Below are 55,913 nucleotides of genomic sequence, written 5' to 3' on the forward strand. Positions count from 1 at the left end.
CGGCGAAGAAGAAGCCGGTCGCGTCGCTGGACCTGGACGACCTGGGGATCGAGGCCGGCGAGGTCGGTCTGGCGGGGTCGTGGACGGCGGTCGAGTCGGTGGCGGCGCGTCCGGCGCGGACCGCGGGCACGGTCGTCAAGGACGAGGGCGAGGGCGGCAAGCAGCTCGCCGCCTTCCTCGCCGACCAGAAGTTCATCTAATCCCACGCGTTCGCGTTTCCAACGATCGATCAGGAGCAACGAATCATGGCTGAGATCCTGGTTCTCGTGGACCACGCCGACGGTGTGGTCCGCAAGCCGGCCCTGGAACTGCTGACCCTGGCCCGCCGGATCGGCGAGCCGTCGGCCGTCGTCCTGGGTGCCGGTGCCGCCGCCGCCGACATCGCCGCCAAGGTCGGCGAGTTCGGTGCGGCCAAGGTGTACGTCGCCGACGGCGCCGAGTTCGCCGACCAGCTGGTCGTCCCCAAGGTCGACGCGCTGGCCCAGATCGCCAAGGCCACCGAGGCCGCCGCGGTGCTGGTCACCTCCTCCGGTGAGGGCAAGGAGGTCGCCGCCCGCGTCGCGCTGCGCCTCGACTCCGGCATCATCACCGACGCCGTCGACCTGGAGGCCGGCGCGGACGGCCCGGTCGCCACCCAGTCGGTGTTCGCCGCGTCCTTCCAGGTGAAGTCCAGGGTGTCGCACGGCGCCCCGGTCATCACCGTCAAGCCGAACGCCGTCGCCCCCGAGGCCGCTCCGGCCGCCGGCGCCGTCGAGAACGTCACCGTCGCCTTCACCGGCAACGCCGCCAAGGTCACCTCGCGCACCCCGCGGGTCTCCACCGGCCGCCCCGAGCTGACCGAGGCCGCCATCGTGGTCTCCGGCGGCCGCGGCGTCGGTGCCGCCGAGGGCTTCGGCGTGGTCGAGGAGCTCGCGGACGCGCTCGGCGCGGCCGTCGGCGCCTCGCGCGCCGCCGTCGACGCCGGCTGGTACCCGCACAGCAACCAGGTCGGCCAGACCGGCAAGCAGGTCTCCCCGCAGCTCTACATCGCGGCCGGCATCTCCGGCGCGATCCAGCACCGGGCCGGCATGCAGACCTCGAAGACCATCGTGGCCGTCAACAAGGACGCCGAGGCCCCGATCTTCGAGCTGGTCGACTACGGCGTGGTGGGCGACCTCTTCGAGGTGCTGCCGCAGCTCACCGGCGAGGTGAAGGCCCGCAAGGGCTGATCCGCCGCGTGCGTCACAACCGCAGGGCGCGTCCGGGACCTCCCGGGCGCGCCCTGCGGTCTTGCCGGGGTCTGCCGCCCGGCCCGTAGAGTCGGCCCCACGACCGGCCACGACACGACCGGCCATGACACGGCCGGCGGGGACGGGGCCGGCCACGACAGGGCCGGCAAGGACAGGGCCGCACACCGTGAGCAAGGGCGAGGGCAGAGGCATGACACTCCTGACGGCACTTCAGGGCGACTTCGGCGATTCCGGTGACGCGCTGCGGATCGACGGCCGCGAGCTCTCCCGCGAGGAGCTGCTCGGCGCGGCGACCGCGGTGGCCGACCGGGTGACGGGCGCCCCCGCCCTGGCGGTGCTGGCCCGGCCCACCGCCGAGACCGTCGCGGCCGTGGTCGGCGGGCTGCTGGCCGGCGTGCCCGTGGTACCGCTGCCGCCCGACTCCGGCCCCAAGGAGCGCGCGCACATCCTGCGCGACTCGGGTGCGGCCCTGCTCGCGCACGCGGCCGCGGACACGGTGCCGCAGGACGCCGGGGTGGCGGCGCTGCCGGTCGACCTGACGGAGCGTTCCGCCACCACCTACGCCGAGCCCGCGGCGGACGCCACCGCGTTCGTGCTCTACACCTCGGGCACCACCGGCGCGCCCAAGGGGGCGATGATCCACCGCTCGGCCGTCGCCGCCGACCTGGACGCGCTCGCCGAGGCCTGGGCGTGGACCGCCGACGACACCCTCGCGCACGGACTGCCGCTCTTCCACGTGCACGGTCTGGTGCTCGGCGTGCTCGGCGCCCTGCGCACCGGCAGCCGGCTGGTGCACACCGGGCGGCCCACCCCGGCGGGGTACGCGGCCGCCGGCGGCAGCCTGTACTTCGGCGTGCCGACCGTCTGGTCCCGGCTGGCCGCCGACCCGGAGGCCGCCGGGCAGCTGGCCTCGGCCCGGCTGCTGGTCTCCGGCAGCGCCCCGCTGCCCGTGCCGGTCTTCGGGAAGCTGACCGCGCTGACCGGCCACGCCCCGATCGAGCGGTACGGCATGACCGAGTCCCTGATCACCGTCTCCACCCGGGCGGACGGCGAGCGCCGCCCCGGCAGCGTCGGCCTGCCCGTGGCCGGCGTGCGGACCAGGCTGGTCGGCGAGGACGGCGAGCCCGTCGCGTCCGACGGCGAGAGCGTCGGCGAGCTGCAGATCGCCGGGCCGACCCTGTTCGCCGGCTACCTCAACCGGCCGGACGCCAACGCCGAGTCGTGGACGGCGGACGGCTGGTTCCGCACCGGCGACGTCGCGGTGATCGGCGAGGACGGGTTCCACCGGATCGTCGGGCGGGCCTCGGTCGACCTGATCAAGAGCGGCGGGTACCGGATCGGCGCCGGCGAGGTGGAGGCCGCGCTGCGCGACCATCCGGCGGTCGCGGACGCCGCCGTGGTGGGAGCTCCCGACGACGACCTCGGCCAGGCGGTGGTCGCCTACGTCATCCCGGACGGCGCGGTGACGGGGGAACAGCTGACGGCGTTCGTGGCGGAGCGGCTCTCGGTGCACAAGCGGCCCCGGAAGGTCGTGCTGGTGCCCGAACTGCCCAGGAACGCCATGGGAAAGGTGCTGAAGAAGCAGCTGCTGGCGGAGTCGGCACACGGGTGACGGGAGGTCACCCCGTGGTCGTCCGGACGGTCGTCCGGTGACGGACGCTCACCTGATCGACCGTCTCCCTGCTCACCATCCGTGAACCCTTCCTTTGGCGCACTCCACTGCGCGCCGTGAGCGGACGCGTGCCTACCGTGACACGCAGGCAGAACCGAATCCCTGGACGACATGCGGCGGCTTCCGGTCGCAGGACCGGAAGCCGTGGCATGTCGGCCGGGGGGTCTCTGCAGTTCCCGCTCAGCAAAGGAAGACAGCAGGATGACGACCGTCAACACCGGCGCACCGGGCGCCGCCGACGACCCGACCGGGCAGCACGCCACCACCGACGCGCGGCCCCGTGCCGCCCGTCCCTCCCGGGCGGGGCGGGTCCGCCGGGGGATAGGCATGGTGGCCGTGATCGCGGCCGGAGCCGGCGTGATCGGCCTCGGCACCAGCGTGGGCAGCGCAGCCGCCGAGCCCGCGCCGGCCCACGCCGGCTGGGACGGCTCGCGGTACTGGTTCAAGAACGGCCAGGGCCAGTGGCGCTGGACCACGCACTACGACGTCTACCAGGCCCGCACCGGGGGCTCGTCGTCCTCGGCGGCCTCGACCTCCTCGGGCTCCTCGTCCGGTGGGATCAGGCAGGGCTGGGACGGCTCGCGGTACTGGTTCAAGAACAGCAAGGGCGAGTGGCGCTGGACCACGCACTACGACGTCTACCTCGACCGGACCGGGGGCTCGTCGTCCTCGGCGGCCTCGACCTCCTCGGCGTCCTCGTCCGGTGGGATCAAGCAGGGCTGGGACGGCTCGCGGTACTGGTTCAAGAACAGCAAGGGCGAGTGGCGCTGGACCACGCACTACGACGTCTACCTCGACCGGACCGGCGGCGGGTCGTCGTCGGGCTCGGGCTCCTCGACCTCGGCGTCCGCGGACTCCGCGGCGCCCGCGGCGGACGGGGACGTCGAGACGGCCGTGCTGTTCGCGCTCGCCCAGCTCGGCAAGCCGTTCATCACGGCCGGCAACGGGCCGGACGGCTACGACTGCTCGGGCCTGGTCCAGCAGGCCTTCCGGCGCGGCGGGATCGACCTGCCGCGGGTGGCCAACGACCAGTACGCGGCGACCACGCCGGTCCGCGCCAGCGAGCTCCGGCGCGGCGACCTGCTCTTCTGGTCGACCGACGGTACCGCCCGGGGCATCCAGCACGTGGCGATCTACCTGGGGAACAACCAGTACGTGGAGGCCGCCCGGCCGGGCACCAACATCCGCATCTCCGGCATCAGCAGCGGCTACTACCCCACCCACATGGGCCGGCCCTGAGGCCTGCGCCCGCCGGTGCCACGCCCGGGCCGGTCGGGAGGCACATCGCCTCCCGACCGGCCCGGGCGTTCGGTGTGAGGGTTCGGGGTGGGCGGTGCGCAGGAAGTCGGACGGGCCGACCTCCTGCGCGGAGGGGTCGGGTACGGAGGGGGCGCGCAGGGCGCAGAGGGAGCGCGTACGGAGCGGGTGAACGCCGGTGATCGGGGGCGTGCGGACCGGCGGTCGCGAGGGTGTGCGGCGGGTAGGGTAGGCCGCCTGGCCTGGGCACATGCCGCTGTCACGGGGCGGGGCACAGTTCGGCGGGAGGGCCCGCTTCCGAGGCATGGGGACCGGCGCGGCGGGGGTACCACCTCGGGTGGCGCCGGCACGGCTGACGGGGGCGCCGCCCGGTGCGAACGGTACCGGGGGAAGTCGAGGGGCAGGGGACGTTGTGATCGTCTGGGTCAATGGCACGTTCGGCGCGGGCAAGACGAGTGCCTGTCGTGAATTGGTGGAGCTGCTGCCCGGCAGCATGCTGTTCGACCCGGAGCTGATCGGGTTCGGGCTGCGCGGGATGCTGCCGGCCGACCGGCTGGCGACGGTGTCGGACTTCCAGGACCTGCCGGCCTGGCGCCGGCTCGTCCCCGAGACGGCGGCCGCGCTGCTCGGCGAGGTGCCGGGCCCGCTGGTCGTCCCGATGACGCTGCTGCGGGAGGAGTACCGGGACGAGATCTTCGGTGCGCTCGCCTCGAACGGCATCACGGTGCACCATCTCGTGCTGGACCCTGAAGAAACGATCCTGCGAGAGCGGATATCCCGGCGCGAGGAGGTCCCCGGCGATCCGGAGCACAGCGCGCGCATCCGGCAGTGGTGCCTGGAGCAGGTGCCCCGCTACCTGACCGCCCGCCGCTGGCTCGGCCGAGACGCCCGGCTGGTCGACAACGGCACCCTGACCCCGCGCGAGACCGCCGCCCGGCTCGCCCAGCTGGTCCGGGACGGCTCCGCCCGCTGTCCGATCGTGCAGACCCCCGACCCGACCGGCGACACCGTGGCCTCCGCCGTCCTCTTCTTCGACGAGCAGGACCGGGTCCTGCTCGTCGACCCGGTCTACAAGCCGGACTGGGAGTTCCCCGGCGGCGTGGTCGAGCGCGGCGAGGCGCCGACCGACGCCGCCCTGCGGGAGACCGCCGAGGAGCTGGGGCTGCGCCTCGACCCGGCCGCGCTGCGCCTGCTCGCGGTCGACTGGGAACCGCGCACCGGCCCGCGCCGCGGCGGCCTGCGGCTGGTGTACGACGGCGGGCTGCTGGACGCCGACGCCCGCCAGAGCCTGCTGCTCCCGCAGGAGGAGCTGCGCGGCTGGCGCTTCGTCAGCCTGGAGGAGGCCGCCGGCCTGCTGCCGCCGGGCCGCTACCGCCGGCTCGCCGCCGCGCTGGACGCCCGGCGCAGCGGTGAGCTGCGGTACCTGGAGGCCGGGCGGCGGGCCGCCCTGGGCCTGGCGAGAGCGGCCGACGCGGCGTAGCGGCGGGGGCGGGGCGGGCGGTGCGGGGGCCGGACCGGTCCGGGGTGGCGGCCCCGGGCTGGTTGTGGCGCGGCGGCCGGGGGATGCCCGGGCAGGCCGCACCGGTGGACCGGTGACGGCAGGATAGGGGCATGCCGTTCACCTTGAGCCATCCGGCGGCCGTCCTGCCCCTGCTGCGCGCGGCGGGGGCGCGCGGGCCGCTGGTCGCCTCGGCGTTGGTCGCCGGGTCGATGGCGCCCGATGTGCCGTTCTTCGCGGATTCGCTGCTGCCCGGCCTCTACGGGCAGGGCTGGCTGACCCATCAGTGGTGGGCGGTGCCGACGGTGGACGTGGCGATCGCGGGCGTGCTGGTGGCGGGGTGGCACGGGCTGGTGCGCGGGCCGCTGGTGGGGTTGCTGCCCGACCGGTGGGCGGGTGCGGCCGAGGCGCTGACGGCCCGTCGGGGCGGTGCCACGAGGGCGGGCGGCGTCGTGGACGCGGCCTGGTTCGCCGGTTCGGCGGCACTGGGCGCGGCCACCCACGTCGGCTGGGACGCCTTCACCCACGAGGGCCGGCTGGGTGTCACGCTGCTGCCGGTGCTGGACCGGACGGTCGCCGGGCTGCCGCTGTACACCGTGCTGCAGTACGGCAGTTCCGCGCTGGCGCTGGCCGCCCTGGCCGGGCACCTGGGGCGGGCGGCCCGGGCGGTGGAGCCGGTCCGGCCGCAGGTGGTGCTCCCCGCGGGGGTGCGGCGGACGGCCGTCGTGGCGCTAAGTGCGGCGATGGCGGCCGGGGTGGTGCACCGGCTCGCGCCGCTTCGACGGAACCTGATCCCCGAGTTCTGCTTCGGGGCCGGAGCGGGCCTCGCGGTAGGCGCCGTCGGCTACGCGCTGGTGCACGCCGCCGCACGGCGGCTGGGGAGGTGGGGCGGCACCCGCTCGGGCGATCGCGATCGCGAGCGCGAGCACGAGCGGGTGCCGGTGTGACCGCCGGGCGGCCTCAGGCCTTGCGCAGCTCCGCGTAGCGGCGCAGGAAGAGCGCCTCGGTGAGCGCCATCCGCTCCAGCTCCAGCGGGTCGACGCTCTCGTTGACGGCGTGGATCTGCGTGGTCGGCTCCTCGACGCCGATCAGCACGATCTCGGCCTGCGGGTAGAGCGAGCGCAGCGTGTTGCAGAGCGGGATCGAGCCGCCCTCGCCGGACGCGACCATCGCGGTGCCGAAGGCCTCGGCCATCGCCTCGCCCATCGCCTCGTACGCCGGGCCGGAGGTGTCCGCGCTGAAGGGCGCGCCGTTGCCCTGCCGCTCGATCCGGATCTGCGCGCCGAACGGCACCTGGGCCTCCAGGTGGGCGACCAGCGCGTCCTGCGCGGCGGCGGTGTCGGTGCCCGGCGGCACCCGCAGGCTGACCAGTGCCTTGGCGGCGGCCTGGACGGAGGAGGTCGCGCCGATCACCGGCGGGGCGTCGATGCCGAGGACGGTGACCGACGGACGGGCCCAGAGCCGGTCGGCGACGGTGCCGGTGCCGGTCAGCGCGACGCCGTCGAGCACCTTGGCGTCGGCCCGGAACTGCTCGTCCGCGTACTGCACGCCGGACCACGTCTGGTCGCTGACCAGCCCGGCCACCGCGACGTCGCCGTGCTCGTCGTGCAGCGAGGCCAGGACCTTCACCAGGGCCTGCAGGGCGTCCGGGGCGGCGCCGCCGAAGGCACCGGAGTGCAGGTTGCCGGCGAGCGTGGTGACCGCCACCTCGACCACCGTCATGCCGCGCAGCGAGGCGGTGACGGTGGGCAGGCCGGCCGCGAAGTTGCCGGTGTCGCCGATCACGATGGCGTCGGCGGCGAGCAGCTCGGGGTGCGCCTCGGCGTACCGCTCCAGGCCGCCGGTGCCCTGCTCCTCCGAGCCCTCGACGATGATCTTCAGTCCTACCGGGTAGGCGTCCCCGTACACCTCGCGCAACGCCCGAAGGGCCGTCAGGTGCATCAGGATGTTGCCCTTGCAGTCGGCGGCGCCGCGCCCGTACCAGCGGCCGTCGCGCTCGGTCAGCTCGAAGGCGGGGCTCAGCCAGGCGGACTCGTCGAGTGGGGGCTGCACGTCGTAGTGGGAGTAGAGCAGCACGGTCGGTGCGCCGGCCGGGCCGGGCAGCTCGGCGTAGACGGACTGGGTGCCGTCCGGGGTGTCCAGCAGCTGCACGTTCGTCAGGCCCTCGGCGGCGAAGGCGTCGGCGACCCAGCGGGCGGCCTTCTCGCACTCCTCGACCGGGAACTGGCGCGGGTCGGCGACCGAGGGGAAGGCGACCAGCTCGGCGAGGTCGGTGCGGGCACGGTCCATCAGGGACCGGACGGCGTCGGCCAGGGGCTGCTGCGGCATGCGGATGCTCCGGGAGGGCTGGTCCGTCCGGGGGGGATGGTCCGGGCGGACGGTGCTGACGGGGATACCGCCGATCATAGGCCGAGTCGAACGGGCGGCCCCGGGGGTCCCGCGGACGCTCGGGGCGGCGCGGCGGGCTCCGGCTCACCCGGCCGCATAGGATTGCTCGACGTGACTGACTCCGGAAGCTCCGATTCCCGTAGCCCGCTCGACGCCGCGGCGTCCGGACAGCCGTTCGAGCGGCAGTCCCACGAGCCGCAGCCCGACCGGGCGGCGCCCGGGACCGACCGCCTCGACGGCGTCTGGGACGTCGTCGTGGTCGGTGCCGGACCGGCCGGGTCCTCGGCCGCGCACGCCGCCGCCTCGCAGGGCCGCCGGGTGCTGCTGCTCGACAAGGCCGAACACCCCCGCTACAAGACCTGCGGCGGCGGCATCATCGGCCCCTCCCGGGACAGCCTGCCGCCGGACTTCCGGCTGCCGCTACAGGACCGGGTGCACGCCGTCACCTTCGCGTACGGCGGGCGGTTCACCCGGACGCGGCGCTCGAAGCGGATGCTGTTCGGGCTGGTCAACCGGGACGAGTTCGATCTGCGCCTGGTGCAGGCGGCCAAGCAGGCCGGCGCCGTGCTGGTCACCGGAGTGACCGTCACGGGCGTGGAGCAGCGCGGCGGCGAGCACCGGACGGCGGTCGTCACCGCCGCCGACGGCCGCACCTTCGAGGCGCGCGCGGTGGTCGGCGCGGACGGCAGCGCCGGCCGGATCGGCCGGCACGTCGGGGTCTCCTTCGACCAGATCGACCTCGGGCTGGAGGCGGAGATCCCCGTCCCGCCCTCGGTGGCGGCCGACTGGGCCGGCCGCATCCACCTCGACTGGGGGCCGCTGCCCGGCAGTTACGGCTGGGTCTTCCCCAAGACCGAGGCCGGCAGCCTCACCGTCGGGGTGATCTCGGCCCGCGGCGACGGTGAGCGGACCAAGCAGTACCTGGCCGACTACATCCGCCGGCTCGGCCTGGCCGGCTTCCCGCCGAGCGTGGAGTCCGGGCACCTGACCCGCTGCCGGGCCGAGGACTCGCCACTCTCCCGCGGCCGGGTGCTGGTCGCCGGCGACGCGGCCGGCCTGCTGGAACCGTGGACGCGCGAGGGCATCTCGTACGCGCTGCGCTCGGGCCGGCTGGCCGGCGAGTGGGCGGTCAAGGTGGCCGAGGCGGGCAACGCGGCGCAGGTGCGGCGCGAGGCGCTGAACTACGCGTTCGCCATCAAGGCCGGGCTGGGCGTGGAGATGCGGGCCGGCAAGCAGATGCTGGCCGCGTTCGAGCGCCGGCCGTACCTGTTCCACGCCGCGGTCTGCCTGGTCGCCCCGGCCTGGCGGGCGTTCGCCCGGACGACCCAGGGGCACACCACCTTCGCGCAGGTGCTGCGGCAGTACCGGGCGGCGCGGAAGCTGACGTCGCTGGCCTCGCGGTAGCGGTCTGCGCGGGGGCTCCCGAGGGCGTGCGGCCACGCTCTCGGGAGCCCGGTGTCGAGGTTCTTCACGAAGTACTGGCGGCCGTAGATGCCCCACTGGGTGAAGTAGCCGACCCGGGCGTACTTCCCGGCCCCGACCAGGTCCGCGGTGGTGACGGCGAGCGGCGCCGAGGCGGGCGAGGCGTTGTCGGCGCGGTCGCGGGCCTTCACGGTGAAGGTGTAACCGGTCGAGGGGGAGAGGCCGTTGACGGTCGCGGTCAGGGTCGTTCCGGTGACGGACCGGACCAGGGCGGCGCCCTGGTAGACGTCGTACGCGGCCACCCGGGTGTTGTCGGTGGCGGCGTTCCAGGCCAGCGTCACGTCGGAGGAGGTCACCGCCGTGGCACGGAGGTTGGTGGGAGCGGTGGGCGGCACCGGGTCGGTGGCCGGGTCGAAGGTCGAGGCGGTGACGGGTGCGCTCGGCGGGCCGGTGTTGCCCCGGGTGTCCTTGGCCCGGACGGTCAGGGTGTACGAGGTGGCCGGGGTGAGCCCGGTGACCACGGTGTCGGTGCCGGCGCCGGTGCCCACCACGGTGGCGCCGTTCAGCACCTCGTAGGAGGCGACGGGGAAGTCCCCGGCAGTGGCGGCCGACCACGTCAGCGCGAGGGTGTGCGCGGTCGCCCCGGTGACCACCGGCGTCCCGGGCGCCGACGGCAGGACGTCCGAACTCCCGTCGCACTTGGCGCCGTTGACCCGGCAGCCGGTCGGCGCGCCGATCGGGCCGCCGGCCACGAACCAGAAGCTGTACGGCTCCGTGGTGCTGTGCGCGGGGACGTTGGCGTTGTAGAACGCGTTGGCGGCGGTGACGTGCCGGCCGTTGACGGTGGCGGTGCCGTTGTAGCTGCTCTGGATCGTCACGCCGGCCGGCAGGTCGAACTCCAGCGTCCAGCCGGAGACGGCGGCGGCGTCGTCGTTGTGGACGATGTACGTGCCCTTCCACCAGGAGCCGTCGTCGGCGGTGGTGAAGGTGGCGGTGAGCCTGCCGGCCGCGTTCGCCGGGGTGGCCAGCGCGGTGAGCGCGGCCAGCGGGAGGAGCAGGGCGGAGAGCAGCGTCAGCAGTCTGCTGCGCGCTCGCGGGCGGCGGGCCCGGAGGCGGGCGGCCCGGGGGCGGGCGGCCCTGGATCGAGCGGACATGGTTCTCCCTGTGACTGTGGGGGTTGGACAGGGTGACGCAGAACCGTACGAGTGGTGCCCGGCCGTGCTGCGTGGCCGGTGGTGACGGCGCCCGGCCGGTGGTGCGTGGCCGACCGGTGCCCGCGCCGTGGGGATGCGGGGGCATGGGCACTGTAGGAGGACTGGGCCAATGCGTCAACAGGTCTGTACCACTGGGGAGTTGGGTCATCAGGGCCGGGGCGGCCCTACGCCCGCCGCGGGACGCCGCTCAGTTCGTCACCGAGCGGGCTGCGACTGTAGAGCACCGAGCGGCCGTGCCGGGCCCGGGTCACCAGGCCGGTGCGGTACAGCACCGCCAGGTGCTGGCTGATCGCACCCGGGGTGACCCCCAGCCGGTAGGCCAGGTCGGTGGTCGAGGCCGGTTCGGCCAGCACCGCGAGCAGCCGGGCCTTCGGGGCGCCGAGCAGCTGCTCCAGCGCGCGCGGGGTGACCGGGGCCGGCCGGCCGGCCATCCCGCCCTGGCCGCGCGCCGGGTAACCGATCTGCGGTGCACGGTCGTTGCTGATCATCGTGACCGCCCCGCGGGCGAAGAAGGTCGGGGTCAGCACCAGCCCGCGCCCGTCCACGGTGATGTCGTGGTCCTGCGCCGACCAGCGGCGGTTGATCGAGAGCACGCCGTCCTCCCAGTACAGCCGGTGGTCCAGGTCGGCGAAGAGCGCCGCCGCGCCGTGCTGGGAGAGCACCCGCGCCCGGTACACGAGGTCCGCCTCCAGTACCGCGCGGGCCTGCGGCCACCAGGTGGGGGAGAGGCAGACCTCCCAGTACTCCTCCAGCGCGTCGGCGATCCGGGCCAGCAGCCGGGCCGGATCGGCCAGTCCGGCCGCCAGCGGAGCGGGCAGCGGTGCGCCCTGCGGCAGGAAGGTCTGCTCCAGCTCGGGGCGCAGCTGCTCCGGCGGCAGTGCGCGGACCACGGCCAGCTCGCTGCGGAAGTCGGCGGAGGGGGTGGCGGGGCGGGGCGTGAGGAAGTCCGGGATCCAGCGGTTCCCGGCGACCAGCGAGCGCAGCAGCGTGGAGTCCAGCCGTTCGAAGACCGGGCGCAGCCGCTCGAAGGCGGGGGCCTGCAACACGTAGACGCCCGGGTGGGTCCACATCCGCAGGCTGAGGGCGGCCTCCTGGATCGGCGAGCAGGCGAACCAGGTGGTGGCGAGGTCGGCCAGGCCGAGCCTGAACCTGTGCATGTCCCGCCCCCCGGTGGCTGCCACTTTTAGCCAGAGCCTAAATCAGTACTGCGGGGTGGGAGAACGGGGTGTGATCATCGGCATGACCACCTCACAGGCGGAGACCTCCGCACCCGACTCCGACCTGACCGGCGCCGGTGCGTCCGGCCCCGGGTCGCCCGGCGTCGCTTCGCCTGGCGCCGGTCCGTCCCGCGCCTCACGGCTGCTGCACCCCGATCCGATGGTGCGCCGGCTCGCGGGGCTCACCCTCGTCAACACCGTCGGCGGCGGGCTCTCGCTCGCCGTCGGCGTGCTCTTCTTCACCCGCGTCCTCGGGCTGAGCGCCACCCAGCTCGGATTCGGCCTCACCGCCGCCGGGCTCTGCGGGGTCGCCGCCAGCCTGCCGGCGGGCCGGGCCGCCGACCGGTGGGGTGCACAGCCGGTGTTGGTGGTGCTGGTCGCCGTGGACGCGGTGGGAACCGCCTGCTACGCCCTGGTGCACAGTTACCCGGCCTTTCTGGCGCTGGCCTGCGTCGTCACCGCCGTGGACCGGGGCTCGGCCGCCGTGCGCAACGCGCTCTACGCCGAGGTGCTGCCCGCCGACCGCCGGGTGGCCGGCCGGGCCTACCTGCGGGTGGTGACCAACGTCGGGATCTGTCTCGGCACGGGGATCGGCGCGATCGCGCTCCAGATCGACACCCGGCCGGCGTATCTGACGGCGATCCTGGCCGACGCCGCCTCGTACGCGGTGGTCGCGGTGCTGTTCCACCGGCTCCCGGACGCGCGGGCGGCGCGGAAGGCCGAGGCGGCGTCGGCAGGATCCGCGGTCGGATCTGCGGGCGGGCCGACCGAGGGGCCGGCTGAGGGGTCCGCGGCCGGGGCGTCGGCCCGGGCGGCGGAAGGCGAGGGCGTCGGGGGCGGACGGCGGCGCAACCCCGCACTGCGGGACGGGCCCTTCCTGGTGGTGACGGTGCTGAACGCGCTGCTCTGCCTGCAGTTCGCGATGCTGGAGGTCGGCGTGCCGCTCTGGATCGTCCACCACACCGACGCGCCCAGGATCACCGTGGCCGCCACCATGGTCGTCAACACCGTGCTGGTCATAGCCCTGCAGGTACGGGCCACCCGGGGCACCGAGGACCCGGCGACCGCCGCCCGGGTCTGCGGCCGGGCCGGACTGATCCTGGCCGCCTCCTGCCTGGTGCTCGCGCTCGCCCACGGCCTGCCCGCGGCCGTCGCCGCGGTGGTGGTGCTCTGCGGCGTCGCCCTGCAGGCGCTCGGCGAGGTGCTCAGCCAGGCCGGCGGCTGGGCGCTCAGCTACGACCTGGCCGGCGACCGCGACCACGGCGCCTACCAGGGCGTCTACAACGCCGGCAGCTCCGGCGCGATGATGATCGGGCCGGCCGTGGTCAGCAGCGCCGTCATCGCGCACGGCCTGATCGGCTGGTCCGTCCTCGGCGGGGTGCTCGCGGCGGCCGGGCTGGCCATGGGCCCCGCCGTCCGGTGGGCCCGGCGACGCGGCCGGGCCACCGGCGAGTAGGGCGGGGCCGACGGACAGCCGCCGGGCCTGTCAGGACTGGCCGGGGACCAGGGCGAGCGCCTCGATCTCGATCAGCACCTCGGGCAGGAACAGCGCGGCGACCTGCATCGCCGAGCTGGCGGGGAGCGGCGTGGAGCCGAAGTGCTCGTCCCGCGCCTCGCGTACGGCGGGCATGAACGCCATGTCGGTGACGAAGTAGGTGAGCTTGACGACGTCGGCGAAGCCGGCACCGGCGGCGGCCAGGCAGCGGCTCAGGTTCTCGAAGACCTGCCGCGCCTGCGCCTTCGGGTCGCCGGCGCCGACCAGCTGCCGCTGCTCGTCGAACGCGACCTGGCCGGAGACGGCGACCAGGCGGCCGGTGCCGGTGACGACCTGGGTGTAGCCGGTGCCGGGGGCGACCCCGGGCGGCTCGGTGATGTGGGTGAGGTGCGGGGTGCGGGAGCTCATGGCCCCCATCGTGGCCGACGAATGATCACCGCACCAGCGCCTTTCGCCGCCCGGCCGGTCAGTGGACCACCTCGGGCAGCTCGCGGCAGTACGGACGGTCGGCCGCGGGGAGGCCGGCGGCCGGGCCGCCGGCCCGCAGCACCACGTCCAGCACGGCGTCCGGGGCGCATGCGTAACCGCCGCTCGCCCAGGCCGCGTTGGCCTCGACCACCGCCCAGCGGCCGCCGTCCAGCGGGCCGACGTCGATCACGACGGCGCTCGGCAGCGTCCCGGCCGAGGCGGCGAGCACGTCCGCGGCGAAGGCGGTCACCTCGGCGCGGTACCGGTCCTCGTCGAGCGGCGCGACGTCGAGGTCACCGTCCACGGCGTAGCGCGAGGCGGTGCGCACCTCGCCGTCCAGGACGAACAGCCGGTACTCGCGGAGGAACCGGACCACCTCGCTGGCCAGCACCGGGGTGTCGTCCTCCAGCGCGTCCGGGCCGGGCAGGCCGGAGCCGTCCGGGTAGACCTTGGCCGGGAACAGCTTGTCGCCCGGCGGTTTGAGGAACATCGGGCGGCGCAGCCGGCGGGCCTCGGCCAGCGTGGTGAGGGAGAGCGGCCGGCCGGTCAGCTCCTGCGGCAGGAGGGCCGGCCAGTCGTCCGGCGGCTGCAGCAGGCCCAGGCCGAACGCGCCGCCGACCGCATCGCCGAACAGCGGGCCGCCGTAGACGTGCACGGACGCGCCGAGCAGCTCCGCCGGGGCGCGCCAGGCCGTCGCGGTGTGCGCGTGCAGGCCGCGGCGGCCTGCGGCGGTACGGAGCTGCAGACCGGTGTCGTTGATCCGGGGCGCGAGCAGGAGGACGGCGTCGGTGGTCATGCGCCGATGCTGCCGTGCCGGGAGGCGGGCCGACCACCGGTTTTCGGGGCGAAAGGGTGACGGGTCTCGCGGCGGGTGGCTCTGGCCGAGTGGCGGGTGGGCATGTCAGAGTCGTCCGGGCGCCGTCCGAGCAGGACCGACGTCTCGGCAATCCGACCCACCCTCAGCCGGAAAGCAGGCCCGCACCGATGACCCGCGAAGTGCCCTTCGTCCGCGTCACCACCACCGACGCCGTCACCACCCTCACCCTCGACTCGCCGCACAACCGCAACGCGCTCTCCACCCGGCTGATGGCCGAACTGACCGCCGGCCTGACCGCCGCCGCGGCCGACCCGGAGGTCCGCGCCGTCGTGCTCGGCCACACCGGCAAGGTGTTCTGCGCGGGCGCGGACCTCTCCGAGGCGACCGGTGCGGACCCGACCGTCGGCCCGCGCGGCCTGGTCGACCTCCAGCGGGCCATCGTCGACTGCGCGAAGCCGGTGATCGCCGTGATCGACGGGCACGTCCGGGCCGGCGGCCTCGGGCTGGTCGGCGCCGCCGACCTCGCGCTGGCCGGGCCGGCCGCCACCTTCGCGTTCACCGAGGTCCGGCTGGGCCTCGCGCCGGCAGTCATCTCGCTGCCGCTGCGCCCCAAGCTGGACCCGCGCGCCGCCTCCCGGTACTACCTGACGGGCGAGGTCTTCGACGCCGCCGAAGCCGCCCGGATCGGCCTGATCACCGAGGCGACGGACTCCGCGGAGTCCACCGGCACCGCGCTCAAGGGACTGCTGGACGCGCTGCGGCTCGGCTCGCCGCAGGGCCTCGCGCAGTCCAAGCGGCTGGCCAACGCCGAGGTGGTGCGTTCCTTCGAGCGGGACGCAGACGAGCTGGTCGAGCTGTCGGCCAGGCTGTTCGGCTCGGACGAGGCGCAGCAGGGCATGCGGGCCTTCCTGGAGAAGCGGCCGGCGCCCTGGGCCCGCTGAGGGGGGTGTGCGGCGCGGCGAGGTGAGGTGCTCGGTGATCTCCGTGGCGCACGAGCGTGGCACCCGCCGGCGGATTTCGGACGGGGTTCCGGGCCGGCCGGGCCGGGTGTGATGTTGGCCGCCTGCCCGGTGGCGGCGCCCTACGGACCGGTAACGTGGCCGCATGTCGATCACCCGTTCCCTGTTCTCCGCCGTCCGGTCCGGCGCTCGCCGCGCCGCCGGCCGCCTCGTTCACCGGGGCTGGCAGTGGGTGCAGCGGGCCGGTGCGGTGTCCAGCGAGAGCCCCGGGCCGTACCGGTTCGGCGAACTGGGCGCGGGGACGAAGCTGACCTTCCCGCTGGGCGCGGTGTTCAACGAGCAGTGGATCACGATCGGCCCGTTCTCGATCATCGGCGAGCGCGTCACCATCAGCGCCGGCTTCCTGCCCGGACTCGACCTCGGGCCCGAGCCGATCATCCGGATCGGCGGCGGCTGCGTGATCGGCCGCGACAGCCACATCGTCGGCCACCAGTCGATCATCCTCGGCGACGACGTCTGGACCGGCCCCGGCGTCTACATATCGGACCAGGCGCACGAATACCGCGCCACCGACCTGCCGATCGGCAAGCAGTGGCCGCGCAACGAGCCCGTCGAGATCGGCGCCGGCAGCTGGATCGGCACCGGCGCGGTGATCCTCCCCGGCGCCCGGCTCGGCCGCAACGTGGTGGTCGCGGCCGGCTCGGTGGTCCGCGGTGAGGTGCCCGACCACAGCGTCGTCGCCGGTGCGCCCGCGAAGATCGTCCGGCGCTGGACCGCCGAGGAGGGGTGGCAGCCGCCGTTCCGCCACGACCCGCCCAACCCGCTCGCCGACGACATCACCGCCGAGCAGCTGCGGGCGCTGGCGGGCTGGGACTTGAGGCTGCCGGGCGAGTCGGGGGCGTGAGGGGCCCGTCGGGGTCCTGAGCTGCCCGGGGCGGGTCGCTGCGGGGCCCGGCGGGCCGGGGCGAGCCGCTGCCGGGCCCCGCGGGCTGCTCGCGGTCGGCTGCTCGCGGGCGGAGGCGACAGCTCCGCACCCCGTTCTCTGCCCGCGGTGCTGGTGCCGGTGCCGGCGTCAGGCCGGCTCCTGGGTGCGCTCGGCGTCGTGGGCGGCGATGGCGGCGGTGATGCGCAGGAGGTCGGCGGGGCGGGTGGGGTCGAGGCCGGTGAGGACGGCGATGCGGCGCAGCCGGTAGTCGACGGTGTTCGGGTGCAGATGGAGGGCGCGAGCCGTGTGACGGCGGTTGAGGCCGCCGGCCAGGTGGGTGCGGAGGGTGGCGAGCAGGTCGCCGGAGCCCGCCAACGGCTCGATCAGGGAGGCGAGTCCGGACCGGGCGTGGCTGGGCCGGCTGAGCTGGTACTCCAGCAGGAGGTCGTCGAGCCGGTGCAGCCCGGGCGGGCGGCCGAAGGCCTGCGCGACGTCCAGCACCTCGTGGGCGAGCGCGGCCGCGCCCGGGACGCCGGCGGGGGTGGCCGCCGCGACGCCGGCCTGGACGGCGGCGCCCGCCGTGCGGGCCGCCCGGTGGACGGTGTCGGCGAGCTGCTGCCAGGTGGTGGCGGGGACGGCGTCCGGCCGGTGGTCGAGCGGGACGAGTGCCACACCGCCGGAGACGGTGAGCGAGGTGAGCGCCGACTGCCGGGTGCGGTGGTCGAGTTCGGCGCGGAGCCGGCGGAGTTTGCGGTGGCCGGCCACCGTCCGGTCGACGCCGGGCGCCCGTTCGTCGGGGTGGTCGGCGACGGCGAGGCAGAGCACGGCGTACGCGGGCGGGAGCCGGAGGCCGGCGCGGGCGGCGGCCTCGTCGGCGGGGGCGCCGTCGAGCAGCGCGGTGAGCAGGGCGTGCCGGGTGGCGTGCCGTTCGTCGGCGAGGCCGCGGTGCTCCTCGACGTAGCCGGCGCCGGCGGCGGAGGTGGCCTGGCGGAGCTGGTCGAGCAGGAGCCGGTTGAGGACGAGCAGGTCGGCGGCGTCGCCGTCCCGTGCCTGCCGGGTGACCAGCTCCCAGCAGACCTCCATGCCGAGGTGGTGGGCGAGCAGGACGGCGTCGAGCGGCAGCCCCTCCTCCGCCCGGCGGGCGGCGGCCTCCCGGACGGCGGCGAACTCGGCCTCGGGCGCGGGCAGTCCCGTGCGGACGGCCTGGGCGAGGGCGCGGATCCGGCGCTCGGTGACCTGGGCGAGTTCGCCGGTGACCTGTTCGCGCGGCAGCCGGCGGTAGGTCGGTACGCGTTCCAGCAGGGCGGCGATGACGGTCTCGACCAACTCCGGCACGGCGCCGAGCAGCCGTTGGTCGGCGGGCACTCCACCGATCACCGGGATCCGCCAACCGGGGGCGCAAGCGGGTGAATTGTGACTGGTCACAGAAAACACCGTCCAGGTCTGGGGGACACCCAAGGGCCGGGCCGGAGGGGCGACCGCATGATGGAGGCACTCGGGTTACCTGTTGGTAACAAACTTCCGCTGTGGAGGCAACAGTTGGGAACCCCACTTCTCCGCTTCTCCGCAAGACCGGTCCGCCGCAGGCTGCTCGGCACCCTCGGCCCGGCCCTGTTGGCCGGTGCGCTGCTCGCGGGCGGGCAGGCCGGTGCCGCGTACGCGGTTGCCGGGACGGACGCGGCCCCCACCGCGTCCGCCCCGTCGGTCCGGCTCCCGGAGGCACAGCCTTCCTCGGCCCAACTACCGCCGGACGGTGACACGGTGGCCTCGCCGCCGGGCGCCAACGACTGGTCCTGCAAGCCGACGGCCGCGCACCCCGACCCGGTGGTCCTGGTGCACGGCACCTTCGCCAACCGGTACGAGAACTGGCTCGCCCTCTCACCGTTGCTCAAGAGCAAGGGCTACTGCGTCTTCGCCCTGGACTACGGCACGGTGCCGGGCATCACCTCGTCCGGCAGCGGCCTGCTGCTTCCGATCGGCGGGCTCGGTCCGGCCGACCGGTCGGCGGCCCAACTCGGCCGCTTCGTCGACCTGGTGCGTGCGGCGACCGGCGCGGCCAAGGTCGACCTCGTCGGCCACTCGCAGGGCGGCATGCTCCCGAACTACTACCTGAAGTTCCTCGGGGGCGCGGCCAAGGTCGACAAGGTCGTCGGCCTGGCGCCGTCCAACCACGGGACCACGCTCGACGGCATCACCAAGCTGGCGCCGTACTTCCCCGGGGCCGCCGACCTGATCTACACCGCCTGCAACGCCTGCCGGGACCAGGCAGTGGGCTCCGCGTTCAACCAGAAGATGGCCTCGGTGCCGGACACCGTGCCGGGCGTCCGCTACACGGTGATCTCGACCGTGTACGACGAGGTGGTCACGCCGTACCGCACCCAGTTCCTCAGCGGTCCGAACGTGGACAACGTGGTCCTCCAGGACAGCTGCCCGGTCTCGCTCGCCGAGCATGTGGCGATCGCCTTCTCGCCGACCGCGCTGCACCTGGTCACCAACGCGCTCGACCCGGCGCACGCGACACCGGCGTTCTGCGGCTGATCCCCAGCCGCCGCGTTCGCTGCGTTCGCTGTGTCCGCGGAGTTCGCTGCACAGGAAGTCGGCCGGTCCGACGTCCTGTGCAGCGGCGTTTCAGGGGGTGGCCGTGTGGAAGGTGATCACGGCGGTCACGCCGTCGGGCCGCAGCTCGTACGTGCCCGGCCCGTCCAGCAGGGCGGCGTCGAAGCGGTCGAGGGCGGTGCCGTCCGCGAGGGCGGCGGTGCCGGCGAGGCAGAGCACGAGGGCGGTGGCGCCGGCCGGGACCTCCACCGGCCCGGGCGCGGTGACCAGGGCGAGGCCGGCGGTGGTGCGGCCGCGGCGGGTCATCACGTTGAAGTCCACCACCGGGCCGCCGAGCAGACGGCAGTCGGTGGCCGCGTCGCCGGAGAACGCGAACGGGCGGAACGGGGCGTCGACGCGGTGCTCGGCGCCGTCGACGGTCAGCGCCATCCCCGGGCCGTCGACCAGCGTGATCACCCGGTCGATTCCGGGGAACACCGAGAACGGCCCGGCGGAGGCGACATCCGCGAGGCTCACCCGCCAGTCGAAGGCGTCCAGCCCGGCTCCGGCCGGGAAGCCGGCGACCTCCCTGGTCACCCCGCCCCCGTTGAGCCACGCCGTCGCCGGGCGCTCGCCCGCCCGCAGTACCTGGATCCGCCCGCTGGTCGTCATGGCGGCATCCTGCCACGGGGCCGGGGGAGAGGTCAGAGCAGGACGACCTCGACCCGGCTCTCCCGCAGGATCTCCACCACGACGGGGAGGCGCGGCCGCCGCGTGCGGGCGAGGTCGGCACGGTGGCAGTGGAGGCTGTCTTCGCCGCAGGTCAGGCGGTACAGGGCTCCGTCCACCGTGCCAGGGTACGGGTGACGCTCCCCGGGGCCGGTGGTGAGGGGGCGTCAGCGGCCGTGCCGGGAGCGGCGCCGCGCGCTGTGTCAGCGGCGGGTGCGGACGGTGAGGGGGAGGAAGGCGGCCAGCGCGGCGGTCACCGCGACGGTGGTGAGGGCGAGCGGCAGGCCCACGGCGTCGGCGAGGAAGCCGATCACCGGTGGGCCGATCAGCATGCCGCCGTAGCCGAGGGTGGAGGCGAGGGCGACGCCCTGCGGGCCGCCGGTGGCGCCGGCCTGGGCGATGGCGAGCGGGAAGAGGTTGGCCAGGCCGAGGCCGACCAGGACGAAGCCGGTGAGGGCGAGCGGCACCGAGGGGGCGAGCGCGGCGAGCAGCATGCCGGCCGCGGCGGTGAGTCCGCCGAAGAGCATCAGCCGGGTCTGGCCGAAGCGGATGGAGAGCCAGGTGCCGGCGACCCGCCCGCTGGTCATCGCGAAGGCGTAGGCGGCGTACCCGGCGGCGGCCGTGCCGGCACCGGCGTGCACGTCGTCGGTGAGGTGCAGGGTGGTCCAGTCGGCGATGGCGCCCTCGCCGTAGGCGGTGCAGAGCGCGGTGAGCCCGAGCAGCAGCACGAGCAGCCGGGCGTGCGGCAGGCGGTTGTCCGGCGCGTCGGAGGAGGCCGACGGTGCCGGGGCGCGGCCGGGGGCGATCACCGGCGCGGCCGGGCCGCGGAGCAGGACGACACCCGCGGCCACGGTGACGGCGAGCCCGAGCAGGCCGCCCAGGGCGAGTGCCCAGGCGGTGGTGAGGGTGGTCGCGAGGAGGCCGCCGACGCCCGCGCCGAGCAGGCCGCCGAGGCTGTACCCGGCGTGGAAGCTGGGCATCACCGGGCGTCGCAGCTGCGCCACCAGGTCGACGGCGGCGCTGTTCATGGCGACGTTGGCCCCGCCGTACCCCGCGCCGAACAGCAGCAGGACGCCGCCGAGTGCCGCCACCGAGTGGGCGTGCGCGGGCAGCGGGACGGCGAGGCTGAGCAGGGCGAGCGAGCCGACGGTGACCGGCCGGGAGCCGTACCGGAGGCAGAGCCGGCCGACCAGCGGCATGGTGGCGACGGCGCCGGCCGAGACGCAGAGCAGGGCGAGCCCGAGTGCACTGTGCGAGGCGCTGACCTGGCTTCGGATGTCCGGGATACGGACGACCCAGGCGGCGAAGAGAAAGCCGTCGACGGCGAAGAAGGCGGTGAGCGCCAGGCGCGCGGCGCCCCAGGAGCCGCCGGTGGCGCCCCGTGGGGAGCCGTCGGCTCCCCGGGGGGTGTCGGAGAGGGCGGGTGTGCTGCGAGACTTGGGGGACGGCCGGTCGGTGCGGGCATGGTCTTGGATTTTGTTTCGGAGCGGCACAAAGTAACAATAGGGGCGTGCAGCTCACTCCTTCAAGTCCGAAGCCCTCGAGTCCGAAGCCCTCAGGACCGCGGCCCGGCGCTGAGGCCGACCACGACGCGCAGCGCGAAGCCCACCGTCGCGCCGCCCCCGATCGCGGCCGGACGCTGCTCGGCCCCGCGCTCGCGCTCATCCATACCGGCCAGACCCCGACCCGTTCGGCCCTCACCCGTGCGCTGGACGTCACCCGGGCCACCGCCGGCGCCGTCACCGCGGAGCTGGAGGCGCTCGGCCTGATCACCGTCGACTCCCGCCCGGCCGGCGGCGGACGCGGACGCCCCTCGCACCGGCTGGCCATCGACCCCGAGGGTCCGGTCGTCATCGCCGGGCAGATCCACGCCGACGGGCTGAGCGTCACCCTCGCCGGGCTCGGCGGACTGCTGGAACCGCCGGTCCACCGGCCGCTGCCCGCCGCCACCGACCCCGTCCGGATGCTGCGCGCCGTCGCCGAGGCCGGTGCCGAACTGGCCCGCAACAGCAGCCGCCGCTGCCTCGGCGCCGCCCTCGCCCTGCCCAACCCGGTCACCGAGCCCGACGGCACCGCGCTCGCCGCCCTGCACTTCGCCTGGCCCAGCGGCACGCCCGTCGCCGACCTGTACGACGTCGAGGTCGGCCGCGCCGACAACGGTCCGCGCGCGCTCGACCCGCTGCCCACGGCCATCGCCAACGACGCCAACCTGGGCGCGCTCGCCGAGTACCGGCACGGCGCCGGCCGCGGCGCCCGCCACCTGCTGCTGGTCACCTCCGGCCACCGCGGCGTCGGCGGCGCACTGGTCATCGACGGCCGGCTGCACACCGGCAGCGCCGGGCTCGCGCTGGAGGTCGGCCACCTGACCGTCGACCCGCAGGGCCGACCCTGCCAGTGCGGCAACCGGGGCTGCCTCAACTCCGAGACCGACCCGGACGCCCTGTTCGCCGCCGCCGGGCTCACCCCCGACCAGGACCGGCCGCTGCTCGACCAGGCCCGCGAACTCTGCCGTGCCGCCGCCACCGACGAGCGCGCCCGGGCCGCCGTCGAGCACGTCATCGACCGGCTCGGCCTCGGGCTGGCCGGCGTCGCCAACATCCTCAACCCCGACCGGGTGGTGCTCAGCGGGCTCCACCTCGACCTGCTGGAGGCCGCCCCCGAGCGGCTGCGCGCGGTGGTCGCCGAGCGCTGCCTCTGGGGGCGCAGCGGCCGGGTGCCGATCGTCGGCGCGGAGCTGGCGCACGGCGCGCTGGCCGGTGCGGCGGAGCTCGCCTGGCGGCCGTACCTGGCGGACCCGCAGTCGGTGGCGGCGGGGGTGTAGCCCGCGTCCATCCACGGAGGCGACCGGGGCGTGGTGTGGTGTGGCCACTTGGCGGCTCCGCGGTTCGACGGTTCCGCGGTTCGGTGGCCTGGGCGGCGGGGCGAGGACCGGCAGGGCGATAAGCGGAAGCTGGGGCTACGGAAACGGTTACTTATCGTGACTCTCGTACACTCGTAGTGAGCAATTCGGGGGGTCGAGCGAGGAGAGCAACCATGGGAAGCCAGCTGAGCGCCGAGCGGACGAGCACCGCGCGGACCGACGACGTCGACCGCTCCGACGCGGCCTACCGCAGCTGGCTCAAGGAGGCGGTGCGCAAGGTCCACGCCGACGCCAACCGCTCCGCCGACACCCACCTGCTGCGCTTCCCGCTCCCCGCCGACTGGGGCATCGACCTCTACCTCAAGGACGAGTCCACCCACCCCACCGGCTCGCTCAAGCACCGGCTGGCCCGTTCGCTCTTCCTGTACGGGCTCTGCAACGGCTGGATCCGCCCCGGCAAGCCGGTGATCGAGGCCTCCAGCGGCTCCACCGCCGTCTCCGAGGCGTACTTCGCGCAGCTCATCGGCGTGCCGTTCGTCGCGGTGATGGCCAAGTCCACCAGCCAGGCCAAGATCGACCTGATCCAGTTCCACGGCGGCGAGTGCCACCTGGTGGAGCGTTCGGACGAGGTGTACGAGGCGTCCGCCCGGCTCGCCGAGGAGACCGGCGGCCACTACATGGACCAGTTCACCTACGCGGAGCGGGCCACCGACTGGCGCGGCAACAACAACATCGCCGAGTCGGTCTTCGCCCAGCTGCGCCTGGAGCCGCACCCCGAACCGGCCTGGATCGTCGCCACGGCCGGGACGGGCGGCACCTCGGCGACCATCGCCCGGTTCGTCCACTACATGCAGTACGACACCCGGATCTGTGTCGCCGACCCGGAGAACTCCTGTTTCTTCGACGGCTGGGTCCAGCACGACCCGGAGGCGCTCTGTGACAGCGGCTCCCGGATCGAGGGGATCGGCCGGCCCCGGATGGAGCCGAGCTTCGTGCCCGGGGCGATCGACCGGATGATGAAGGTCCCGGACGCCGCGTCGATCGCCGCCGTGCGGGTGCTGGAGGACGTGCTCGGCAAGAAGGCCGGCGCCTCCACCGGGACGGGCCTGTGGGGAGCGCTGAAGATCGTCGCGCAGATGCGGGCGGCGGGGGAGCGCGGCAGCGTGGTCACCCTGATCTGCGACCCGGGTGACCGCTACCTCGACAAGTACTACTCGGACGACTGGCTGGCCGGCGAGCGGATCGACATCGCGCCGTACCGGGCCGGCCTGGAGTCCTTCCTGGCCGGCGGCTCCTGGTCGGGCTGACGCCGGCCACGGCCCGCTCGGGTCAGGCGCCGGGCCGGCGCTCGGTGAGGAACAGGGCGCCGGTCAGCGCGACGAGGACGGCCGTGGCGCCGTGGATGCCGTAGGCGGCGGCCGCCGAGCCGTGGTGGCTCAGCACGTTCAGCGCGTCGTCCAGCGGGACGAGCGCGTCGACCAGCAGGAGCATGCCCAGGGCGCGGCGGTGGCCGGTGGCGAGCAGGGCCAGGACGGCGATGCCCGAGGCGAGGTCGCGGATGCCCTTGACGTCGAAGAACGCGGCGGCCCCGCCGTGCGGCCACTCGGGCAGGCCGAAGCCGGTGACGGTGGTCTCGGGGGCGAACAGGTAGCTGACGCCGACGTATCCGATGCCGAGGGCGAGCAGGACGGCCAGGACGGTGGCGGTACTCTCGCGGGCGGTGCGGGCGGTGCGGGTAGTGCGCACGGGGCGGGTGCCGGTGGAGGCCGCGATGGTGGCGGCCGGGGCGACGGTGGTGGTGCCGGACATGGTGGATCCCCCTTGATGTGAACCGGAAGCCTGCGCCGCACTGCTTGCTAGCGCCGCTAGGAACTGAATCGAGGCTAGCTCTATCGACGCTCCCTTGTCTAGCGCCGCTAGGATTCGTCCTATGTCAATCCGGGAGCGCCGCGAGCGCGAACGCGCCGAGCGGCAGCAGCTGATCATCCGAACCGCCCGCGAACTGGCCGAGGGCGAGGACTGGGAGGCGGTGACGACCCGTCGGCTCGCCGAGCGGATCGAGTACAGCCAGCCCGTGCTCTACAGCCACTTCGCCAACAAGGACGCGATCGTGGCGGCCGTCGCGCTGGAGGGCTTCTCCGCGCTGGCCGCCGACCTGCGGGCCGCCGTACGGAAGGCCGACGGGCCGGCCGAGGCCTTCGGCGCCGTGGCCGGCACCTACCTCACGTTCGCGGCTGCCAATCCGGCGCTCTACGACGCGATGTTCACCCTCGCGACGGACCTGCCGTTCGGGAAGCCGGACTCGCCCGCCCCGCTGGAAGAGGCCTTCGCCGCGCTCGTCGGGCCGATCGCCGAGGTGGCCGGCGCCGAGGATCCGGAGCCCTTCGCCGAGATGGTCTGGGCGGCCCTCCACGGCCTCGTCACCCTCACCCGGAGCGGCCGGCTGCGCCCGGACTTCGCGGAGCAGCGGCTGGCGCTGCTGGTGGAGCGGATGCTGGGTGGTGCGGCCCGTCGGGGGTGACGGGACGCCGCGACAGAGGCGCTGTGGGCAGAGAACAGGTGGCGGATGTCGTCCTCTGCCGCTTGTCGGCTGCCGCTCCGCAGGTCAGGTGCCCTGCCTGCCCGTGCGGCGGAGCACCGCCCTGCCGCCCGTGAGGTCGACGCCGGTCCGCTTCGGCGCGCCGTCGTGCTCGTCGTCCCGCAGCACCAGCTCGATCCGCCGCTGCTCCAGCTACACACGCTTGCTCGGGTAGAGCAGCGCGTGCAGCTCCTCGGTGGCGGTCGCTCCCGCTCCGCCCCCACCCGCGCGCGATCCCGTGCGCGATCCCGGAAGCGCGCCGTCCGCCCCCGGCCGGGCGAGCAGCCGGCGGGCGACCGCGCCGAGGAAGAACACCACGACCAGGGCGGCCGGCAGCAGCAGTCCGCCCGCCGCGCCGGTGAGAAGCATGCTCATGCCGGTTCAACGCCCGGCGGGTGGAGGGGAGTTCCTCGCCGGACGGTGCCACGCCGAGCCGGACGGTGCCACGCCGAGCCGGTCAGGGCAGTCGCTCGGGGCGGCCGCTCGGGGGCAGGCGGTCAGGGGAGCCGGGCGCCCGGGAGGTCGGCGGGGACGAGCAGTTGGAGCTCCTCGGTGGACGGGTCCTCCAGGTGGGCGACCCGCATCGCGTGCCGCTCGACCATCGTCTCGAAGACCTGCCGGGCCGTGCGCCCGTTGCCGAAGTTGGGGCCGCGCTCCAGGCCGGCGAAGTGGTCGAGCAGCGCGCCCTCGGTGGCCTCGGCCAGCGCGTACTCGTGCTCGGCGCACTGGGCGCGGGCGATCTCCAGCAGCTCGTCCGCGCTGTAGTCGGAGAAGGTGATGGTCCGTGAGAACCGGGACGATACACCGGGGTTGGCGGAGAGGAAGCGTTCCATCTCGGCGGTGTAGCCGGCCACGATGACGACCACCTCGTCCCGGTGGTCCTCCATGAGCTTGACCAGGGTGTCGATCGCCTCGCGGCCGAAGTCGCGGGCGCCGTCCTCGGGGGCCAGCGCGTACGCCTCGTCGATGAAGAGCACCCCGCCGCGGGCCCGGTCGAAGGCGGCGGCGGTGCGGATCGCGGTGGAGCCGATGTGCTCGCCGACCAGGTCGACGCGGGCCACCTCGACCAGGTGGCCGCGCTGCAACACCCCGAGTGAGGCGAGGATTTCGCCGTAGAGCCGGGCCACCGTGGTCTTGCCGGTGCCGGGGGCGCCGGTGAAGACCAGATGGCGGCGGAGCGAGGGGGCCTTGAGCCCGGCCTGCCGGCGGCGCCGGCCGACCGAGATCAGGTCGATCAGCGTCCGCACCTCCTGCTTGACCGTGGCCAGGCCCACCAGCGCGTCGAGTTCGGCGAGCGCTTCGTCGGCGGGCCGGCAGTCCGGAATCGGCCCGATCGCCGCCGATACCGGTGCCGACGCCGGGGCGGGAGCCACCCGTGCGGTCAACGGAGGCGCCGGTGCCGCGAGTTGGGCGGTCCGCGGGGCGGGCAGCTCAGGCCCGGGCGCGGCCGGCGCGACGTCGTCCGAGGTGCAGGCCTCCACCACCGGCCCGGGCTCGGAGAACTCGAAGCCGGCCCGCTCGTTCTGCTCCGCCCGGCAGCGGGTCAGGACGGTGCGGCAGCCGTCGATGATGTGGAAGCCGAAGCCCTTGCCGTGCGAGACCCGGCAGTCCTCGAAGGTGCCGCGGCCCTGTGCCGAGACGTACACACCGGCGTCCGAGCTGGCCCGGACGGTGCAGTCGCGCACCACCGGGTCGGCGCCCTTGGTGACGATGACGCCGGTGGCCACGTCGGAGATCTCGCAGTCGGTGAGCAGCCCGCCGCTGCCGTGGTCGCGGAACCAGAGCCCGGTGCCGGCCTCCTGGACCCGGCAGCGGGTGAGCGTCACCCCGGCGCCGCCGCTGACCGAGACCGCGGAGCTGCGGATCCGGCTGAACGAGCAGCCCTCGGCGGTGGCGGTGGAGTCGCGGTCCAGGACGAACAGTGCGTCCGGCAGGTCGTGCAGCGAGCAGTCGGTGAGGGTGAGCCGGGCGCCGTCGCTGACCCAGAGCGCCGGGTACTCGCCCGACGATCCGTGGATCTCGCTGGACTCGGCGGTGGCCTCGGTGCCCTGGTCCCAGACCGAGAGCGCGCCGCGCCCGAAGTCCCGCACGGTGCTGTTGACCAGGCTGAGCCGGGCCCGGCCGCGCAGGTCGGCGCCGTTCTCCGGAAGGTCGTGCACCCGGCAGCCGGTCAGCACCAACTCGGCCTCGCTGTCCAGGGTCACGCCGTTGCCGGTGACCCGGTGGATCTCGCAGTCGACCAGCCGCCCGCCGGCCTGCGCCTCGGCCTGCACCCCACTGCCCCGGATCTCGTAGATCTCGCAGCCGGTCAGCTCGGCGGCGCTGCCCGGGTCGGCCAGGAGCACGCCGGCGCCGCCCGCGTGGTGGATCCGGCAGCGTTCGAGTGCGGCGGTGGCGCCGTCGAGGACGGCCAGTCCGGCCTGCCCGGCGGCGGCGACCTCGCAGTCCTCGAAGGCGGCCGCGGTCCCCTCGCCGCGCAGCCGCAGGCCGAGACCGGCCGGGTTGGTGACCACGCAGCCGCGCAGGGTGGGCCGGGCGCCGCCGGTGACCTCGATGCCGGTGGCCGAGCGGGTCTCCACCCGGCAGCCGCTGAGCGAGGGAGTCGCCTCCGGGCCGGTGACCAGCACGGCCGGGACGGAGCTGTCGCTGCCCTCGATCACCAGGTCACGGACGATGGCGGCGGCGGTGACGGTCAGGGGTACGCCACCCGGCGGGTCGATCCGGACCGTGCCGGGGCCCTGCGCGGGGACGACGGTGACCGCCTTGTCCAGCACCAGGTTCTCCCGGAAGGTGCCGGGCCGGACGCTCACCGTGTCGCCCGGCTCGGCGGCCGCGAGGGCCTCCGCGAGCGTGTCGTACTCGCCGGCGCGGCGCCGCCAGCGGGATGCGCTGTCCTGGGTGACCCGGACCCTGTGCTCAGCCATGACGGTCTGTCGTCCCCACCTTCGTCGAGCCGGCGATCAACGGGCCGTGTGCGCGTGGGTGCGCGGGCCGCCCGCCCACCGTAGCGCGCCCGCGCGGGTGGTCCGGCCGCCCGGCGCAGAGAGGTGCCGGGGGCCGTTTCGTCTTCACCACATGCTTCAACGAGCGCGCACAGTTCCGGTTCCGGACGGGACGGGAACGAAGGAGGCGGCCGGGAGGCTCAGACCGGCTCGTTCGCCGGCCAGTGGGCGCCGTCCTCCAGCACCTCGACCTCGTCACCGACCCGGAGCGTGCCGAGCACGTCGCCGTCGGTGCCGGCCGGGCGCTCGGGGATCAGGTTCTGCCCGAACGCCGCCTTCTTGAGCAGCTTGTGGTGCCGGGCCAGGGTGCGCAGCGGCTCGGGGCCGCGCCGCTCGCCGCTCTCCTGGTCGGTGGTGGTGACCACGCACCGGCCGCACGGCTTGGCCACCTTGAAGGTCAGCCCGCCGATCCGGATCCGGCGCCAGCCGTCCTCGGCCCACGGCTCGGCGCCGCCGACCACCACGTTCGGGCGGAAGCGCTCCATCGGCAGGGTCTCGTGGCCCTCCGGGTGCTCCTCGCCGATCAGCGCGTTGAGCTTCTCCAGCGAGGCGGTGGTGACGAGCAGCAGCGGGAAGCCGTCGGCCATCGAGACGGTGTCGCCGGGCGCGGAGAACTGCGGGTCGACCGGGCGGGCCCGAGGGTCGTCCAGGTGCACCAGGCGGTAGTCGCCGAGGTGCTCGGCGATCCACAGGTGGGCCTCCTTGACCGCCTCGGCGGCGCGGAACCGGGTGCCCCAGACCTCGACCTCGGCGAGCGGGTCGCCGTCCGCGACGGCCGGAGCCGGGACGTCGATCCGGGAGCCGCCGGGGGCGGTGAGGGTGAGCGTGCCGTCCTCGGAGAGCTCGGCGCGGATCTGGCCGAGGGCGGCGTTCTCGCGCTGGCTGACGAAGCGTCCGGTGGCGTCGGCCAGCATCCAGCGGCGGTCGCCGACCAGGCCCCACGGTTCGACCCGGGCGCTCGCGGGGCTCAGGCGGTACATCGACTTGACGGGGTAGACGTGGAGTCCGGTGAGCAGCATCCCCCCATCCTGCCAGCACCCGCCGGACCGCCGGCACCCCCGGTGGCCGGGGCTGCGGCACCCCGTACGCGCACGGACCGCCCGGACGCCGTGGGGGGCGGTCCGGGCGGTCCGTGGATGACCCGTTTCTCCGTACGCCCGGCGCGCGGTGGCGCCGGGTGGTGCTCAGGTGGTGCGGGTTCGGGCCGGGTGGGGCCGGCCCAAGGGCGTCAGTAGCCCTGGCCCTGCGGCTGGTAGCCCTGCTGGAACTGGCCCGGCTCGCCGTACGCGCCCGGGCGCTGCGGCTGCATCGGGCGGACCGGCGCGACCGGGGAGACGGCCGGGCGCAGCTGGGCGCCGCCGAAGCCCTGGTCGCCGCCCTGGCCCTGGAAGCCGGGGCCGCCGGCCGGGCCGGCGCCGGCGAAGGACTGCTGGCCGCCGAACGACTGCTGGCCGCCGAAGCTCTGCGGGCCGCCGTTCGGCTGGCCGGCGGGCTGCGGCTGGCCGCCGAAGGAGCCCGGGCCGCCCATCGGCTGCGCGCCGAAGGACTGCGGGCCGCCCTGGCCGGCGCCGACGAAGGTGTTCTGCCCGCCGAAGCTCTGGCCGCCGGACGGCTGGTAGCCGCCGCCGGTGGCCTGCGAGAAGCCGGGGGCGGGAGCCTGCGGACGCTGGCCGGACAGGTACGGCTGCGGGCCTCCGTAACCGGGGACGGGCGGCTGGGGCGCGGAGGCGTACGCCGGTGCGGGCTGGGCCGGGATGTACGCCGTGGCGGGGCCGGCGGAGGGACCGCTGCTCGGGCCGGGGCCCAGGGCGAGGCGGGCGGGCGGCAGCGCGGGGAGGTTGCTGCCGGGGGTGTCGTACCCACCGCCGTACCGGTTGTCGTAGGACGGGCCGAGGCCGGATCCGTAACCGGACGACAGTGCCGGCGGCAGGGCGGCCGGCACGTTGATGGGCGCGATCTGCGGGACACCGCGCTCTGCGACGAGGGAGTCGTAGATGGGCGTGCCGGAGGAGAAGGACGGAGAGGGGTAGCCGACTCCGTCGTAGGAGCGGGGCGAGGTCATGGGGCATACGGTAAGCCCACAATGCGCCTGCTGAGGAGAGTGGGAGGCCGAGCAGTTCGAGTGTTTACACAGTCTTCGCTCGCACAAAGGTTTCGAAAGTAGTAAGAACGGACATTCCGGCAGCGAGTTCAGGCCAGGTTCGGGCCGGGGTGCGGCCTCGAACGGAGCCCGGACGGGGCCCGCGAAGGCCGGTGCGGTGACGGGGCAGTGGACGGTTCCGGTCCCGGCGAAGAAACTTTTGCGGGCGGGGCGTGCGCTGGCGCATTCGAGCCCCTGCCGGGGGGCCGACAGGGGCTCGTGAATGTTTCGGGAATAAATTTCCCGTGAGGGCTGGTCAGGGGCGCGAAGCCCGAGGTCAGCGAGCCTGCGCGGCCGCGGGCCGGTGTGTCGTGGATGTGTGGGCCCTGGTGTGCGGGCCGTCGTGTGCGGGGCGTGGGCGTGTGTGCCGGGGGCCCGGGCGTCAGCGGGCCTGGGCCGGCTGCGGGTGGGACGCCTGGGCGGGGAAGCCCGGCCGGCCGGCCACCTCGGAGGTGCAGAACGAGCAGCGCACCGCCGCCGCCGGGATCGGGCTCAGGCACTCCGGGCAGTCCGCCTTGGCGACCGGTGCCGGCTTGGCGCCGTCCAGCCTCGCCTGGAGCTTGCCGACCGGCACCACCACGATGAAGTAGATCACCGCGGCCACCAGCACGAAGCTGATCAGCGCGTTCACGAACACGCCGTACGGGAAGGCGGTGCCGGCCACCGCGAAGGTCTTCTGGGTGAAGTCGCCGACGGCGCCGGTGGCGACGCCGATGAGCGGGGTGAGGAAGGCCGTGACGAACCCGGTGACGACGGCGGTGAAGGCCGCGCCGATGACGATGCCGACCGCGAGGTCGACGACGTTTCCGCGCAGCAGGAAGCTGCGGAATCCCTTGAGCACCGGGTGACTCCAAATCCGTACGGGGGAGGGTGAGATGGGACCGCGGGCCCCGGCCGGACATCCTGCCGACCGGGGGTGCCCGCGGTCCAACCGTGTTTCACCCGATCCGCCTAACCGGCGGGCGGCCGGTCAGGCGGTGCGCAGGCGCTCCGCGTACGGCTGGATCCGGGCCACCGCCGCGGCGATCCGGCGGACGACGGGTGCGTCCATGTGCGACCAGAGCGGCACGGTGAGCACCGCGGAGGCCAGCCGGTCGGTCACCGGCAGGGCCTCGGCCTGGCCGAGGTGGGCGTAGGCGCGCTGGCGCTGCACCGGCGGGTGGAAGTAGCGGCGCGAGTCGATGCCCTCGGCCCTCAGGGCGTCGGCGAGTCGTGACGCGGTGAGCCCGAAGGCGGCGGCGTCCAGGATCAGCGTGAGGTCCTTGAAGGTGGAGACGTCGCCCTCCTCCGGCAGGGCCAGCCGCAGCCCCGGCAGGCCGGAAGTCTCCGCGGCGAACTCGGCCACAAGAGTGCCTCGATGGGCCACCCGTTCGGGCAGCCCGGCCAGCCAGTTGAGGCCGACGGCGGCGTGCAGTTCGCTCATCCGGGCATTCAGGCCGGGGAAGAGCGTGTCGTAGTCGCCGGGGTTGCCGTAGTCGCGGGCGGTTCGCAGCCGGCCGGCGAGGCCGGCGTCCCGGGTGGCGACCAGGCCGCCCTCGCCGGCCACCGCGACCTTGGTCGGGCTCATCGAGAACACCTCGGCGTAGCCGAAGTTGCCGACCGGCACGCCCTTGCGGCGGCTGCCGAAGCCGTGGGCCGAGTCGTAGACCAGCGGCACGCCGGCCGCGTCGGCGGCCTCCTGGAGCCGCTCGACCTGGCAGGGCGTGCCGTAGACGTGGGTGGCCATCAGCGCGGCCGGGCGGTCGGCGGCGGCGAGCCGGGCGGCCGCGTCCTCGGGGTCGAGGGTGATGTCCTGCTCGCGGGCCTCGGCGAACACCGGGGTGCCGCCGGCCCAGTGGGCGGCGTGCGCGGTGGCGGAGAAGGTGAAGCCGGGCATCACCACCGGGCGCCCGCCCCCGACCCCGGCGGCCTGGAGCACCAGCATCAGGCCGGCGGTGCAGTTGGAGACGGCCACCACGTGCGGCACGTCCAGCAGCTTGGCGGCGGTCTCCTCCAGTTCGGCGACGGTGCGGCCGTTGGTCAGCTGCCCGCTGTCGAGGACGGTGCCGAGCCGCTCCAGCAGCGCGGCGCGGTCGGGGACCCGCACGCGGGTGAGCGGGAGTCCGTCCGGGAACGCGGGCGTGCCGCCGAGGGCGGCGGGCAGGGCAAGGGTGTCGGTGGTCATGGCGCGGTGGATCCCCCCTGGAACGGTGACTGGGACTCGGAGTTGCGCGGGAACGGGAGCCTGCCCGCCGACGGTGGCCCGGACGATGACCGGGGCGAGGGCAGGGTCGAGGACTGTGACACTGACCGGGGCGAGGGCTTCTGTGGTGGGGAGGGAGGCGGCGAGCCGGACGACGCAGCCGCCTCCGGGCGGCCCGGACCGCCGACGCGGCCGACGGCGTGGACCTCGGGCGGCCGCAGCCGCCCACCCCACTGCCCCGGCGCGACCCGCCAGACCGGTGGCGAGCGGCGCTTGGCCGGCCCGCGGGCGGTGGTGGCCGCCGGCACGACCAGCAGCACCAGCACCAGCGGCAGCACCTGGACGCGCTCGCGCGACAGGATGCCCATGTTGTTGATGGTCGAGAAGGCCCAGCAGAACAGCAGCGTGTAGACGGCGGTGAAGGCGAGGTACGAGCGCTGCACGAACAGCCGGGGCAGGCGGCTCAGCCGCGGCCAGCTGCGGATGAACATCACCAGCAGCGCGAAGCACTCCACCGACTGGATCAGGTTCTGGATGTTGGACGCCTCGAACGGGAACGGCCGGAAGAGCACGCTGACCACGGCGACCGGCAGCCCCGCCGGATTGAGGCTGATCCTGGGCGCGGTGTCCTCGGGCGCGGTCGCGCTGATCATGGAGTTGCCCTGGCTGGTGCGCCGCGAGGTCTCCGAGAGCACCTGGTTGACGGCGTCGCCGCCGGTGCCGTCGGTGCCGAAGAAGGTGGAGACCTGCTGGAGCATCAGTACCGCCATCGCGCCCAGCACCACCGCGGTCAGGATGGTCCGCAGCGGCCCGAGCGCGCTCGCCTGCTGCGGGCGCTTGCGCAGCACGTACGCGACCATCAGTCCGGCCCCGGCGAGCGCGGTGACGTGCGGGCGGACCATCGCGGTGCCGAGCGAGCCGAGCGCGATGCAGGCGAAGGCGCCGAAGCGGCGGTCCAGCAGCCGGGCGGTGCCGTAGGTGGTCAGGCCCAGGCAGAACATCATCCAGGCGTCCTTGCCGATGCTGGACGGCCAGAACAGCAGCGAGGGCAGGAAGAAGACCAGCTTGGCGTACTTTCGGGTGTCCGCCTCGGGGAACGCGATCTGCAACGCCCGCCAGAACAGCAGCAGGCCCCAGAACCCCAGCCAGGAGAAGACGAGGAACCCGCCGATCAGCGACGGCCCGGTGATCGCGTAGACGACGCCGGTGACGATGATGACGAAGCCGGTCCCGGCGACCTTCATCCCGAGGTCGTAGTGGACGCCGGCGAACAGGTCGGCCTGGTCGAGGTAGGCGGCGAGCTCGGTGCCCTTCTGGTGGTACATCTTGGCGTCGGCCGCGCCGCCGTACAGCACGAACGCCATCAGGTAGCGGGGGAAGGCGCAGAGCAGCTTGGCCGTCATGGCCAGCAGCAGCAGGCGGAACACGTCCCGCTCGGGGTTGGCGGCGGCGATCCGGGCGAGGATCGGGGTACCGACCGCCATCAGCGCCGGGAGGATCAGCAGTGCGCCCCACGTGTCGTACGAGGTGTGCACCAGGGCGAGCACGAAGAGTGTGACGTAGCCGGTCACCAGCGCGGCCGCGACGGTGGAGGGCCAGGGCACGCGGGTCAGTGCGGCCCGGGCGGGGTGCAGCGCGGCCCGGGCCGCCGGGGCCGGCCAGGGCATCAGAAGACCTCCAGGTCACCGAGGGTGAACCGCCAGTCGGCCACGGTCAGTTCGGTGCGGCCGGCCGGGGTGCGGGCGGCCAGCCGCATGCCGGTGCGCGGTGCGCGCAGGTAGCCGGTGCGCAGTGCGGCGGCGGCCGCCTCGGTGCCGGGGGAGAGGTGGGTGGCGACGTGGTCGCAGCCGGACTCGTGGGCGGCGGCGCGCAGCAGCCGGGCGGCGCTGTCCCGGTCGCCGGGGCGGACCAGGACGTCGGCGAGGGTGAACTCGGCCAGCGGGCCGCGCCGGCGGGGCCGGCCGAGGGCGAGGCCGGTCAGTTCGCCGCCGCGGTGGGCGGTGAGGACGCGGTAGTCCAGGCCCGGGGCCCGCCCGTAGCGCCAGTGCAGGAACTCCGGGGTGCGGCGCACGGCCAGGCGGGGGTCGGCCGCGTCGGCCGCGGCCCGCTCGCGCAGCAGCTCGGCCAGCGGGCCGTCGGCCGGCTGGGCGTCGAACCAGTCCACGGCGGTGGGGAGTTGGCAGGCGACCGGCGCCGCCGGCCCGGCCGGACGGCGGTCCAGTGCGGCGCGCACGCCGCGGGCGAACGCCGCCGGGCGCACGGCCCGCAGCGCCACCGGGACCGCGCCGAGCTCCTGCCAGCCCATCGTCCGGTAGCCGGGCAGGCTCTTGCCGTTCGGAGTGTTGAACACCAACTCCGTCTCACCGGAGACCTGTTCGAGCAGGTCCAGGGTGAGCCGGCGGAAGATGCCGCGGCCCTGGAAGTCCGGGTGGGTGGCGGTGTCCACCGGCCGGACGGCGGCGATCGTACGACCGGTGGCGCCCTCGTGCCACTGCCAGCGCAGGAAGAGCCGGACGCCGGCGAGGCGCCCGTCCGGGGTCTCGGCGAGCAGGCCGGGGCTGGCGCCGAAGGGGTTCTGCCGGTGCTTCCAGATGAAGAACTCGGCGGTGCGGGTGCCGGTCGGGCCGCCGGCCAGTGAGGCGGTCAGCAGGTCGAGTACCGCCGGGAGGTCGGCGTCCGTGAGCGGGCGGAAGGTCGGCTCGGCGGGGGAGGGCAGGGCACTCACGTCCGGACTCGCACTCATTTCGGGGTCGGGCCTCCGGAGGAGGCGGTGGTCGGGGGTTCAGCGCCGCAGGACCTGCTCGTACACCGCCTCGACGGCCCGCTGTGCGCCCGCCACGTCGAAGCCCTTCGCGCGCTCCCGGGCCGCCGCGCCGAGGCGCTCGCGCAGCCCCGGGTCGCCGGCCAGCCGGGCCAGGGCCTCGGCCAGCGCGGCCGGGTCGCCGGGCTCCACCAGCAGGCCCTGCCCACCGTCGTCCACCACCTCCGGCATGCCGCCGACCCGGGTGACGACGGACGGCAGGCCGCTGGTCATCGCCTCCATCAGGGCCACCGGCAGGCCCTCCTGCCGGGAGCTCAGGGTGAACACGTCCAGTCCGGGCAGCAGCACCGGCACGTCGGAGCGCGAACCGGCGAACAACACGCTGTCGGCGACGCCCAGTTCGGTGGCGCGGGCCCGCAGCCGGCCGTCCAGCGGGCCGGCGCCGACCAGCACCAGCCGGGCCTGCGGGTGCCGGCGGCGCAGCGTGGCGTGGGCCGTGAGCAGGGTGGCCTGGTCCTTCTTCGGGGTGAGGTTGCCGACCGTGCCGACTACGAACGCGTCCTGCGGGAGCCCGAGTTCGGTGCGCGCGGCGGCACGGGCGGCCGGACCGCCGGGGGCGCCGGCCAGGTCGGGGCCGTGGTGCACCACGTGCACCCAGTCACCGGGGCGTCGGCGTTCGGCGGGGATGGTCCGCTCGACGGCGTGCGAGACGGCGATCACCGCGTCGTTGCGCCGGTAGGTCAGTGCGTTGGCCCAGCGGGTGGCCGGCCGGTAGCGCTCCCAGACGTTGTGCTCGGTGTGCACCAACCGCGGGGACCCGGCGGTGGGGGCCAGCAGCCGGGCGGCGGCGGCCGGGATCGGCATGTGGGTGTGGACCAGCCCGTAGCGGCGGCCGGCGAGCAGGCGGCGCAGCCGCAGCGGCCAGCGCGGGTCGGCCCGGCCGGGAGTGCCCGGCGCACCGCCGAGGCAGTGCACCCGCACCCCGGCCCCGACGAGTGCCGGGGCGAGGGCGTCCTTCCACGGCAGCACGTACGCGACCTCGATCTCGTAGCGTGAACGGTCCGCGTGGCGGGCGCAGTTGAGCAGCAGCTGCTCGGCGCCGCCGCGGCCGAGGCCCTTGGCCAGCCAGAGGACCCTCGTCGGCCCGCTCACCGCTCCTCCGCCTCGTGCAGCAGGGCGGGCTCGTCGTGGTCGCCGTCGCCCTTGGGGTCCTGGCCGCCCTGGGCGGCGTGCCCGCCCTTGCCGCTCTGGCCGACGTGACCGCGCTGATCGCCCTGACCGTTGACACGGTGGCCGTCGGCGCCGTGGCCGTCGGCGCCGCGCCGGGCCCAGCTGGGCGCCGACCGTTCCGCCGGCCGCTCGGCCCCGGGCTCCTTCGCCCGCTCCAGCGCCGGTGCCGTCGCCGGAGCGGCCGCGCGCGGCAGGGCGGTCTGCGCCGAGCGGCCGCCGACCGCCACCGGACCGCCGCCCGCCGTGCTGCGCCGCCGCCGCCCGGCCGGGCCATAGGTGCCGAGCAGTGCCACGCCGGCCACCGGCACGCCCGTCCGGGAGAGCAACTCCGCCACCCGGTCCGCCTGTTCCGGTGTCACGTTGCCGCTTCGCACGGTCACCAGGACCGCGTCGGCGTGCTGGACCAGGTCGTACGCGTCATTGGCGTGCAGCAGCGGGGAGGTGTCGACCAGGATCACGTCCGCGTGCCGCCGGGCCCGGCGCAGCACCTCGGCGGCCCGCAGCACCAGCGCCGCCGGGTAGGCGGTGGTGTTGCCGCCGGTGATCAGCGAGACGCCCTCGACGTTGGTCGGCCGGATCAGCTCGTCCAGCTCACCCAGCTGTTCGCCGCTGAGCAACTCGGCCATGCCCGGCCCGCCGCCCACGCCGAGGTGGGCGTGCAGCTGCGGGTGGCGGAAGTCGCAGTCCAGCACCAGGACTTCACGCCCGGTCTCGGCGAGCGCGGCGGCCAGGTTGGCCACCGTGGTGGTCCGCCCGTCGCCGCTGCTGCCGGAGGCGACCAGGACCACCGGCGCCGGTCGGCCGAGCCGGCGCGCGACGCCTTCGGCCGGCTCCCGGCCGGCCTGCCCGTGGGCCGGCAGGGCGAGCGCGTCCGGGCCGGTGAGCAGCAGGGTGGAACGCAGCGAACGGTACGCCTCGGCGGCCGGGTCGGACGGCCGGGCGCGCACCAGCGGTTCGCGCAACCGCCGCAGCCGGCGGGAGAGTTGCGGCACCTCGCCGATCACCGGCAGGTTGAACGCCTCCTCGACCGCGTTGCGGGTGCGCAGCCGGGTGTCCATCCGGCTGAGCATCAGCGCCGCGACGACGCCCAGGGCGAGGCCGAGGGCCACCGCCAGGCCGAGCCGGACGCTGCGGGTGGGGGAGGAGAGCAGGTTGCTGGTGCCCTGGCGGGCGTCGATGCTTCCCCACTGCTGGATGGCGTCGGTCTGGGCGCCGTTCTGCAGCTTGCTGATCGCGGTGAGCGTCGCGGTCAGCGAGGTGGACGCGGCGGTCAGCTTGGGCTGGAGCTTGGGCTGGTCGCCGGCCGATGAGCGGTTGAACTGCTGCTGGATGTCGTCCAGCGCCTTCTGCTGGGCGTCGGCCTGCGACTGGAGCTTCTTGATGGTCTCGGCGGCGCTCTTGGCGGACTCGTCGCTGAAGCCCTTGATGATCGCGGCCGAGTAGGCGGCCGCCAGGTCGGAGCAGGACTGCTGGGTCGGCCCGGTGGTCGCTATCGACAGCATCTGGGCGCTGTCGGCCGTCACCGTCCGGCGGGCGATCACCGCGGCGGCGTCGGCGATGCCGAGCTGTTTGGCCGCCGCCGTCGCGACGTCCGAGCCCTGCGCGTACGAGAGCACCTGGTCGGCCCGCACGGTGTCGCCGGCCCCCGCGACCGGCGTGATGGCGACCTTGCACTTCCATTTGGCGTTGTCCACCGTGTCACCGGCCGGGGTCAGCAGCCAGCCGACGACGAGTGCGGCGAGCGTGCAGCCGACGAGCAGCCGCCAGTACCGCCGCAGGACGGTGAAGTGGTTTGCCGGTTCCACCGGTTGGATCCCCTCGCGTTCGTGTGCGGTGGTGCTGTGGAACTCCCGCCCGGGGGCGGCCCGTTCGGGAGCGCGACGGTCCGGGTGCTGCTACCTGTGCCGGACTCGCGGCACGGTGGGATCCCTCGGCTGATGTCGCAACTCGCCCCCCTGACGACTCGCTCCCCGGCGTTCCCCGTCCGGCGTCGCCGCGCGAGCCCGCTCTCGGCCCGCCGCCCCCGCCGGTCCCCCCTGCGATGCTTGCCGAGCCGCGACGTGCGGCGCAACCGCTTTGGCGATACTGGGACCGGCCGATTCCCGACGAACGGCCCGGTGGTGGCCGGAACCCGTCAGACCGCGCGCACCCGCAGCGACCGCTCGTAGAACTCGACCATCTGCGCCGACACCTGGTGCAGGGTGAACGAGGTCAGGAACCGGGCCCGGGCCGCCTTCGCCCGCACCCGGGCCGCCGCCCGGTCCTCCAGCGTGTCGGTGAGCGCCGCCGCCAGTTCGGCCGGCCGCTCCGGCGCCACCAGCCGGGCGTAGTCCTCCGAGCCGACCGTCTCACGCAGCGCGGGCACGTCCGCGCAGACCAGCGGCACGCCGACGCCCATCGCCTCCATCGCGGCGCTGCCCAGCCCCTCCCAGCGGGAGGGCACGGCGAACGCGTCGGAGGCGGCCATCAGGTCGAAGACGTCGTCGCGCGGCCCGAGGAAGCGCACGTTCCCCGCCGCCGCGGCGAGCGCGGTCAGCCGGGCCGTCTCGCCGCCCTCGCTGCCGGCCAGCAGTAGCACCGCGTCCGGCTCGGCGCGCAGCACCCCGGGCCAGGCCTCCAACAGCACGTCCAGGCCCTTCTGGTACTGCTGGCGGGCAGCCGCGAGGACCACCGGGACGTCCTGCGGGAGGTCCAGCGCGGACCGGACGGCGGCCCGCCGGTCCGGGGTGACGGAGCCCAGCAGCTCCGGGTCGCGCCCGCGCGGGACGACGTCGATCCGGTCCCGCGGCACCCGCAGCCGCTGCGCCATCGCCCCGGCCACGTACCGGGTCAGGGCGTGGAAGCGCCGGGTGCCCTGGGCGGTCGCGGCGTCCACCGCCTGTGCGGCCCGCACCTTCCACGGGCTGAGCCCGCGCGCGCCCCGGTGCTCCGGGCCGTACGACGAGTTCACCAGGCTGGAGACCACCGGGGTGCGGGCCGACAGGGCGGCGGCCCGGCCGAGCACGTCGGACTCGTAGAGCGTGGTGTGCACGAGGTCCGGCCGGCGCTCCCGGATCAGCCGGTGCAGTGCGGCGCCCGTCCGCCCGCGGGTGGCCCGGCCCACGCCGAACACGTCGGCACCGGCCCCGGTCAGCTCCGGCTGGAAGCCGCCGGGGGAGTCCTTGAGATACGCGACGTCCAGTTTCACCCCGGCCCGCACCAGTTGGGGGGCCATCGCCACCAGACCCTGCTCGGCCCCGCCGACCCGGCTCACGCTGTCGATCACATAGAGCACATGCACAGGCCAACCCCCGCCCTCCTGGGGCGCGCCCGGTCTCCCTGCCGGCCGGCACCCTGATTGCCGATCAGCATCGCAGGTGGCGGCCGCCGCCCGCCAGGGAATCGGCCAGGACGCTCCGCCGCCTCCCGGGGCGGCCGGGGGCGGCCGGGGGCGCGCAGCAGGGCGCAGAGCCGGCGCGCCCGGCGGGCGGTGGCGTCCCGCGGCGCCTCGCGGGAGTACCCACGCGGGCGCGCAGGCACCACGGGCTTGCGCGAAGGGGCTGTACCGCGCCGGGCCCTGTGCCAAGGTCGTTCCCATGCCCGACGCGACGCCGGCGAAGACGGCCGGAACCCGCCCCCGCATCCTGCACCTGATCACCGATCCGCGCCGCCGCGGCGCCCAGAACCTCGCCAGGGACCTCGACCGGGAGCTGCGCCGCCGCGGCCAGGCATCCGCACTGCGCGCCCTCGCCCCGCACCCCGACGCCCACCCGGACGCGCCCGACACCCGTGCCACCACCGTGCTCGGACCGGGCCGGCTGCACCCGGCCACCCTGCGCGCCCTGCGCGCCGCGGCCCGCACCGCCGACCTCGTCGTCGCGCACGGCTCGTCCACCCTCACGGCCTGCGCCCTCGCCCTGGCCGGCACCCGCACGCCCTTCGTCTACGTCTCCATCGGCGACCCCCGGCACTGGACGGCGAGCCCACTGCGCCGGCTGCGCACCGGCGTCCTGCTGCACCGTGCGGCCGTCGTCACCGCACTGGCCGACGAGGCCCGCGGCGTCCTGCGGGACCGCTTCCGGCTGCCCGCCGGCAAGGTTCGCACCATCCCCAACGCCCGTGCCGCCGACCGTTACCCGCCCGCCGACGGCGAGGCCGGCCGGCGGGCCGCCCGGCACGCCCTCGGCCTGCCCGCCGACGGTCTGCTGGTCGCCTGGATCGGCGCGATCGCGCCGGAGAAGCGGCTCGACCTCGCCCTCGACGCCCTCGACCGGCTCCCCGACGTCCGCCTCGCCGTGGCCGGCGACGGCCCGCAGCGCGCCGCCCTCGAACAGCATCCGGCCGCGGCCAGGGCTCACTTCCTCGGCACCCTCGCCGACCCGGGCCCGCTCTACCGGGCCGCCGACGCGCTGCTGCTCACCAGCGACAGCGAGGGCGTGCCCGGTGTCCTGATCGAGGCCGGGCTGGCCGGGCTGCCCGCCGTCGCCACCGACGTCGGCTGGGTCCGCTCGGTGGTCCGCGACGGTGTCACCGGCGCCCTGGTCGCCCCCGGAGACCCGCTCGCGCTCGCCGAGGCGCTGGCCGAGGTGCTGGCCGGCGACCGTGCCGCGCTCGGCGCCGCCGCCCGCGCGCACACGCTCGCGCAGAACGAGCTCGGCGTGGTGACCGACGCCTGGCAGGGCCTGTTCACCGAGGTCTGGCGCCGGAGCTGACCGGCCCGTGCCCGGGGCGCGCACCGACGATGCGTCAAAACGGCGTCCGCCCTGGGAACGGACGCCGGACAGGCGCATACTTCGCTGCGCGGCGCGCCCGTACGACGGAGCCAGCAGGGACTCCGCCCGGGTGCGCCGGCACGGGGAAAGGTCACCGGCATGGTGGTACTCGCGGGCCTCGCGGCCCTGGGAATTCTCTGGCTCGCCACCGGGGTACGGGTGGTGCAGCAGTACGAGCGGGGTGTGGTCTTCCGGCTGGGCCGGGTGCGCGGACGGGTGCGCCAGCCCGGCCCCGCCCTGCTGGTGCCGGTCATCGACCGGATGCGCAAGGTGAACGTGCAGGTCATCACCATGCCGGTGCCCGCCCAGGAGGGCATCACCCGGGACAACGTCTCGGTGCGCGTCGACGCGGTCGTCTACTTCCGGGTGGTCGACCCGGTGCTCGCCACCGTCGACGTGCAGAACTACACCTTCGCCATGTCGCAGGTCGCGCAGACCTCGCTGCGCTCGATCATCGGCAAGAGCGAGCTCGACGACCTGCTGTCCGGGCGGGAGAACCTGCACCGCGGGCTGGAACTGATGCTGGAGAGCCCGGCCGTCGGCTGGGGCGTGCACATCGACCGGGTCGAGATCAAGGACGTCGCGCTGCCGGACTCGATGAAGCGCTCGATGGCCCGGCAGGCCGAGGCCGACCGGGAGCGGCGCGCCCGCATCATCACCGCCGACGGCGAGTTCCAGGCCGCCGCGAAGCTCGCCCAGGCGGCGGAGATGATGGACAGCACGCCGTCCGCGCTCCAACTGCGCCTGCTCCAGACGGTCGTGGAGGTGGCGGCGGAGAAGAACTCCACCCTCGTCCTGCCGTTCCCGGTCGAGCTGCTGCGCTTCTTCGAGGGCGCCACGCCGAAGGCGGGCACCGCCCCACGGCAGTCGCCCGAGCCGGCCGGCGAGCAGCGCCCGGCCGGGGAACAGGGACCGGCCGGCGAGCAGGGAACAGGCGAGCAGCGACCGGCCGGGGAGCCGCCCGCCCTCGCCAAGGCCGCGTCCGTGCCCACGCCCGCGGTGGTCCCGCCGCGCCCGGAGCACGCGCCGCGTCCGGAGTGACACAGGACCCCGGCCTGGTCCGGCCTGGTCCCGCCCGTCGCCGTGGCGGCAGCCGGCTCCGGGGCGGGCCCGGGCGGGGCGGCCGGCCGCCCTGGGCCGTCCGGGTGAATCCGTCCGCGACGCACCGGCGGAACCGTCCGGTCGCGGACCGTGGCCGCGAGGATGCGCGGTGTGAAATCGCTGCTGAGGTCCACCGTCCTGCTCGCCGTCGCCACCGGGATCGCCGCATCCCCTGTCCAGGCCGGCGCAGCCACCCATCAACCCGCCACCGAGGGTTCCCGGTTCACCCGCGTCGACCAGCCGCAGGCGGCGCGCGCGAGCGCCCGCACCGAGGCGCTCGAGTTCTTCTGGTACGACTGCGGCCACTCCCAGCAGCTGGAGAAGCCGCTCCAGGCCTGGGCCGAGAAGCACCGCGAGGACGTCGACCTGCGCCGGGTGCCCGCGATCTGGCCGGGCAGTCGCGAGGAGGGCACGCAGCGCGGCCACGCGCGCCTCTACTACACGCTGGAGCGCCTCGGCCTGGTCGAGCGCCTGCAGACCGGCGCCTTCCGCGCGATCCACTCCAACAAGCAGGACCTCACCACCGAGAACACCGCCACCGACTGGGCGCTGCGCCAGGGCGTCGACCAGCAGCAGTTCCGGGACGCGTACCGCTCGGCCGACGTGCAGCAGGCCGTCGACGAGGCCGCCGCACTGTTCGTCCGGTACGGGATCAACGAGCTGCCCACCGTCGTCGTGCAGGGCGAGCACCGCACCTCGCCGACCCACGCCGGCGGCGTCGAGGCGATGCCCGGTGTCATGGACCAGCTGGTGCAGCAGGATCAGCAGCGCAACCCGCGCCGGACGCGGTACTGACCCCGACCCGATCACCTTCACCGAACCGACCCCCGGCGACCACACTCTGTGCCAGAGTGGACGCCGGGCCGCACCGCTCAGGCCGGGAACTGCCGTGGCGGAAGGCCCACTTCTCGATTCCGGCGGTACCGGAGAGGGCAGGGGTCCGTGGGGGGACAACGCGCGCAGCTCGTCGACGAGCGCGACAGCCAGACATCGGCCGCTCCGAGGCGGCCCGCGGCCGCCGACGGGCCGCCACCGGAGCTGGTCTTCAAACGCCACCTGCGCCCCGCGCAGGTGGCCCGGGAGCTGTGGGGCGCGCGTGAGCTGGTCCGCGCCCTGGCCGAGCGCGACCTGCGAGCCCGCTACAAGCAGGCGGTGCTCGGCTTCGCCTGGGCGGTGCTGACCCCGCTCGCGCTCTGTTCCATCTTCACGCTGGTCTTCCACCGCGCGGTGAAGATCGACACCGGCACGGCGGCCTACCCGCTCTTCGCCTACGTCGGCCTGATCGTCTGGCAGTTCTTCAGCAACACCATGAACCAGGGCGCGCTGAGCCTGGCCAACAACCTCAGCCTGCTGAACAAGGTCTACTGCCCGCGCGAGGTCTTCCCGCTGGCCACCATGCTGGTCGCCAGCGTGGACATGGTGATCGGCATCGGCGTCCTCGGCCTGCTCTTCCTGATCTTCTGGACCGCCCCCGCCGCGACCTTCCTCTGGGTCCTGCCGCTGCTGCTCATCCAGTTCGCCTTCACCTACGGCGTCGCGCTGATCCTCTCGGTGGCCGTGGTCTACCTGCGCGACGTCCGCCACCTGCTGCCGATCATCACGCAGATGGGAGTCTTCGCCACCCCCGTCGCCTACCCGCTGGCACAGATCCCGCAGCGCCTGCAGGAGATCTACGTCGGGTTCAACCCGCTCGGCGCCGTCATCGAGGGCTACCGCGGAGCCCTGCTGTACGGGGACGCGCCGGACGTCACGCTCACCTCGATCGCCGCGGTCTCCTCGCTGGTGTTCCTGGTCGGCGGCTACCTGCTGTTCAAGAAGCTGGAGACGGGGATCGCCGATGTCGCCTAGCCGGACGCACCCCCTGGGCACCATCCGCACCGACCAGGTGTGGAAGCGCTTCAAGGCCGACCAGCAGCGGATGCTGCTGCGCGACAAGGTCGACTCGCTGGCCCGCCGGCTGCGCGGCGAGAAGGGCGAGGACTGGCGATGGGCCCTGCGCGACATCACGATGCACATCGAGCCCGGCGAGTCGGTCGGCCTGATCGGCTCCAACGGCTCCGGCAAGTCCACCCTGCTGAAGATGCTGACCCGGGTGATGTACCCGTACGGCGGCGTGATCGACGTACGCGGCCGGATCGGCGCGCTGATCGAGATCCGGGCCGGCATCCACCCGGATCTGACGGGCCGGGAGAACATCTACCTGTTTGGCGCCTTGCTGGGTCTGCGGCGGCGCGAGGTGGCCACCCGCTTCGACGACATCGTGGAGTTCGCCCGGCTCGGCGGCGCCATCGACCGGCAGGTCAAGTTCTACTCCTCCGGCATGCAGATGCGCCTCGGCTTCGCCGTCGCTGCCTACCTGGAGCCCCATGTCCTGCTGGTGGACGAGGTGTTGGCGGTCGGCGACGCCGTCTTCCAGCAGCGCTGCCTGGACCGGATGCGTGAGGTCGCGGAGCAGGGCACCACGATCGTCTTCGTCTCCCACGACCTGCCGGCGGTGGAGTCGATCTGCCGCCGCGGCATCTGGTTGGAGCAGGGCTCGGTGCGGGTGGACGCGGGCATCAAGGAGGCGATGGCCGGCTACCGGGACTCCATCGAGGCGCAGTCCGAGGCCGGCGGCCGCACCGGCGAGCCGCTGCAACTGCTCAAGCACGCCGTCCGGGGCGAGGACCGCGACAGCCTGACCACCGACGAGCCGATGACGATCGAGCTGACCCTCGGCGGCGACTACCGCGGCGACGCCACCCTGCACCTGGGTGTCAGCGAGGGCACCTCCAGCCCGATCTTCCAGATCAGCCACGAAGTCCGGCTCACCGGCGAGGACCACCAAGTCGCCTGTGTGATACCCAGGTTGCCGCTGCCGCGTGGGCGGTACACGCTCTGGGCCGGCGTCTACAGCATCGGCCGGACCGACGGCGGGACGCTGATGAGCTGGCACTCGGTCGGCCAGTTCGACGTGTTCGGGCCGATGCTGGACACGCCGCCGCGCGCGGTCGTGCTGGCCGCGCCGGTGTTCGTCCCGCACCACTGGGAGGAGTGAGCCTTGCGACCTGTCCGGGTGCTGGTCCATCTCAACAACCTCGCCCTGGGCGGGGCCCAGCTCAACGCCGTCGACATCGCCCGCACCCTGCGCGACCGCGGCCACGACCCGGTGCTGTTCGCGCAGGGCGTGGCCGGCCCCGCCCCGCTGGTCGGGGTCGCCGCCGGGCACGGTCTGGAGGTGGTGGTCGCGGGCGGGCCCGACACCCCGCACGCCGAGATCCGCCGCCGTCTCGGCCGTCTCGCCGCCGAGCACGGCAGCCAGCTGCTGCACGCCTGGGAGGTCCGGGCCGCCCGCAACTCCTACTTCGGGCCCGGGCGTTACGGCCGGATGCCGGTGGTCACCACCTTCTACGGCATCCGGATGCTGCGCGGCCTGCCCCGGCACCAGCCGCTGGTGCTCGGACTCGGTGCGCTGATGGGGGACGGCCGGGCCTTCGGCCACCGGGACGTCAGCCTGATCGAGCCGCCGGTCAACACCGCCACCGACGCGCCCGGCCGGGTGGACGGGGCCGCGTTCCGCCGTGAACACGGCGTCGGTGAAGACGAGTTGCTGCTCGCGATCGTCACCCGCCTGGTGCCCGCGCTGGAGAAGGACGCCGGCGCCGAGCTGACCGTCGACGCCGTCCGGCAGTTGGACGACCCGAGGGTGCGGCTCGTCATCGTCGGCGCCGGGCCCAGCCTGGAGAAGCTGCGCGCCCGAGCGGCCGGGGCGAACGCGGCGCTCGGCCGCCAAGCCGTCCTGGTCCCAGGCCAGTTGGCCGATCCGCGGCCCGCCTACCAGGCTGCCGACGTCGTCCTCGGCATGGGCGGTTCGGCCCTGCGGGGCCTGGCCTTCGGCAAGCCGGTCGTGGTCCACGGCGCGGCCGGGTACACCGCCGTGCACGAGCCGGGCCCGCTGGTGGAGCCGCACGCCTCACGCTGCATGTACGGGTTCGGCGACGGCTCGCGCGCCCCGGAGGTGCTGGCCGGCCAGCTCCGCGGCCTGCTGGACGACGCCGGGCGCCGGGGCCGACTGGGCTCCTGGGGGCGGGAGTGGGTGGTCGGGCGGTTCTCGCTGGAGAGCGTGACCACCGCCTTCGAGGAGCTGTACGGCCGGGTGCTGGCCCGGCCGGCCCGGGTGACGGGCTGGCTGAAGGACCTCGAACAGATGACGCGGTACGAGTTCACCAAGCCGGCCGTGCTGCGGCTGCTGGGGCGGTGATCGCCGGACCATTGCTTCTAACTCTTACTGCGGTGTTTAATGGTTAGCATGAGCGAGCTGACGATCCCGCACATCCGGCACCGCCACGTCGACGTCGACGGCCTGCGCGTCTTCTACCGGGAGACCGGTCCGACCGACGCGCCCGTCCTCCTGCTGCTGCACGGATTCCCCTCCGCCTCCCACCAGTTCGGCCGGCTCCTCGACGCGCTCGGCACCCGCTACCGCCTGATCGCCCCCGACTACCCCGGCTTCGGCCACAGCGACAGCCCCGCGCCCGGCGACTTCACCTACCGCTTCGACACCCTCGCCGACGTCGTCGAAGGCTTCTGCCTGGCCCTCGGCCTGGACCGGTTCGCCCTCTACGTCTTCGACTTCGGCGCCCCCGTCGGCCTGCGGCTGGCCACCCGCCACCCGGAGTGGATCACCGGCCTGGTGGTCCAGAACGGCAACGCCTACGAGGAGGGACTCTCCGACCAGGCCCGGGAGTTCATCGCCAACCGGCACGGCGTCGACGGCGCCGCCGAACGGGCGCGCTCCATCCTCACCCTGGAGATCACCCGCAGCCAGTACGAGGGCGGCACCGGCGACCCGGAACTCGTCGCCCCGGACGGCTGGACCCTCGACCAGCACTTCCTCGACCGGCCCGGCCGCAAGGACATCCAGGTCGAACTCGCCCTCGACTACCACTCCAACGTCGCGCTCTACCCCGTCTGGCAGGAGTGGCTGCGCACCCACCGGCCGCCGGCGCTCGTCATCTGGGGCCGGAACGACCCCTTCTTCACCGAGCCCGGCGCCCGCGCCTACCTGCGCGATCTGCCCGACGCGGAGCTGCACGTGTTCGACACCGGGCACTTCGCGCTGGAGGAGAAGCTCCCCGAGATCGCCCCGCTGATCGACGACTTCCTCGCCCGCACGCAGAAGTGATCGCCTGCCGGGACGAGCCGGCCCTCAGCCGAGCCGCAGCAGATAGGTGACGAAGCCCAGGGTGCCCCGGTAGCCGTGCAGCCACTCGGCGCGGTGCCGGTCCGCCGCCTCACGCGCGGCCGCCGCGTCCGGGTGCTCCGGGTGGTCCAGCGCCCACTCGGCCAGCGAACCCGTCCAGGAGAGCTCGTAGTCGTCCCACTCCTGCGGGCTGCTGACGTACCCGTACACCGGAGTCCACCCGTCCGCGAGCACCCGGTCGGTGGTGGTCGCCAGGTCCGCGTAGTCGTCCCGGGTCGCGCCCAGGCCGTCCAGCACGGCCTGGGCGGGCTCGCGTTCCCAGAATCCCTCGCCGACCAGCACCAGGCCACCCGGCGCCAGGTGCTCGCGGGCCGCGGCCAGGGTCGGCAGCAGGCCGCCGAAGGCGTGCGTCGCGCCGACGTTCAGCACCAGGCCGAACGGCTCGGTGGCCGTGAACTCCCGGGCGTCCAGATGGTGCAGGCCGATCCGCCGCTCCACCCCGAGGGCCTGCGCGGTCTCCCGGGCCCGGGTCAGGGCCTCCGCGTCCAGGTCCACCCCGACCGCCTGCCAGCGCGGACGGGCGGCCAGCAGGCGCAGCAGCCAGCCGCCCTCACCGCAGCCGAGGTCCAGCGCCCGGCCGGCCTCGGAGCGGGAGGTCGCCCGGGCCAGCAGCCTGGCCACCGAGTCGTCGGCGACCGGCGCGGCGATCGGGTGGTGGGCATGGGCGAGGCGGGAGATCGTCTGGCGGTCCATCCGAACAGTGTGGACCAGCCGGGGTCAGTACGTCCGGCCTTTCCACGCGGCCCCGCGCCCGCGCCAGTGCTGCACCGCGGAGTCCACCGTCATCAGCAGGTAGAGCGACGCGGTGAACGGCAGCAGCAGCGCGGCCGGCGCCGGCTGGCCGTAGTAGCGCAGCATCGGCAGGAAGGTCCCCGCCATCAGCGCCCACGCCGCCCCGCCCGCCGCGGCCACCGCCCAGCTGCCGGAGGCCAGGCCGGCCAGCGCCGCCACCGGCGGCACCAGGTACACCAGCGCCAGTCCGACCACGGTGCCGAGCAGCAGCAGCGGCGAGTGCCGCAACTGCGCGTACGCGCTGCGCGAGACCATCCGCCAGAGCTGGGCCAGCCGTGGATACGGGCGGACGCTGTCCACCTGCTCGGCCAGGCCGAGCCAGGTCCGGCCGCCCGCCGCCTTCACCGCGCGGGCCAGCGACACATCGTCGATCACCGCCCCCCGGATCGCCGCCACCCCGCCCACCCGCTCCAGCGTCTCCCGCCGCACCAGCGAGCAGCCGCCCGCCGCCGCGGCCGTCCGGGCCCCGGGCCGGTTGCTGCGGCGGAACGGGTACAGCTGGGCGAAGAAGTAGACGAACGCCGGCACGATCAACCGCTCCCACCCGGTCTCCACCCGCAGCCGGGCCATCTGCGACACCAGGTCCAGCCGGTCGCCCTCGGCGGCGGCCACCAGCTCGGCCAGCGAGTCCGGACCGTGCGCGATGTCCGCATCGGTGAGCAGCAGGTACTCGGCGTCCGGACCGGCCAGTTCCACCCCGTGCCGCAGCGCCCACAGCTTGCCGGTCCAGCCCGGCGGCAGCGGGGGCGGGATGGTGACGGTCAGCCCCAGCCCACCAGGCGTGGCGAGCGCCCGCGCCAGCACGCCGGTCCCGTCCGAGCTGTGGTCGTCCACCAGCACCACCCGGGCCCGCCCCGGATACTTCTGCGCCAGCAGGCCCGGCAGGCTGAGCGGCAGCACCTCCGCCTCGTCCCGGGCCGGTACCACCACCACGACCTCCGGCCAGCGGGCAGGCGGGCGACGCGGCGGAAGCCGGACGTCGGTACGCCAGAACAAGCCGTGGCAGCACGCCAGCCAGAGCCAGACCAGCAGGGAGAGCAGGGCGATCCACAGCAGGACGGTCACCCGGGCAGTCTGCCGCACCCGGGGCCCGCGGCGGGGCATCGACTAAAGTCTTGCCCTGTGAAGATCGCACTGATGGACTCGGGAATCGGCCTGCTCGCCGCCGCTGCCGCCCTGCGGACGCTCCGCCCGGACGCCGATCTGGTGCTCTCCTCCGACCCCGCCTCGATGCCCTGGGGCCCGCACACGCCCGAGGAGGTCACCGCGCTCGCCCTCGGCTGCGCGCGGGCGGCCGCGGACCTTCGGCCGGACGCCCTGGTGATCGCCTGCAACACCGCCTCCGTCCACGCGCTCGCGACGCTGCGCGCCGAACTGGAGCCCGCGCTGCCGGTCATCGGCACCGTCCCGGCCATCAAGCCGGCCGCCGCCCTCGGCGGCCCGGTCGCCATCTGGGCCACCCCCGCCACCACGGGCAGCGCCTACCAACGCGGCCTCATCCGCGACTTCTCCGGGACCGCCGCCGTCACCGAGGTCGCCTGCCCCGGCCTGGCGGACGCCGTCGAACACGGCGACGACGCCGCCATCGAAGAGGCCATCGCCGACGCGGCCGCCCGTACGCCGGCGGGCACGGCGGCGATCGTGCTCGGCTGCACCCACTACGAACTGGTCGCCGACCGCATCCGCACCGCCGTCGCCCCCCTCGCGGCCCCGCACCTCACGCTGCACGGCTCCGCCGACGCCGTCGCCGCCCAGGCCCTCCGCCGCGTCGCCGACCCCGGCCGCACCGGCAACGCCACCCTCACCGTCCTCCACGCTGGCGCTCCCGCGACGCTCCCGCCGGCAGCGCTCCGCTACCCGCAGGGGCACGCCCTGGCCGCTCCGGCCCCGGCGGTCTGACGAGCGGGAACGGGAGGGGCAGCGGGGCGGGCCGGTCGCCGGAGCACCTGCTCCCTGGCCGGCCAGGTCGTGGAGCCTGACCGCCGCGCGCGAGGCGTGACCACCTGCCGCCGCACCCCGTTGCGGCACCCCCGCCACTCCCGCAGCCGGCCGCACCCTGCGCCGCCGCAGGGGACGTCGGCCCCGCCCGACGTCCCCTGCGGCGCCGAGCCGCCCTAGGCCACCGCCTGGCCGCGCCAGCGGCGGTAGGCGGGTTCGAGGCCGGAGAGGATGGTGTCGAAGCGGCGGGTGCTGGTGGTGGAGTCGACCTGGAGGCGGCTGATCTGGAGCGGATGGTCCGGGAGGCGGGGGCCGAGGCGGTGGTCGGAGAGGAAGCCGAGGCGGTAGCCGAGCTCGTGGAGGACGGTTTCCGCGCGGGGGTCGTGGCCGCCGTCGGGGTAGGCGAAGGCGGCCGGCGGCTCACCGAGCCAGCGGGTGAGGGCCTCGTGGGCACCGGTGATCTCGGCGCGGACGGTGGCGTCGTCGCAGCGGCCCAGGCAGGGGTGGCCCTGGGTGTGGTTGCCGATGGCGACGCCGCCCGCGCGCAGGGCGAGCAGGTCGGCGGGGGTGAGCTGTTCCTGCCGGGGCGGTCGGCGGTCGGCGCTGACCCGGAGCTCCTGGAGGCTGCGGCGCCGGTCTGGGTCGGGCATGGCCTTGAGCCGGGGGAGCAGTTGGTTGGCCGGTCCGCAGTCGAGTGAGCGGGCGCGCCCGCCGTGCCGGGCGAGGAAGTCCGCCTCGTGCCACCAGAACGGCTTCTCGGTGCCGATCAGCTCGGAGATGACGAACGCGGCGGCCGGGATGCCCCGGTCGTTGAGGGCGGGGAGGGCGTGGGTGAGGACGCTGCGGTCGGCGTCGTCGAAGGTGACGAGCACGCTGCGGGCCGGCAGGGGGCGTCGTTCGGTGACGGCCTGCTGGACGGCGGCGAGCGAGACGGGTGTGGCGAGTCTTCGCAGGCGGTCGAGCTGGGCGCCGAAGGAGCGCGGGTCGGTGACGCCGTGGTACGCGAGCACGGCGAGCCGCTGCGCGGCCCGGGCCCGGAACAGCGGCTGGACGGGGGCGAAGCGCAGCCAGTCACCCCGCCCGGCGGCCGGCCGGGGCGTCGGGCGGGGGGCTGCCACCGGAAGGATGGTGGGTTGCCGGACGGGCGTGCGAACGGCGGGTTGCCGGGCGGCCGGCTGCCCGGCGGCCGCCTGCGACAACGGGCGCACGTTCACGCTCGGCAGGGCTCGGACCACGGAGCTGGTCCGGGTCCTGGAGGTCGATGTCATGGACTGGGACTGCGGCACGGTTCCCCCTCGGTCGCCGGTGCGGCGTGGCGGTACCGCCGGAGGACGGAGCCCGGCCTCCGACTCCAGGGCACGGCGGCTCCGCCCCCTGGGTTCTTCCGGTCCTCGGCGGGGACTCCCAACCCGCACCGCGGACGGCTCCTGGATCGCTCAATGTAGTGGAGACCCCTACACGCCGTAGATGGTTGTACCGGACGGCCGAGGGATTTTTCGCGGGCCCGGAACCGGCGCCCCGGATGTGCGCCGGAGTGCTTCCGGCGCCCTTTCGGTTGCGCAGGGTCGCGTCGGAATCACTCCCTGCGGGCTGCCTCCGGAGCGGCCTCGCGGTACCTTGGGCTCATGGCAGACGCGGAACGTGATCACTTCCACCTGCACGGTGCGACCCGGATGGCCCGAGCGTGGAGTGGTGGCGCACTGGTCACCCACCAGATCCCGCTGGCGGTGGTCGGTCTGGCCTGTCTCGCGATCGGCATCGTGGTCGCGGTGGCGGTTCCGGACAGTGACGGCCCGGCCTGGGCGATGGCGGTGGCCGGCTGCCTCGCCGCCGGGGTGCTGCTGCTCGGCCGGATCGCGTTCGCCCTGCTGCGATACCGGCGCGGCGCGACCCTCTGAATCCGGGGCGCGCGATCCCCTGACGCGCGGGCCGGGGAGGCCGGAAAGCCCGGCCGCCGCCTGAACGGCCGATCGATTCCAACCGGTCAGATCGGCCGGTTTTCAGCCCATCTGCCAACTTCTTCTCGCTTCTTTCACAATTCCGGGGCACCAGCCCCACAGTTCCCCCTACTGTGATTTCCATCCGGGCGCCAACTGCGCCGGATGAACGGCCACTTGACGGCGCCGGGGAGGGCGCTGCCGAGAGCGGCAGAGGGCAGAGGGGGAACGTTGAGCGGCACCACCGGGCCCACGAAGGCCGGGACGACACCCACCGAGGCCGAGGCGACACCGATCGAGGCCGGGACGACACCGGTCGAAGCCGGGACGACACCCACCAGGGCCGAGGCCGGTGCGACCGGGGCCGCCGCCGAGGCCGGTACGACCGGGGGCATCCGCGCGCAGGTCAAACGCCACCTGGCACGCAGGGTCGGGGCCCGGCCGGGCGAGGGCGCCACCGTCCTGATCTACCACCGCGTCGGCGGCGGCAGCCCGGACGAACTGGACGTCACCACGGCCGACTTCACCGCCCAGGCCGACCTGCTCGCCGAACTCCCGCCCGGCCGGGTGGTCCCGCTGGACGAGGCGGTGGACCGGATCGAGGGCGGCCGCCGTACCCCCAGCACCGTGCTCACCTTCGACGACGGCTTCGCCGACGTCTACGACAACGCCTGGCCGGTGCTGCGCGAGCGCGGCCTCCCGTTCACCATCTACCTCGCCAGCGGGCACGTCGGCGGCGAGATGCGCTGGGAGGGATCGACCGCGAAGACCTCGGGCGCCCCCGGGCTCAGCTGGGAGCAGCTGCGCGAGATGACCGCCTCCGGCCTGTGCACCGTCGCCAACCACACCCGCAGCCATGCCCGCCCCGAGCTGCTGACCACCGCCGAGCTGGACGCCTGCAACGACGACGTCGAGCAGTACCTCGGCGTCCGCCCCCGGCACTACGCCTACACCTGGGGTGTCCCCGTGCCGCACATGGAGCCCGCCCTGCGGGCCCGGTTCCGGACCGCGGCGACCGGCGAGGTCGGCCGCAACACGCCGGGTGTCGACCCGGTCCGGCTGCGCCGGGTGCCGGTCCGCCGCACCGACCCGATCGACTTCTTCCGCGCCAAGCTCTACGGGCGGCTGATACCCGAGCGCGCCTACGCCCGGATCGTGGCGAGCGCGAAGGCGGTGGGGGCCCGTGCCTGAGCCCGTGACGCCCGAGCCCGTGACGCCCGAGCCCGTGACACCGGCGCCGGCCGCACCCGCATCCCCGACACCCGCACTCCCGACACCCGCACCCCTGACGACCGAGCCCGTGACGCCGATGCCCAGGCTGCGCGGCCCCGGCGGCCGCCCGCTGCGCGTCGCCCACCTCACCACCGTCGACATGAGCCTGCACCTCCTCCTCGGCACCGAACTCAAGGTGGACCTGGAGTCCGGCTTCGAGACCTACGGCATCAGCGCGCCCGGCCCGTACGTCCCCGAGATCGAGGCGATCGGCGTCCGGCACGAGCCCCTGCACGCGCTCACCCGGGCCTGGCAGCCGCGCGCCGACGCCGCGGCCGCCCGCGAACTGCTCGCCGTGCTGAACCGGCTCCGCCCGGACGTGCTGCACACCCACAATCCCAAGACCGGCGTGCTCGGCCGGGTGCTGGGCCGGCTCGCCCGGGTGCCGGTCGTGGTGAACACCTGCCACGGCCTCTGGGCGCAGGCCCACGACCCGCTCGCCAAGCGGGCGTTCGTCCTCGGTGCCGAGGCCTTCGCGGGCCGCTTCTCGCACGCGGAGCTGTACCAGAACGGCGAGGACCGCCGTACCCTGGCCCGTGCCGTCCCGGCCCGCCGCTCGCGGGTGGTCGGCAACGGGGTCGACCTCACCCGGTTCGCCACCGACCCGGGCGAGCGGGCCCGCACCAGGGCCCGGGTCCGCGCGGAATTCGGCGTCGGCCCGGAGGAGTTGCTGGTCGGCGGAGTCGGCCGGCGGGTAGCCGAGAAGGGCATCGGCGAGTACGCCGAGGCGGCTCGTGCGCTGGCCGGCAAGGCCCGGTTCGTCTGGATCGGCCCGGACGACCCGGCGAAGCCGGACGCCCACGGCGCCGAGTCCGGAGTCGAGTTCCTCGGCGCGCGCAGCGACATGCCCGCGGTGTACGCGGCCCTCGACGTCTTCGTGCTCCCCTCCTACCGGGAGGGGTTCTCGCGTTCCGCCATGGAGGCCGCCGCCGGCGGTCTCCCGATGGTGCTCAGCGACATCCGCGGCTGCCGCGAGATCGGCGGCCACGACGAGCACCTGCTCCTCGCCCCGCCCGGGGACGCCCGGGCCCTCACCACCGCGCTGGACCGGCTTCTCACCGAGCCCGGCCTGCGCGACCGGCTCGGCGCCGCAGCCCGGCGCCGCGCCATGGCGCACTTCGACCAGCGCGCCGTCGCCAGGGTCTCGCTGGAGACCTACGCGGCCGTCGCCCGCGCCAAGGCCCTGCCCTGGACGGTCGGCTGAGCCCATCCGCCACACCACATCAGGGGGAAGGACCGTCATGAAGCGAGGGGGGGACCTCGTGGTCACCGTTCTGGCCGGGATCGTCGCGATTCCGCTCGGCCTGGTGATCGCCCTGCTGATCCGCTGCACCATGGGCGGACCGGTGCTCTTCCGTCAGACCAGGACCGGGTGGCACGGCAAGGAGTTCGAGATCCTCAAGTTCCGCACCATGCGGGACAAACGTTTCCCCGAGGAGCCGGACGCGCCCCGCATCACCCGGCTCGGCGAACTGCTCCGCAGGACCAGCCTGGACGAGCTGCCGCAGCTCTGGAACGTCGCCCGCGGCGAGATGGGCGTGATCGGGCCCCGGCCCACGCTGCCCGAGCAGGTCGTCCACTACTCCCGGCGCCAGCGCGGCCGGCTCGACGTCCGCCCGGGGCTCACCGGCTGGGCGCAGGTCAGGGGCCGCAACTCGATCACCTGGCCCGAGCGGATCGAGCTGGACCTCTGGTACGTCCGGCACCGCTCGCTGCCGTTGGACCTGCGCATCCTCGTGCTCACCGTCAAGGTGCTGCTGAACCCCAGCGGCATCACCGCAGCCGGCGGGGTCAACCCCGGTTTCCCGGCGCCCACCGAGCCCGCCGAGCCCGCCGAGACGCCCGTGGCAACAGCGCCGGCGGCAACGGCAGCAGCAACCGCACCCGCGCCGGTCACCCCGTTCCCGGCCATCAGCCTGCCCCGGCAGGCCACCGGACCGCGCCTGGCGCAGCCCGTCCGCACCGTCGTCGAGGAGCCCTCCTGAACACCGAACCGGGCAGGCCGGGCACGGCCCGGGCGGGCCGGGCCCGGAACCGGGCAGGATGACCGCCATGACCGCCATGACCGCGATGACCGCCGCCACCGACCATCAGGAACTCTGGATCGCCGGCGCCGGCGGCGTCGGTCGTGAGGCGCTGGACACGGCGCTCGCGGCCGGCGTCCCGGTGGCGGGGTTCCTCGACGACCACCAACACGGCGCCACCGTCCGCGGCCTGCCCGTCCGCAGGCCCGCCGACCTTCCGTCCGGCGCCCGCTACCTGGTCGGCATCGCCGACCCGGCCGTCCGGCAGCGGCTCGCCG

Annotated in this window: 50 protein-coding genes and 2 pseudogenes (1 of these 52 running past the window's edge); 27 read left to right on the top strand and 25 right to left on the bottom strand. The window is 74.8% G+C overall.

The features are described from left to right. The 6 genes and pseudogenes from ACZ3YO_RS35080 to ACZ3YO_RS35105 all read left to right on the top strand — a co-directional run. Positions 1-200 (top strand): annotated as a pseudogene (locus ACZ3YO_RS35080) (electron transfer flavoprotein subunit beta); the annotation flags it as partial. Between the two features lie 45 nt (positions 201-245). Next, positions 246-1,208, top strand: coding sequence for an electron transfer flavoprotein subunit alpha/FixB family protein (locus ACZ3YO_RS35085; protein WP_465577672.1), 963 nt, complete (start codon positions 246-248; stop codon positions 1,206-1,208). A 211-nt stretch (positions 1,209-1,419) separates the two neighbouring features. Beyond that, entirely contained in the window at positions 1,420-2,841 is a 1,422-nt protein-coding gene (locus tag ACZ3YO_RS35090) for an acyl-CoA synthetase (RefSeq protein WP_465577674.1), read from the top strand. Positions 2,842-3,102: 261 nt separating this feature from the next. Beyond that, a complete protein-coding gene (locus tag ACZ3YO_RS35095; protein ID WP_465577676.1) occupies positions 3,103-4,140 on the top strand; it encodes a C40 family peptidase in 1,038 nt (345 codons plus the stop codon). A gap of 430 nt (positions 4,141-4,570) precedes the next feature. After that, complete coding sequence (locus ACZ3YO_RS35100) at positions 4,571-5,638, top strand: NUDIX hydrolase (protein WP_396324806.1); 1,068 nt, start codon at positions 4,571-4,573, stop codon at positions 5,636-5,638. Between the two features lie 131 nt (positions 5,639-5,769). After that, complete coding sequence (locus tag ACZ3YO_RS35105) at positions 5,770-6,603, top strand: DUF4184 family protein (RefSeq protein ID WP_465577678.1); 834 nt, start codon at positions 5,770-5,772, stop codon at positions 6,601-6,603. A gap of 13 nt (positions 6,604-6,616) precedes the next feature. On the opposite strand, the gene ACZ3YO_RS35110 is transcribed toward ACZ3YO_RS35105, so the two are convergent. Further along, a complete protein-coding gene (locus tag ACZ3YO_RS35110) occupies positions 6,617-7,984 on the bottom strand; it encodes a M20/M25/M40 family metallo-hydrolase (protein WP_465577680.1) in 1,368 nt (455 codons plus the stop codon). Positions 7,985-8,155: 171 nt separating this feature from the next. Between ACZ3YO_RS35110 and ACZ3YO_RS35115 the strand changes: the two genes are divergently transcribed. Beyond that, on the top strand, positions 8,156-9,448 hold the full coding sequence (locus ACZ3YO_RS35115) for a geranylgeranyl reductase family protein (protein ID WP_465577682.1): 1,293 nt from the start codon (positions 8,156-8,158) through the stop codon (positions 9,446-9,448). Between the two features lie 50 nt (positions 9,449-9,498). Here ACZ3YO_RS35115 and ACZ3YO_RS35120 read toward each other — a convergent pair. Both ACZ3YO_RS35120 and ACZ3YO_RS35125 read right to left on the bottom strand, forming a co-directional pair. Beyond that, positions 9,499-10,620: pseudogene (locus ACZ3YO_RS35120) on the bottom strand (fibronectin type III domain-containing protein); the annotation flags it as partial. 224 nt (positions 10,621-10,844) lie between these two features. After that, positions 10,845-11,837, bottom strand: a complete 993-nt coding sequence (locus ACZ3YO_RS35125; protein WP_465577684.1) for an ArsR/SmtB family transcription factor — start codon at positions 11,835-11,837, stop codon at positions 10,845-10,847. Between the two features lie 82 nt (positions 11,838-11,919). Here ACZ3YO_RS35125 and ACZ3YO_RS35130 point away from each other — a divergent pair, with 82 nt between their 5' ends. Next, positions 11,920-13,353, top strand: a complete 1,434-nt coding sequence (locus ACZ3YO_RS35130; protein ID WP_465577686.1) for an MFS transporter — start codon at positions 11,920-11,922, stop codon at positions 13,351-13,353. A gap of 30 nt (positions 13,354-13,383) precedes the next feature. Here ACZ3YO_RS35130 and ACZ3YO_RS35135 read toward each other — a convergent pair whose 3' ends face one another. Both ACZ3YO_RS35135 and ACZ3YO_RS35140 read right to left on the bottom strand, forming a co-directional pair. Further along, positions 13,384-13,800 carry a RidA family protein gene (locus ACZ3YO_RS35135; RefSeq protein WP_396324814.1) on the bottom strand — a complete coding sequence of 139 codons (417 nt, stop codon included), beginning with the start codon at positions 13,798-13,800 and terminating at the stop codon, positions 13,384-13,386. A gap of 58 nt (positions 13,801-13,858) precedes the next feature. Continuing rightward, positions 13,859-14,656 carry an ATP-grasp domain-containing protein gene (locus ACZ3YO_RS35140; RefSeq protein WP_465577688.1) on the bottom strand — a complete coding sequence of 266 codons (798 nt, stop codon included), beginning with the start codon at positions 14,654-14,656 and terminating at the stop codon, positions 13,859-13,861. Between the two features lie 188 nt (positions 14,657-14,844). On the opposite strand from ACZ3YO_RS35140, the gene ACZ3YO_RS35145 reads away from it, so the two are divergent. Together ACZ3YO_RS35145 and ACZ3YO_RS35150 are read left to right on the top strand one after the other, a co-directional pair. Further along, complete coding sequence (locus tag ACZ3YO_RS35145) at positions 14,845-15,618, top strand: enoyl-CoA hydratase family protein (protein ID WP_465551117.1); 774 nt, start codon at positions 14,845-14,847, stop codon at positions 15,616-15,618. A 163-nt stretch (positions 15,619-15,781) separates the two neighbouring features. Next, the gene (locus ACZ3YO_RS35150; protein ID WP_465577690.1) at positions 15,782-16,540 is read left to right on the top strand and encodes an acyltransferase; all 759 of its coding nucleotides are present in this window, start codon (positions 15,782-15,784) and stop codon (positions 16,538-16,540) included. A gap of 168 nt (positions 16,541-16,708) precedes the next feature. Here ACZ3YO_RS35150 and ACZ3YO_RS35155 read toward each other — a convergent pair whose 3' ends face one another. Then, complete coding sequence (locus tag ACZ3YO_RS35155; RefSeq protein WP_465577692.1) at positions 16,709-17,926, bottom strand: PucR family transcriptional regulator; 1,218 nt, start codon at positions 17,924-17,926, stop codon at positions 16,709-16,711. Positions 17,927-18,187: 261 nt separating this feature from the next. Between ACZ3YO_RS35155 and ACZ3YO_RS35160 the strand changes: the two genes are divergently transcribed. Further along, entirely contained in the window at positions 18,188-19,099 is a 912-nt protein-coding gene (locus tag ACZ3YO_RS35160) for an esterase/lipase family protein (protein ID WP_465577813.1), read from the top strand. A gap of 90 nt (positions 19,100-19,189) precedes the next feature. On the opposite strand, the gene ACZ3YO_RS35165 is transcribed toward ACZ3YO_RS35160, so the two are convergent. The 3 genes from ACZ3YO_RS35165 to ACZ3YO_RS35175 form a co-directional block, all read right to left on the bottom strand. Next, positions 19,190-19,768, bottom strand: coding sequence for a HutD/Ves family protein (locus ACZ3YO_RS35165; protein WP_465577694.1), 579 nt, complete (start codon positions 19,766-19,768; stop codon positions 19,190-19,192). A gap of 32 nt (positions 19,769-19,800) precedes the next feature. Then, complete coding sequence (locus ACZ3YO_RS35170) at positions 19,801-19,944, bottom strand: hypothetical protein (RefSeq protein WP_465577696.1); 144 nt, start codon at positions 19,942-19,944, stop codon at positions 19,801-19,803. An 84-nt stretch (positions 19,945-20,028) separates the two neighbouring features. Next, positions 20,029-21,318, bottom strand: coding sequence for an MFS transporter (locus tag ACZ3YO_RS35175; RefSeq protein ID WP_465577698.1), 1,290 nt, complete (start codon positions 21,316-21,318; stop codon positions 20,029-20,031). A gap of 146 nt (positions 21,319-21,464) precedes the next feature. On the opposite strand from ACZ3YO_RS35175, the gene ACZ3YO_RS35180 reads away from it, so the two are divergent. Beyond that, positions 21,465-22,646: an ROK family protein gene (locus ACZ3YO_RS35180; protein ID WP_465577815.1), complete on the top strand. Its 1,182-nt coding sequence runs from the start codon at positions 21,465-21,467 to the stop codon at positions 22,644-22,646. 212 nt (positions 22,647-22,858) lie between these two features. Then, positions 22,859-23,992: a PLP-dependent cysteine synthase family protein gene (locus ACZ3YO_RS35185; RefSeq protein WP_465577700.1), complete on the top strand. Its 1,134-nt coding sequence runs from the start codon at positions 22,859-22,861 to the stop codon at positions 23,990-23,992. Positions 23,993-24,014: 22 nt separating this feature from the next. Here ACZ3YO_RS35185 and ACZ3YO_RS35190 read toward each other — a convergent pair whose 3' ends face one another. Then, positions 24,015-24,494, bottom strand: coding sequence for a DUF4267 domain-containing protein (locus ACZ3YO_RS35190; protein WP_465577702.1), 480 nt, complete (start codon positions 24,492-24,494; stop codon positions 24,015-24,017). A gap of 121 nt (positions 24,495-24,615) precedes the next feature. Here ACZ3YO_RS35190 and ACZ3YO_RS35195 point away from each other — a divergent pair, with 121 nt between their 5' ends. Then, a complete protein-coding gene (locus ACZ3YO_RS35195; protein ID WP_465577704.1) occupies positions 24,616-25,206 on the top strand; it encodes a TetR/AcrR family transcriptional regulator in 591 nt (196 codons plus the stop codon). 84 nt (positions 25,207-25,290) lie between these two features. Here ACZ3YO_RS35195 and ACZ3YO_RS35200 read toward each other — a convergent pair whose 3' ends face one another. The 12 genes from ACZ3YO_RS35200 to ACZ3YO_RS35255 all read right to left on the bottom strand — a co-directional run bounded on the left by ACZ3YO_RS35200 (position 25,291) and on the right by ACZ3YO_RS35255 (position 39,852). Next, the gene (locus tag ACZ3YO_RS35200) at positions 25,291-25,416 is read right to left on the bottom strand and encodes a DUF6191 domain-containing protein (protein ID WP_465577817.1); all 126 of its coding nucleotides are present in this window, start codon (positions 25,414-25,416) and stop codon (positions 25,291-25,293) included. After that, positions 25,417-25,638 carry a hypothetical protein gene (locus ACZ3YO_RS35205; RefSeq protein WP_465577706.1) on the bottom strand — a complete coding sequence of 74 codons (222 nt, stop codon included), beginning with the start codon at positions 25,636-25,638 and terminating at the stop codon, positions 25,417-25,419. It abuts the gene before it with no gap. Between the two features lie 122 nt (positions 25,639-25,760). Beyond that, complete coding sequence (locus tag ACZ3YO_RS35210; protein ID WP_465577708.1) at positions 25,761-28,187, bottom strand: right-handed parallel beta-helix repeat-containing protein; 2,427 nt, start codon at positions 28,185-28,187, stop codon at positions 25,761-25,763. A gap of 218 nt (positions 28,188-28,405) precedes the next feature. Further along, complete coding sequence (locus ACZ3YO_RS35215; protein WP_465577710.1) at positions 28,406-29,284, bottom strand: MOSC domain-containing protein; 879 nt, start codon at positions 29,282-29,284, stop codon at positions 28,406-28,408. A 209-nt stretch (positions 29,285-29,493) separates the two neighbouring features. After that, the gene (locus ACZ3YO_RS35220) at positions 29,494-30,327 is read right to left on the bottom strand and encodes a DUF6643 family protein (RefSeq protein ID WP_465577712.1); all 834 of its coding nucleotides are present in this window, start codon (positions 30,325-30,327) and stop codon (positions 29,494-29,496) included. A gap of 460 nt (positions 30,328-30,787) precedes the next feature. Further along, complete coding sequence (gene mscL / locus ACZ3YO_RS35225; RefSeq protein WP_465577714.1) at positions 30,788-31,246, bottom strand: large conductance mechanosensitive channel protein MscL; 459 nt, start codon at positions 31,244-31,246, stop codon at positions 30,788-30,790. A 129-nt stretch (positions 31,247-31,375) separates the two neighbouring features. Next, a complete protein-coding gene (locus ACZ3YO_RS35230; protein WP_465577716.1) occupies positions 31,376-32,569 on the bottom strand; it encodes a DegT/DnrJ/EryC1/StrS family aminotransferase in 1,194 nt (397 codons plus the stop codon). Beyond that, positions 32,566-34,254: a hypothetical protein gene (locus tag ACZ3YO_RS35235; RefSeq protein ID WP_465577718.1), complete on the bottom strand. Its 1,689-nt coding sequence runs from the start codon at positions 34,252-34,254 to the stop codon at positions 32,566-32,568. Before ACZ3YO_RS35235 ends, ACZ3YO_RS35230 begins: the two co-directional genes overlap by 4 nt. After that, positions 34,254-35,330, bottom strand: coding sequence for a GNAT family N-acetyltransferase (locus tag ACZ3YO_RS35240; RefSeq protein ID WP_465577720.1), 1,077 nt, complete (start codon positions 35,328-35,330; stop codon positions 34,254-34,256). The genes ACZ3YO_RS35235 and ACZ3YO_RS35240 overlap by 1 nt, the downstream gene beginning before the upstream one ends. 39 nt (positions 35,331-35,369) lie before the next feature. Continuing rightward, positions 35,370-36,500 (bottom strand): glycosyltransferase, encoded by a 1,131-nt coding sequence (locus ACZ3YO_RS35245; RefSeq protein ID WP_465577721.1) that lies wholly within the window; start codon positions 36,498-36,500, stop codon positions 35,370-35,372. Further along, positions 36,497-38,383, bottom strand: a complete 1,887-nt coding sequence (locus ACZ3YO_RS35250; protein WP_465577722.1) for a nucleotide-binding protein — start codon at positions 38,381-38,383, stop codon at positions 36,497-36,499. The genes ACZ3YO_RS35245 and ACZ3YO_RS35250 overlap by 4 nt, the downstream gene beginning before the upstream one ends. 329 nt (positions 38,384-38,712) lie before the next feature. Further along, the gene (locus tag ACZ3YO_RS35255; RefSeq protein ID WP_465577723.1) at positions 38,713-39,852 is read right to left on the bottom strand and encodes a glycosyltransferase family 4 protein; all 1,140 of its coding nucleotides are present in this window, start codon (positions 39,850-39,852) and stop codon (positions 38,713-38,715) included. 301 nt (positions 39,853-40,153) lie between these two features. Between ACZ3YO_RS35255 and ACZ3YO_RS35260 the strand changes: the two genes are divergently transcribed. From ACZ3YO_RS35260 to ACZ3YO_RS35290, 7 genes are all read left to right on the top strand, one after another. Beyond that, positions 40,154-41,269, top strand: coding sequence for a glycosyltransferase (locus tag ACZ3YO_RS35260; protein ID WP_465577725.1), 1,116 nt, complete (start codon positions 40,154-40,156; stop codon positions 41,267-41,269). Positions 41,270-41,428: 159 nt separating this feature from the next. Next, complete coding sequence (locus ACZ3YO_RS35265; protein WP_465577727.1) at positions 41,429-42,370, top strand: slipin family protein; 942 nt, start codon at positions 41,429-41,431, stop codon at positions 42,368-42,370. A 171-nt stretch (positions 42,371-42,541) separates the two neighbouring features. Then, entirely contained in the window at positions 42,542-43,225 is a 684-nt protein-coding gene (locus ACZ3YO_RS35270) for a thiol:disulfide interchange protein DsbA/DsbL (protein WP_465577729.1), read from the top strand. Between the two features lie 147 nt (positions 43,226-43,372). Further along, the gene (locus ACZ3YO_RS35275; RefSeq protein ID WP_465577731.1) at positions 43,373-44,278 is read left to right on the top strand and encodes an ABC transporter permease; all 906 of its coding nucleotides are present in this window, start codon (positions 43,373-43,375) and stop codon (positions 44,276-44,278) included. Continuing rightward, positions 44,268-45,467, top strand: coding sequence for an ABC transporter ATP-binding protein (locus ACZ3YO_RS35280; RefSeq protein WP_465577734.1), 1,200 nt, complete (start codon positions 44,268-44,270; stop codon positions 45,465-45,467). The genes ACZ3YO_RS35275 and ACZ3YO_RS35280 overlap by 11 nt, the downstream gene beginning before the upstream one ends. Positions 45,468-45,470: 3 nt before the next feature. Beyond that, a complete protein-coding gene (locus ACZ3YO_RS35285) occupies positions 45,471-46,670 on the top strand; it encodes a glycosyltransferase family 4 protein (RefSeq protein WP_465577736.1) in 1,200 nt (399 codons plus the stop codon). Between the two features lie 48 nt (positions 46,671-46,718). After that, positions 46,719-47,594 carry an alpha/beta fold hydrolase gene (locus ACZ3YO_RS35290; protein WP_465577738.1) on the top strand — a complete coding sequence of 292 codons (876 nt, stop codon included), beginning with the start codon at positions 46,719-46,721 and terminating at the stop codon, positions 47,592-47,594. Between the two features lie 24 nt (positions 47,595-47,618). Here ACZ3YO_RS35290 and ACZ3YO_RS35295 read toward each other — a convergent pair whose 3' ends face one another. Next, a complete protein-coding gene (locus ACZ3YO_RS35295; RefSeq protein WP_465577740.1) occupies positions 47,619-48,365 on the bottom strand; it encodes an SAM-dependent methyltransferase in 747 nt (248 codons plus the stop codon). Positions 48,366-48,389: 24 nt separating this feature from the next. After that, a complete protein-coding gene (locus tag ACZ3YO_RS35300) occupies positions 48,390-49,529 on the bottom strand; it encodes a glycosyltransferase (protein WP_465577742.1) in 1,140 nt (379 codons plus the stop codon). Between the two features lie 57 nt (positions 49,530-49,586). Here ACZ3YO_RS35300 and ACZ3YO_RS35305 point away from each other — a divergent pair, with 57 nt between their 5' ends. Next, entirely contained in the window at positions 49,587-50,363 is a 777-nt protein-coding gene (locus ACZ3YO_RS35305; RefSeq protein WP_465577744.1) for a glutamate racemase, read from the top strand. 215 nt (positions 50,364-50,578) lie between these two features. Here ACZ3YO_RS35305 and ACZ3YO_RS35310 read toward each other — a convergent pair whose 3' ends face one another. After that, positions 50,579-51,520, bottom strand: a complete 942-nt coding sequence (locus tag ACZ3YO_RS35310) for a polysaccharide deacetylase family protein (RefSeq protein WP_465577746.1) — start codon at positions 51,518-51,520, stop codon at positions 50,579-50,581. A 507-nt stretch (positions 51,521-52,027) separates the two neighbouring features. On the opposite strand from ACZ3YO_RS35310, the gene ACZ3YO_RS35315 reads away from it, so the two are divergent. From ACZ3YO_RS35315 to ACZ3YO_RS35335, 5 genes are all read left to right on the top strand, one after another. Further along, positions 52,028-52,300: a hypothetical protein gene (locus tag ACZ3YO_RS35315; protein ID WP_396324849.1), complete on the top strand. Its 273-nt coding sequence runs from the start codon at positions 52,028-52,030 to the stop codon at positions 52,298-52,300. Between the two features lie 270 nt (positions 52,301-52,570). Further along, positions 52,571-53,530, top strand: a complete 960-nt coding sequence (locus ACZ3YO_RS35320) for a polysaccharide deacetylase family protein (protein WP_465577748.1) — start codon at positions 52,571-52,573, stop codon at positions 53,528-53,530. Between the two features lie 118 nt (positions 53,531-53,648). Then, on the top strand, positions 53,649-54,815 hold the full coding sequence (locus ACZ3YO_RS35325; protein WP_465577819.1) for a glycosyltransferase: 1,167 nt from the start codon (positions 53,649-53,651) through the stop codon (positions 54,813-54,815). A gap of 37 nt (positions 54,816-54,852) precedes the next feature. Beyond that, positions 54,853-55,596, top strand: coding sequence for a sugar transferase (locus ACZ3YO_RS35330; RefSeq protein ID WP_465577750.1), 744 nt, complete (start codon positions 54,853-54,855; stop codon positions 55,594-55,596). A 67-nt stretch (positions 55,597-55,663) separates the two neighbouring features. After that, on the top strand, positions 55,664-55,913 hold the 5' end (the start) of the coding sequence (locus ACZ3YO_RS35335; protein ID WP_465577752.1) for a NeuD/PglB/VioB family sugar acetyltransferase. It continues 401 nt past the right edge of the window; 250 of the gene's 651 nt are visible here — the first part of the coding sequence; the start codon lies at positions 55,664-55,666; its stop codon lies beyond the right edge, outside the window.

The organism is Kitasatospora sp. NPDC022785, assembly GCF_055561295.1.

Coding starts and splice junctions, on each gene's coding strand:
- ACZ3YO_RS35085 (WP_465577672.1), top strand. CDS start 246: ATGGCTGAGATCCTGGTTCTCGTGGACCACGCCGACGGTGTGGTCCGC.
- ACZ3YO_RS35090 (WP_465577674.1), top strand. CDS start 1,420: ATGACACTCCTGACGGCACTTCAGGGCGACTTCGGCGATTCCGGTGAC.
- ACZ3YO_RS35095 (WP_465577676.1), top strand. CDS start 3,103: ATGACGACCGTCAACACCGGCGCACCGGGCGCCGCCGACGACCCGACC.
- ACZ3YO_RS35105 (WP_465577678.1), top strand. CDS start 5,770: ATGCCGTTCACCTTGAGCCATCCGGCGGCCGTCCTGCCCCTGCTGCGC.
- ACZ3YO_RS35110 (WP_465577680.1), bottom strand. CDS start 7,984: ATGCCGCAGCAGCCCCTGGCCGACGCCGTCCGGTCCCTGATGGACCGT.
- ACZ3YO_RS35125 (WP_465577684.1), bottom strand. CDS start 11,837: ATGCACAGGTTCAGGCTCGGCCTGGCCGACCTCGCCACCACCTGGTTC.
- ACZ3YO_RS35130 (WP_465577686.1), top strand. CDS start 11,920: ATGACCACCTCACAGGCGGAGACCTCCGCACCCGACTCCGACCTGACC.
- ACZ3YO_RS35135 (WP_396324814.1), bottom strand. CDS start 13,800: ATGAGCTCCCGCACCCCGCACCTCACCCACATCACCGAGCCGCCCGGG.
- ACZ3YO_RS35140 (WP_465577688.1), bottom strand. CDS start 14,656: ATGACCACCGACGCCGTCCTCCTGCTCGCGCCCCGGATCAACGACACC.
- ACZ3YO_RS35145 (WP_465551117.1), top strand. CDS start 14,845: ATGACCCGCGAAGTGCCCTTCGTCCGCGTCACCACCACCGACGCCGTC.
- ACZ3YO_RS35150 (WP_465577690.1), top strand. CDS start 15,782: ATGTCGATCACCCGTTCCCTGTTCTCCGCCGTCCGGTCCGGCGCTCGC.
- ACZ3YO_RS35165 (WP_465577694.1), bottom strand. CDS start 19,768: ATGACGACCAGCGGGCGGATCCAGGTACTGCGGGCGGGCGAGCGCCCG.
- ACZ3YO_RS35185 (WP_465577700.1), top strand. CDS start 22,859: ATGGGAAGCCAGCTGAGCGCCGAGCGGACGAGCACCGCGCGGACCGAC.
- ACZ3YO_RS35190 (WP_465577702.1), bottom strand. CDS start 24,494: ATGTCCGGCACCACCACCGTCGCCCCGGCCGCCACCATCGCGGCCTCC.
- ACZ3YO_RS35195 (WP_465577704.1), top strand. CDS start 24,616: ATGTCAATCCGGGAGCGCCGCGAGCGCGAACGCGCCGAGCGGCAGCAG.
- ACZ3YO_RS35205 (WP_465577706.1), bottom strand. CDS start 25,638: ATGAGCATGCTTCTCACCGGCGCGGCGGGCGGACTGCTGCTGCCGGCC.
- ACZ3YO_RS35210 (WP_465577708.1), bottom strand. CDS start 28,187: ATGGCTGAGCACAGGGTCCGGGTCACCCAGGACAGCGCATCCCGCTGG.
- ACZ3YO_RS35215 (WP_465577710.1), bottom strand. CDS start 29,284: ATGCTGCTCACCGGACTCCACGTCTACCCCGTCAAGTCGATGTACCGC.
- ACZ3YO_RS35220 (WP_465577712.1), bottom strand. CDS start 30,327: ATGACCTCGCCCCGCTCCTACGACGGAGTCGGCTACCCCTCTCCGTCC.
- ACZ3YO_RS35230 (WP_465577716.1), bottom strand. CDS start 32,569: ATGACCACCGACACCCTTGCCCTGCCCGCCGCCCTCGGCGGCACGCCC.
- ACZ3YO_RS35235 (WP_465577718.1), bottom strand. CDS start 34,254: ATGCCCTGGCCGGCCCCGGCGGCCCGGGCCGCGCTGCACCCCGCCCGG.
- ACZ3YO_RS35240 (WP_465577720.1), bottom strand. CDS start 35,330: ATGAGTGCGAGTCCGGACGTGAGTGCCCTGCCCTCCCCCGCCGAGCCG.
- ACZ3YO_RS35260 (WP_465577725.1), top strand. CDS start 40,154: ATGCCCGACGCGACGCCGGCGAAGACGGCCGGAACCCGCCCCCGCATC.
- ACZ3YO_RS35265 (WP_465577727.1), top strand. CDS start 41,429: ATGGTGGTACTCGCGGGCCTCGCGGCCCTGGGAATTCTCTGGCTCGCC.
- ACZ3YO_RS35280 (WP_465577734.1), top strand. CDS start 44,268: ATGTCGCCTAGCCGGACGCACCCCCTGGGCACCATCCGCACCGACCAG.
- ACZ3YO_RS35290 (WP_465577738.1), top strand. CDS start 46,719: ATGAGCGAGCTGACGATCCCGCACATCCGGCACCGCCACGTCGACGTC.
- ACZ3YO_RS35295 (WP_465577740.1), bottom strand. CDS start 48,365: ATGGACCGCCAGACGATCTCCCGCCTCGCCCATGCCCACCACCCGATC.
- ACZ3YO_RS35315 (WP_396324849.1), top strand. CDS start 52,028: ATGGCAGACGCGGAACGTGATCACTTCCACCTGCACGGTGCGACCCGG.
- ACZ3YO_RS35325 (WP_465577819.1), top strand. CDS start 53,649: ATGCCCAGGCTGCGCGGCCCCGGCGGCCGCCCGCTGCGCGTCGCCCAC.
- ACZ3YO_RS35330 (WP_465577750.1), top strand. CDS start 54,853: ATGAAGCGAGGGGGGGACCTCGTGGTCACCGTTCTGGCCGGGATCGTC.